Origin of the sequence: Halobacillus sp. A5, from assembly GCF_024189315.1 — a bacterium.
Taxonomy (GTDB): domain Bacteria; phylum Bacillota; class Bacilli; order Bacillales; family Halobacillaceae; genus Halobacillus_A.
This window is the reverse complement of sequence record NZ_JAIZEO010000001.1, coordinates 173,015-230,685: the sequence shown is the minus strand read 5'-3', so window position 1 is coordinate 230,685 and position 57,671 is coordinate 173,015. Positions and strand designations below refer to the sequence as shown.

General features: G+C 40.7%; 52 protein-coding genes, 2 tRNA genes, 4 pseudogenes and 2 other annotated features (2 of these 60 running past the window's edge). Of the genes and pseudogenes, 3 read left to right on the top strand and 55 right to left on the bottom strand.

Annotation, left to right across the window (positions count from 1 at the left end):
* The 24 genes and pseudogenes from safA to LF822_RS01060 form a co-directional block, all read right to left on the bottom strand.
* Positions 1-274: the 5' portion of a SafA/ExsA family spore coat assembly protein gene (gene safA / locus LF822_RS01175; RefSeq protein WP_253922131.1), read on the bottom strand. Its footprint begins 929 nt before the window's first position; only the first 274 of its 1,203 coding nucleotides appear in the window; it begins with the start codon at positions 272-274; its stop codon lies off the left edge, out of view.
* A gap of 671 nt (positions 275-945) precedes the next feature.
* Positions 946-1,812: a prephenate dehydratase gene (pheA, locus tag LF822_RS01170; protein WP_253922130.1), complete on the bottom strand. Its 867-nt coding sequence runs from the start codon at positions 1,810-1,812 to the stop codon at positions 946-948.
* 19 nt (positions 1,813-1,831) lie between these two features.
* A complete protein-coding gene (locus LF822_RS01165) occupies positions 1,832-2,281 on the bottom strand; it encodes an ACT domain-containing protein (RefSeq protein WP_253922129.1) in 450 nt (149 codons plus the stop codon).
* A gap of 14 nt (positions 2,282-2,295) precedes the next feature.
* Positions 2,296-3,579 carry a GTPase ObgE gene (gene obgE, locus LF822_RS01160; RefSeq protein ID WP_253922128.1) on the bottom strand — a complete coding sequence of 428 codons (1,284 nt, stop codon included), beginning with the start codon at positions 3,577-3,579 and terminating at the stop codon, positions 2,296-2,298.
* Between the two features lie 10 nt (positions 3,580-3,589).
* Positions 3,590-4,102: a Spo0B domain-containing protein gene (locus LF822_RS01155; RefSeq protein ID WP_253922127.1), complete on the bottom strand. Its 513-nt coding sequence runs from the start codon at positions 4,100-4,102 to the stop codon at positions 3,590-3,592.
* Positions 4,103-4,268: 166 nt separating this feature from the next.
* Positions 4,269-4,559 (bottom strand): 50S ribosomal protein L27, encoded by a 291-nt coding sequence (gene rpmA / locus LF822_RS01150; RefSeq protein ID WP_253922126.1) that lies wholly within the window; start codon positions 4,557-4,559, stop codon positions 4,269-4,271.
* Positions 4,560-4,572: 13 nt separating this feature from the next.
* Positions 4,573-4,902 carry a ribosomal-processing cysteine protease Prp gene (locus LF822_RS01145; RefSeq protein ID WP_253922125.1) on the bottom strand — a complete coding sequence of 110 codons (330 nt, stop codon included), beginning with the start codon at positions 4,900-4,902 and terminating at the stop codon, positions 4,573-4,575.
* An 8-nt stretch (positions 4,903-4,910) separates the two neighbouring features.
* Complete coding sequence (rplU, locus tag LF822_RS01140) at positions 4,911-5,219, bottom strand: 50S ribosomal protein L21 (protein ID WP_253922124.1); 309 nt, start codon at positions 5,217-5,219, stop codon at positions 4,911-4,913.
* Positions 5,220-5,232: 13 nt separating this feature from the next.
* Positions 5,233-5,305: a sequence feature (ribosomal protein L21 leader region), on the bottom strand.
* Between the two features lie 35 nt (positions 5,306-5,340).
* Positions 5,341-6,756 carry a ribonuclease E/G gene (locus tag LF822_RS01135; protein WP_253922123.1) on the bottom strand — a complete coding sequence of 472 codons (1,416 nt, stop codon included), beginning with the start codon at positions 6,754-6,756 and terminating at the stop codon, positions 5,341-5,343.
* 13 nt (positions 6,757-6,769) lie between these two features.
* Positions 6,770-7,627, bottom strand: coding sequence for a site-2 protease family protein (locus LF822_RS01130; RefSeq protein ID WP_253922122.1), 858 nt, complete (start codon positions 7,625-7,627; stop codon positions 6,770-6,772).
* A complete protein-coding gene (locus LF822_RS01125; protein WP_253922121.1) occupies positions 7,614-8,366 on the bottom strand; it encodes a M23 family metallopeptidase in 753 nt (250 codons plus the stop codon). Before LF822_RS01125 ends, LF822_RS01130 begins: the two co-directional genes overlap by 14 nt.
* Positions 8,367-8,720: 354 nt before the next feature.
* The gene (gene minD / locus LF822_RS01120; RefSeq protein WP_253922120.1) at positions 8,721-9,518 is read right to left on the bottom strand and encodes a septum site-determining protein MinD; all 798 of its coding nucleotides are present in this window, start codon (positions 9,516-9,518) and stop codon (positions 8,721-8,723) included.
* The gene (gene minC, locus LF822_RS01115) at positions 9,511-10,197 is read right to left on the bottom strand and encodes a septum site-determining protein MinC (RefSeq protein WP_253922119.1); all 687 of its coding nucleotides are present in this window, start codon (positions 10,195-10,197) and stop codon (positions 9,511-9,513) included. The genes minD and minC overlap by 8 nt, the downstream gene beginning before the upstream one ends.
* Positions 10,198-10,233: 36 nt before the next feature.
* Positions 10,234-10,761 (bottom strand): rod shape-determining protein MreD, encoded by a 528-nt coding sequence (mreD, locus tag LF822_RS01110; protein WP_253922118.1) that lies wholly within the window; start codon positions 10,759-10,761, stop codon positions 10,234-10,236.
* Entirely contained in the window at positions 10,758-11,639 is an 882-nt protein-coding gene (gene mreC, locus LF822_RS01105; protein ID WP_253922117.1) for a rod shape-determining protein MreC, read from the bottom strand. Before mreC ends, mreD begins: the two co-directional genes overlap by 4 nt.
* 11 nt (positions 11,640-11,650) lie before the next feature.
* Entirely contained in the window at positions 11,651-12,691 is a 1,041-nt protein-coding gene (locus LF822_RS01100) for a rod shape-determining protein (RefSeq protein WP_256521323.1), read from the bottom strand.
* 152 nt (positions 12,692-12,843) lie between these two features.
* Positions 12,844-13,047, bottom strand: a pseudogene (locus LF822_RS01095) (JAB domain-containing protein); the annotation flags it as partial.
* A 103-nt stretch (positions 13,048-13,150) separates the two neighbouring features.
* Positions 13,151-14,925 (bottom strand): annotated as a pseudogene (locus LF822_RS01090) (reverse transcriptase/maturase family protein).
* Positions 14,926-15,484: 559 nt separating this feature from the next.
* A pseudogene (radC, locus tag LF822_RS01085) lies at positions 15,485-15,997 on the bottom strand (RadC family protein); the annotation flags it as partial.
* A gap of 171 nt (positions 15,998-16,168) precedes the next feature.
* Positions 16,169-16,999 (bottom strand): hypothetical protein, encoded by an 831-nt coding sequence (locus LF822_RS01080; protein WP_253922116.1) that lies wholly within the window; start codon positions 16,997-16,999, stop codon positions 16,169-16,171.
* A gap of 205 nt (positions 17,000-17,204) precedes the next feature.
* Positions 17,205-17,960 carry a prepilin peptidase gene (locus LF822_RS01075; RefSeq protein WP_253922115.1) on the bottom strand — a complete coding sequence of 252 codons (756 nt, stop codon included), beginning with the start codon at positions 17,958-17,960 and terminating at the stop codon, positions 17,205-17,207.
* Between the two features lie 96 nt (positions 17,961-18,056).
* Positions 18,057-19,793 carry a sensor domain-containing diguanylate cyclase gene (locus LF822_RS01070; RefSeq protein WP_253922114.1) on the bottom strand — a complete coding sequence of 579 codons (1,737 nt, stop codon included), beginning with the start codon at positions 19,791-19,793 and terminating at the stop codon, positions 18,057-18,059.
* 280 nt (positions 19,794-20,073) lie between these two features.
* Positions 20,074-21,354, bottom strand: coding sequence for a bifunctional folylpolyglutamate synthase/dihydrofolate synthase (locus tag LF822_RS01065; protein ID WP_253922113.1), 1,281 nt, complete (start codon positions 21,352-21,354; stop codon positions 20,074-20,076).
* A 64-nt stretch (positions 21,355-21,418) separates the two neighbouring features.
* Positions 21,419-24,061, bottom strand: a complete 2,643-nt coding sequence (locus LF822_RS01060) for a valine--tRNA ligase (protein ID WP_253922112.1) — start codon at positions 24,059-24,061, stop codon at positions 21,419-21,421.
* Positions 24,062-24,116: 55 nt separating this feature from the next.
* Positions 24,117-24,343, bottom strand: a binding site (T-box leader).
* 86 nt (positions 24,344-24,429) lie between these two features.
* Between LF822_RS01060 and LF822_RS01055 the strand changes: the two genes are divergently transcribed.
* Positions 24,430-24,618, top strand: a complete 189-nt coding sequence (locus tag LF822_RS01055; protein WP_253922111.1) for a hypothetical protein — start codon at positions 24,430-24,432, stop codon at positions 24,616-24,618.
* Here LF822_RS01055 and LF822_RS01050 read toward each other — a convergent pair.
* From LF822_RS01050 to hemA, 7 genes are all read right to left on the bottom strand, one after another.
* Entirely contained in the window at positions 24,615-25,520 is a 906-nt protein-coding gene (locus tag LF822_RS01050) for a LysM peptidoglycan-binding domain-containing protein (protein ID WP_253922110.1), read from the bottom strand. The genes LF822_RS01055 and LF822_RS01050 overlap by 4 nt on opposite strands.
* A gap of 375 nt (positions 25,521-25,895) precedes the next feature.
* Entirely contained in the window at positions 25,896-27,179 is a 1,284-nt protein-coding gene (hemL, locus tag LF822_RS01045) for a glutamate-1-semialdehyde 2,1-aminomutase (RefSeq protein ID WP_253923425.1), read from the bottom strand.
* Between the two features lie 18 nt (positions 27,180-27,197).
* A complete protein-coding gene (gene hemB, locus LF822_RS01040) occupies positions 27,198-28,175 on the bottom strand; it encodes a porphobilinogen synthase (RefSeq protein WP_253922109.1) in 978 nt (325 codons plus the stop codon).
* Between the two features lies 1 nt (position 28,176).
* Positions 28,177-28,938 (bottom strand): uroporphyrinogen-III synthase, encoded by a 762-nt coding sequence (locus LF822_RS01035; protein WP_253922108.1) that lies wholly within the window; start codon positions 28,936-28,938, stop codon positions 28,177-28,179.
* Positions 28,938-29,867, bottom strand: a complete 930-nt coding sequence (gene hemC / locus LF822_RS01030) for a hydroxymethylbilane synthase (RefSeq protein WP_253922107.1) — start codon at positions 29,865-29,867, stop codon at positions 28,938-28,940. Before hemC ends, LF822_RS01035 begins: the two co-directional genes overlap by 1 nt.
* A gap of 17 nt (positions 29,868-29,884) precedes the next feature.
* On the bottom strand, positions 29,885-30,703 hold the full coding sequence (locus LF822_RS01025) for a cytochrome c biogenesis protein (RefSeq protein WP_253922106.1): 819 nt from the start codon (positions 30,701-30,703) through the stop codon (positions 29,885-29,887).
* 14 nt (positions 30,704-30,717) lie between these two features.
* Positions 30,718-32,085 carry a glutamyl-tRNA reductase gene (gene hemA, locus LF822_RS01020; protein WP_253922105.1) on the bottom strand — a complete coding sequence of 456 codons (1,368 nt, stop codon included), beginning with the start codon at positions 32,083-32,085 and terminating at the stop codon, positions 30,718-30,720.
* Between the two features lie 260 nt (positions 32,086-32,345).
* Here hemA and LF822_RS01015 point away from each other — a divergent pair, with 260 nt between their 5' ends.
* Entirely contained in the window at positions 32,346-32,828 is a 483-nt protein-coding gene (locus tag LF822_RS01015) for a LiaI-LiaF-like domain-containing protein (protein ID WP_253922104.1), read from the top strand.
* A gap of 35 nt (positions 32,829-32,863) precedes the next feature.
* Here LF822_RS01015 and LF822_RS01010 read toward each other — a convergent pair.
* From LF822_RS01010 to LF822_RS00910, 21 genes and pseudogenes are all read right to left on the bottom strand, one after another.
* Positions 32,864-33,234, bottom strand: a pseudogene (locus LF822_RS01010) (amino acid ABC transporter ATP-binding protein); the annotation flags it as partial.
* Positions 33,235-33,311: 77 nt separating this feature from the next.
* The gene (gene yihA, locus LF822_RS01005) at positions 33,312-33,899 is read right to left on the bottom strand and encodes a ribosome biogenesis GTP-binding protein YihA/YsxC (RefSeq protein ID WP_253922103.1); all 588 of its coding nucleotides are present in this window, start codon (positions 33,897-33,899) and stop codon (positions 33,312-33,314) included.
* Positions 33,889-36,153, bottom strand: a complete 2,265-nt coding sequence (lon, locus tag LF822_RS01000) for an endopeptidase La (protein ID WP_371925848.1) — start codon at positions 36,151-36,153, stop codon at positions 33,889-33,891. Before lon ends, yihA begins: the two co-directional genes overlap by 11 nt.
* A 352-nt stretch (positions 36,154-36,505) precedes the next feature.
* Positions 36,506-37,783: an ATP-dependent protease ATP-binding subunit ClpX gene (gene clpX / locus LF822_RS00995; RefSeq protein WP_253922101.1), complete on the bottom strand. Its 1,278-nt coding sequence runs from the start codon at positions 37,781-37,783 to the stop codon at positions 36,506-36,508.
* 302 nt (positions 37,784-38,085) lie between these two features.
* On the bottom strand, positions 38,086-39,372 hold the full coding sequence (gene tig, locus LF822_RS00990) for a trigger factor (protein WP_253922100.1): 1,287 nt from the start codon (positions 39,370-39,372) through the stop codon (positions 38,086-38,088).
* Positions 39,373-39,543: 171 nt separating this feature from the next.
* Positions 39,544-40,527 carry a hypothetical protein gene (locus tag LF822_RS00985; RefSeq protein WP_253922099.1) on the bottom strand — a complete coding sequence of 328 codons (984 nt, stop codon included), beginning with the start codon at positions 40,525-40,527 and terminating at the stop codon, positions 39,544-39,546.
* A 399-nt stretch (positions 40,528-40,926) separates the two neighbouring features.
* Positions 40,927-41,529, bottom strand: coding sequence for a YitT family protein (locus LF822_RS00980; RefSeq protein ID WP_253922098.1), 603 nt, complete (start codon positions 41,527-41,529; stop codon positions 40,927-40,929).
* A gap of 717 nt (positions 41,530-42,246) precedes the next feature.
* Positions 42,247-42,320, bottom strand: a tRNA-Arg gene (locus LF822_RS00975).
* Between the two features lie 53 nt (positions 42,321-42,373).
* Positions 42,374-42,447: transfer RNA gene (locus LF822_RS00970), tRNA-Gly, on the bottom strand.
* 94 nt (positions 42,448-42,541) lie between these two features.
* Positions 42,542-43,066 (bottom strand): metallophosphoesterase, encoded by a 525-nt coding sequence (locus LF822_RS00965; RefSeq protein WP_253922097.1) that lies wholly within the window; start codon positions 43,064-43,066, stop codon positions 42,542-42,544.
* 12 nt (positions 43,067-43,078) lie between these two features.
* Entirely contained in the window at positions 43,079-43,675 is a 597-nt protein-coding gene (locus LF822_RS00960; protein ID WP_253922096.1) for an XTP/dITP diphosphatase, read from the bottom strand.
* Positions 43,676-43,677: 2 nt separating this feature from the next.
* Positions 43,678-44,445, bottom strand: a complete 768-nt coding sequence (gene rph / locus LF822_RS00955; RefSeq protein WP_253922095.1) for a ribonuclease PH — start codon at positions 44,443-44,445, stop codon at positions 43,678-43,680.
* Positions 44,446-44,562: 117 nt separating this feature from the next.
* A complete protein-coding gene (locus LF822_RS00950) occupies positions 44,563-45,630 on the bottom strand; it encodes a GerMN domain-containing protein (protein ID WP_253922094.1) in 1,068 nt (355 codons plus the stop codon).
* A gap of 85 nt (positions 45,631-45,715) precedes the next feature.
* Positions 45,716-46,537 (bottom strand): glutamate racemase, encoded by an 822-nt coding sequence (gene racE, locus LF822_RS00945; RefSeq protein WP_253922093.1) that lies wholly within the window; start codon positions 46,535-46,537, stop codon positions 45,716-45,718.
* Positions 46,538-46,560: 23 nt separating this feature from the next.
* On the bottom strand, positions 46,561-47,004 hold the full coding sequence (locus LF822_RS00940) for a MarR family winged helix-turn-helix transcriptional regulator (RefSeq protein ID WP_371925809.1): 444 nt from the start codon (positions 47,002-47,004) through the stop codon (positions 46,561-46,563).
* A 160-nt stretch (positions 47,005-47,164) separates the two neighbouring features.
* Positions 47,165-47,389: a helix-turn-helix domain-containing protein gene (locus LF822_RS00935; RefSeq protein ID WP_253922092.1), complete on the bottom strand. Its 225-nt coding sequence runs from the start codon at positions 47,387-47,389 to the stop codon at positions 47,165-47,167.
* Positions 47,390-47,482: 93 nt separating this feature from the next.
* The gene (locus LF822_RS00930) at positions 47,483-48,130 is read right to left on the bottom strand and encodes a response regulator transcription factor (protein WP_253922091.1); all 648 of its coding nucleotides are present in this window, start codon (positions 48,128-48,130) and stop codon (positions 47,483-47,485) included.
* Entirely contained in the window at positions 48,127-50,451 is a 2,325-nt protein-coding gene (locus LF822_RS00925) for a sensor histidine kinase (RefSeq protein WP_253922090.1), read from the bottom strand. Before LF822_RS00925 ends, LF822_RS00930 begins: the two co-directional genes overlap by 4 nt.
* Positions 50,452-50,576: 125 nt before the next feature.
* Positions 50,577-51,341 carry a succinate dehydrogenase iron-sulfur subunit gene (sdhB, locus tag LF822_RS00920; RefSeq protein ID WP_253922089.1) on the bottom strand — a complete coding sequence of 255 codons (765 nt, stop codon included), beginning with the start codon at positions 51,339-51,341 and terminating at the stop codon, positions 50,577-50,579.
* A gap of 15 nt (positions 51,342-51,356) precedes the next feature.
* Positions 51,357-53,108, bottom strand: a complete 1,752-nt coding sequence (sdhA, locus tag LF822_RS00915; RefSeq protein ID WP_253922088.1) for a succinate dehydrogenase flavoprotein subunit — start codon at positions 53,106-53,108, stop codon at positions 51,357-51,359.
* A 53-nt stretch (positions 53,109-53,161) separates the two neighbouring features.
* Positions 53,162-53,782, bottom strand: a complete 621-nt coding sequence (locus tag LF822_RS00910; RefSeq protein ID WP_253922087.1) for a succinate dehydrogenase cytochrome b558 subunit — start codon at positions 53,780-53,782, stop codon at positions 53,162-53,164.
* A gap of 284 nt (positions 53,783-54,066) precedes the next feature.
* On the opposite strand from LF822_RS00910, the gene LF822_RS00905 reads away from it, so the two are divergent.
* Positions 54,067-54,510, top strand: a complete 444-nt coding sequence (locus tag LF822_RS00905; RefSeq protein WP_253922086.1) for a YslB family protein — start codon at positions 54,067-54,069, stop codon at positions 54,508-54,510.
* A gap of 13 nt (positions 54,511-54,523) precedes the next feature.
* Here the strand turns inward: LF822_RS00905 and uvrC are convergent, their stop codons facing one another.
* The 3 genes from uvrC to LF822_RS00890 all read right to left on the bottom strand — a co-directional run.
* Positions 54,524-56,314 carry an excinuclease ABC subunit UvrC gene (uvrC, locus tag LF822_RS00900; RefSeq protein WP_253922085.1) on the bottom strand — a complete coding sequence of 597 codons (1,791 nt, stop codon included), beginning with the start codon at positions 56,312-56,314 and terminating at the stop codon, positions 54,524-54,526.
* A 113-nt stretch (positions 56,315-56,427) separates the two neighbouring features.
* Positions 56,428-56,742, bottom strand: a complete 315-nt coding sequence (gene trxA, locus LF822_RS00895) for a thioredoxin (protein WP_082233655.1) — start codon at positions 56,740-56,742, stop codon at positions 56,428-56,430.
* Positions 56,743-57,047: 305 nt separating this feature from the next.
* Positions 57,048-57,671, bottom strand: partial view of an electron transfer flavoprotein subunit alpha/FixB family protein gene (locus LF822_RS00890; protein WP_253922084.1) — the 3' portion only. Its footprint extends 357 nt past the window's final position; only the last 624 of its 981 coding nucleotides appear in the window; its start codon lies beyond the right edge, outside the window — the gene reads right to left on this strand; it ends in the stop codon at positions 57,048-57,050.

Sequence of the window (57,671 nt, the reverse complement as noted above, 5' to 3'; positions counted from 1 at the left end):
TTTTTGGCATTGGTTTTGGCTTAGGCATTTCTTTTTTAGGTATTTCTTTCTTAGGCATTTCCTTCTTGGGCATTTCCTTTTTAGGGGCTTCCTTCTTTGGTGCCTCTTTTTTTACTTGTTTCTTTCCTTGAGGAACTTTTATCTTCATGCCAGGCATGATCATATCAGGATTAGATAATTGAGAGTTCACTGACTTTAATTCCTCAAAGTCCACCCCATATTTTTTTGATATTTTCCACAGCGTATCACCTTTTTGCACAACGTGAATTCTCACAATTGCAACTCCTTTCCTATGATCTATAAAGTATAAGAGCATAATCGTTTCCTAACACTTTATGCAATGAAGAACAAAAGAATGATAAATCAGCCTAATGTTTTCGTCTACGTGATAGAACAAAAGCTCTATTGAAGACATAAAAAAAAGAGTTTAAGAAGTTAATCTTAAACTCTGCCATTTTTTTGAGAAACCATTGTTTACTTTAAAATGTAAACATTCCTTGCATAAACAAGAGGAAAGGGTTTTAGGAAACGACTCGCTTTCCAAGGGCGAACGGTGTGCCTCTTCAGGCTTATCAGCCCTCCAGGGTCACACCTGATTCGTCTCTCCCTTAGGAGTCTCGCCGTTTCCTAAAACCCTTTTCCGAAAAATGATCACTAGACCCACTAACGTTTATAAGTCCTTTTCTACAAGGCTATGTGAATCCAATGGCTCCGAGCGTCTCTTTCGATTAAAAAGAACTGAAAAAGTGACGACTACTGCGGGACAAGCAGACTGGAATGGCCACACAGGTCTCAGACCGAGGAGACTTCCCGACTGCCCCGCATAAAAGCGGCGCTTTTTCCAGTTCCTTTTTCTTCTCGTACTAATGAGGAAACCATGATTCACCTAAACTTTTTCAACCTTCTGAGAAAGTTTAAGATATTAATCTTAAACTTTGTACCTGTTTATTGGCAGACAGGTGAAGGAATATCAATATTATAGCTGGGGTACGTGCCAAGGAGCTTCAGTTGACATCCTAAAGCTTCGAGCTCCGCTTTCACTCCTGGGAATAAGACGTCATCATAAGGCTGATCAACATCTATTAAAAAGAAGTAATTGCCGAGCCCGGTTTTCATTGGTCGTGATTCAATTTTAGATAAGTTCATTTTCCTCCATGCAAATGCGGCCAGGACTTGATGGAGCGCTCCTACAAAATCTTTAGGAAGCGTAACCATTACTGTTGTTTTTTGGGTCGTAACCGGATGGTCTTTTACTTCCAGTTTCTTTGGTGTTTTCTGAACTACAGCAAACCGAGTATGGTTGTTATCATAATCGTGAATATTAGGGGTCAATATTTTCAAGCCGTTTTCTTCAGCAGCCAGGTGATTGCCAATCGCAGCAATGTGAACTCCTTTTTCAATAACTACTTCAGCAGCCCGCCCGGTTGATGCAGTATACTCCAATTCAGCGGCCGGATAATTTTTGTATAAATACTGATGACATTGTGCTATAGCATGACTGTGAGAGTATACATGAGTAATTTCCTCTCCATTATACTCAGGGTGCACAAGTAAATGCTGGCGAATCGGAACGGTTAATTCAGCGATGACAGACTGCTCCACTTGATGAATTAAATAATCAATGGTTAAATGTACGGAACCCTCGATAGCATTTTCCAACGGTACCACACCTGTATCGATTTCTCCTCGTTCCACCGCATCCAGGCAGGCCGGAATACTATCAAAGCTTATAAAAGATCCCTGATTAAATAAGGCATCCACCGCCATTTTTGTAAATGTCCCTTTTGGTCCTAAATATCCAATTCGTTGCATAGTGTTTAACTCCTTCTTTCTAAGCCCCAGAACTAAGAATCTCTACCCGATCGACAAAGTCCAATTTATGAAGCCGTTGTAGTAATTGTTCAATAGAATATACCATACCTGTAGTATTTAATGATAGCGTCACATTTGCTTTTCCCTGCAGAGGAATGGTCTGGTGAATAGTTAATACGTTGCAGCCTGATTCTGCTACTGCTGTCAAGAGGTTTGATAACGTTCCTGTACGATCCTCAAGATGAAAGAACAATGTAATCATCTGCTCTTTGACCATAGCCTGAAAAGGAAAAACAGCATCTCTATACTTGTAGAAAGCACTCCTCGAGAGACCGACCTGCTGTACTGCCTCAAAAATAGAGACAGCCTTCCCTCGTTCAATCAACGCTTTTGCATCAATGGTCTTTTTCATTGCTTCCGGTAATATATCACTCCGGACTAAATAGAATTTCTCATTGTAGTCGGCCATTATTCAGCACCTCATTAATCAACAAATTCAAATTCATACTCAAGCAGTCTGACGGTGTCTCCGTCTTTAGCACCGCGCTTCCTGAGCTCTGCGTCCACGCCCATGCTTCGCATTTGACGTGCGAAACGATTGATGGATTGATCACGTGAGAAATCGGTTTTTCGAAACACTGACTCAATTTTCTCACCGTAAAGAACGAAAGCCCCATCATCCGCTCTAGTTATTTTAAATGGAGCTTCTTCTTTCTCGTATTTATAAATTACTCTTTCTTCTATTTCTTCAATATCCTCAGTTTCCTGTTTAGGGAGCTCATCTAATTTATCGGCTACAGCATAAAGAAGCTCATCAATACCCGTTCGTGTAGCTGTAGAAATAGGATAGATGCTAACTTCATCCCCTGCTTTCTGCTTAAACTCTTCCAAGTACAGCTCTGCTTCAGGGATATCCATTTTGTTGGCCACAATAATTTGGGGGCGGCGGCTTAATCTTTCATCATAGGATGATAATTCATTATTAATCGTTACATAATCTTCGTAAGGGTCCCGTCCTTCCATCCCAGACATATCAATGACATGCAGCAAGAGACGGGTACGTTCAACATGCCGTAAAAATTGATGTCCTAATCCAACGCCTTCATGAGCGCCTTCAATTAAACCTGGCAGATCAGCCAATACGAAACTGCGGTGATCCTGACTTTCAACGACTCCTAAATTAGGAGCAAGTGTCGTAAAATGATAATCTGCGATCTTAGGTTTAGCCGCTGTAACTGTTGACAAAAATGTGGATTTTCCAACACTGGGAAATCCGACTAATCCTACGTCAGCCAACAGCTTTAATTCGACTTGAACATCCAGTTCCTGACCAGGTTCTCCATTCTCGGCAATCTCAGGTGCAGGATTCCGAGCCGTAGCAAAGCGAGCATTTCCACGTCCGCCTCTGCCGCCTTTAGCAATAACTGCCTGCTGTTTATGCTCAGTTAAATCCGCAATCACTCTGCCCGATTCTAAATCTTTCACCGTTGTTCCAGGAGGAACACTAATAATAAGCGGAAGAGAATTTTTACCGTGTTGTTTCTGGTTCATTCCATTCTCTCCGCGCTTTGCTTTAAAATGGTGCTGATATCTAAAATCCATCAAAGTATTTAATCCTTCATCTACTTCAAAAATGACGTCTCCGCCATTTCCTCCATCTCCGCCTGCCGGACCACCCATTGGGACATATTTTTCACGGCGATACGCGACGAGTCCATTTCCACCGTCTCCGCCTTTTACAAAAACCTTAACCTGATCGACAAACATATTCTCCACCTCATTCTATCTTCCATTTCAATGTAATTTCATGTGGCTGCGGGGCCGAAACCGTTATCCCCATACCTCTTAAATGATTTGCCAGATTTTCTGAGTTCATAAATTCTCCTGCCCACGTCCAGTTCAGCATCACATATTTATCCTCATTAAAAACCTGCAGTATTCCTTCATATAATTCATCAGATACACGATGTTCATCCATTTTAGTTAAAACCCTGCCGGCATAAGATATTAATTGATCATCATGACTTGATAAATCAACATCTTTTTCAATTAAATATGACAATTGGTAATGACTATGATTCCAATTAAAAGTGAGCAGCCAAAGTGAAAAATGATCAGCACCACTGTTTAATAACCGTCTTTCCTGCTCAGAATGTTCAATGATTTGATAAAGGTGCTCCTTCACTCGGTCCATCTTTCCCATAGATGCATATCCATGCACTAATTGGATTTGATTCATCCAGTCATGACGCTTATGCCTTAAGATATGTAGTACTTCGTGACTCTCCACAATCATCCGCTCCCCTTGACATTCCATAATAAGAAAAGTATAGCAAAATTGCGGTCAAACTGAAATGAAACTTAAGCAGTAAAACCGAACCGGAACTACTCCTATAAAATAAGCCGCGCATATGCGATGGCATAGCGCGGCTTACATTCTCGTATGAACAACATACTTACGCTTCCTGAGCAGCAGGATAAACGCTCACTTTTTTACGGTTACGACCATAACGTTCGAACTTAACAACACCGTCTACTTTAGCAAACAAAGTGTCGTCTCCTCCGCGGCCAACGTTTTCGCCAGGATACACTTTTGTACCGCGTTGACGATAAAGAATGGATCCGCCAGTTACAGTTTGACCGTCGGCACGCTTAGCTCCAAGACGCTTGGACTCAGAATCACGACCGTTCTTTGTACTACTTACACCTTTTTTAGAGGCAAAAAACTGAAGATCTAGACGTAGCATGTGTTCCACCTCCTTACAAGTTAGTAATTTTTATATATTCATGATAATCATTTTCGATGGTTTGTAAAGAAACCAGCATTCCTTCAAGAAGCAGCTGGGCTTTATTAAAAACTTCCTCATTTAAATGACGCGGAAGCTTAACTTGTAAATATCCGCCTTCGCCGCCCTGGGTAATGTCAGGCTCAATGTCACATAGACTGATAAGTGAATTAACAGCTCCAAAGGAAACTGCTGAAACCGCAGCACATACAAGATCATGACCGTAAGGTCCACTTTCAGCATGTCCCGTGATTTCGAACCCATTTATTAGATCCTGCGACCGGTACACCGATACATTAATCATCGTCCCGTTTACGCCTTGATGCTCTCAACAACAAGTTTTGTATACGGTTGACGGTGACCTTGTTTACGTTTGTAGTTCTTTTTTGGCTTATATTTGAAAACCGTCAGCTTCTTCTGACGACCTTGCTTGTCAACTTTAGCCGTTACAGTAGCTCCATCTACAAATGGTGCGCCAACTTTAGTTTCGTCGCCGCCTACAAAAAGAACCTTATCAAAAGTTACGGTTTCGCCAGCTTCTACGTTTACTTTCTCAACGTAGATCTCCTGACCTTCCTGAACTTTGATTTGCTTTCCACCAGTTTCAATAATTGCGTACATACCTGCACCTCCTCAATTTACTCAGACTCGCCATCCAGGTACCGTTTCCAGTTTAATAAACCTGTTCTGTGCGGTTGTAGCCTGAAGTGCTACTTGCATAACATAATGATGTTACCACAGATCAAAACAAGTTGTCAACAGCGTGACCACGGTTTTCAGCCGCATCTTTCACGATGTCCAGAGACCCTTCAAGCTCAATTTGCCAGCCAGTGATATGTTCATCCCGCTTAACAAACAGCTCCTGTGGAATTTTACTAGAAACCGGCTCTAAACGCAATTGTTTTTTCCAATCATATAAATCGGTATTTACCTTCAAGAGCACAGCTTCATGCTGATCGTTATTCATCAAATAGCGCTCAAGCCGATACCAGTGTGAGGGGATATTATATTCCTGCTCAATAAATCGAAGCATCTGTTCATTTACACTTGGAAGCTGACGAGTACGTGTTACTTCCATCAGCCCTAATTTAGTTACCCCATGAACCTTTGTATATACTGAATCCCTGCTTGTTTCTTTCCTCAGCCAGTCAATCAGCTTTTCATTATGATCGTTCCTTTTCATTGAAATGAAATCGATGAGAATCATTCCAGAGTAATTACGAAGCCTGACCTGTCTCGCAATTTCCACAGCAGCATGTTTATTAATTTTCAAGGCTTCTGCCGAGGAAAAGCTCTTGTCCATGTATTGATGGCTGTTGACATCAATTACAGTCATGGCCTCTGTGCTGTCAAAAATAAGCTGAACTCCTTTATTCGTTGTAACTGTCCGCTTGATAAGCTGGTCCTGCAGCTCATTTACCAGCTGATGTGTATCATTTTCGAGATTTTTCCGCCATTGTATTTTATTTAGAAGGCTTGGATACCGACGTTTCAAAGTTTGACTGACTTCAGCACTATCTACTAAAACTAGATCACACTCTGCTCCGTGCTTACGTATAAATTGATTTAAGATTACCTCATCAGACCATATCAACCCTGGTTTATCACTCTTCATGCAGGAGGACCATTCCTTCTTTAACATCGTCAATTCCTGGGCCACTTCCTCAGCATTTGTTTGGGAGGCTGTCGTTCTTAAAATAGCGCCTTCCCCTTTTTCAAGCACGCCTTCTATATCATATTTCAATTGAATCCCAAGCTGTTTATCAATTTTTTTTGAAACAGAAATTCTGCTGCCAAATGGCTGATAAATTACTGAAAAACCCGGAATCGTTAAATCAAGTGATAGTTGGGCCCCCTTGTTTCCGGTTGGTTCTTTAATTACTTGAGCATATAGATATTGTCCTTCAGTGATGGTCTGTTCAATGGACTCTTTGCACCAGGGTATGGAATCTTTTCTTAAGAAAGCATTCTTACCCTCCCCAATATCTACAAATGCAGCCTGCAGCCCTTTATGAATGGATTGTACTATCCCTTTATAAATAGAACCCGAAAGCAAGGGAGCCTCCGGGCGTGCTGCAGTATATTCGGTTACTCTGCCATGGTCTATAACGAGTCCGACCTTCTCGCTTGTCCTTGTATGTACCGCTAATGTTCTCATCCATTCATCCTCTTTAACTTGACAGATTTGAAATGTCTCCTAAACATAGCTTCGGACGATTTCTCTTCAAATAAATAGAAAGACACTCCTGTTCATCTACTATATACAAACCTTCTTCTCGTTTCAACACATAAAAATAATGACGATTGGCTCTGATGTTTGTAATAACAGCGTCTATCGTAGTTCGGGGGTCAACCTTTAAATATTTCACTTTTAATTCAGCTGTATCATGATCCAGGCGATGCAGTATATAACGCATAAACACGTACATTTGCCGCTTCCATTCCAATACGTTCTCTAATAATAGAAACCCTGCAAGCAAAGTTCCTGCAAGTGTCATACGTTCATCAAAAATCAGCCAGCTGACACTAATAATGATCGCAATAATCGAAATAAGTAAGGTTAGCTTCAAGCTTTTTTTAAAACTAATCTGCTGACATAACAAATAAAACAGAAGCTTTCCCCCATCAAGTGGCCAAACCGGAAGTAAATTCAATAATAAAATCATGCTGTTAAACGTAAATGCAGCGGAGAGCAGCGGATGAGGTCCGATAATCATAGTAAGTAATTGAAGTAATATAAAAATCCATACATGCTGGAAAGGGCCGGCAAGAGTAACATGCACCTGTTCCTTTACAGGACGGGTCGTATGCTCTTCGCTGACGACCTTCCCTCCCAGCAGCCAAAATTCTATATGTGATACTCTCCAGCCATGAGAACGTGCCGCACGATAATGTCCTAATTCGTGCATGGCTACAATGCTGAACAAAATAATAAACTCGTAAATAGCACCAGTAAAAAAAGCAGATAAGGCAAGAAGAAAAAATAAAGGATGGATATGAATAGAATGATTAATTTTAAGAGCCTTCATCAACTTTTATCACTTCAATCGGATCTAAATACTGCTTGTCTTTTTCAACCGCAAAGAAAAATTCATTACTTTCCTTTTCGTTCAGCGTGCCGATGGTATCATATGACGGGATATGTTCGTACAAATGAACATCTATAGTAGAGAGGAATCCATAAGTAGTATTAGAGCCATCTTCGTGCTGAATGATAATTGTTTTATCCGTTTCTTTGTCATTGCCTGCAAAGATAACTGTACCACTCTTGACCGCTTTTACTTCTTCTCCTTGTTCGGTACTCATAATAACTCCACGACCGTGGTTTTCGAATGGCTGGGTAACTACTCCATTTACGGGTAAGGCTGATTCTTCCAAAGTCGGACTCTCTTTTTGATCTACCAGCTGAAGCGGGCCTCCCAGGCGGTCATTATACCAGGCAGTCACTTTAGCAAAAGGAAATTCCTCCTGAAGCTGGTTTGACATCCACTCACGAGGTTTCTCAGCGATGCCGGCAGAGGTTTGTTCACTTGCAAGCACTGTTAAAAACAATAGAATTGAAGCAATAGCTTGTACACGTATAATAGATGAAGAATTTGTTGAAGTGCCAGTTATTTTATCCGAAACGACCAATGGAGGGTAGCCGTGCATCTCCTCATCCTGAGGGGCAGCAAACTTTGGAGTTTTAGCTCTGTGGATTGATTGAATTCCTTTCTTTCTTTTACGGTCAGCGATGTTCTTCCTAACATTGTGAATGTCTTTCCTCAATTTAGACCCCTTCTCTCTTCAACCATTTTTACTAATCTATGGTGAAAGAAGTAAGAATATGAATAGGTTCATTATGAAGAAAAGAGGCTTTCACTTACCATCAGTTTCATTAAGATTGCGGGTTAAAAAATCAGGGAAAACAGCCTTTGTGATGCCGTATATACTTTTTCAAGTAAATAGAGCTTAAAATGCTTTTATCATAATGTCAGTGAAGACCGCCATTTCTTCTCCTTTGTCTACTATATCTGCCAAGCAGCTTTAAGGTGAGTGGGGCAGTTCTCAAAAGCCACTCGCTCTTCTTCTGCTAAACTAAGCTATAAAATGAAAAAAAGCTGCGACCATGGTCAGCAGCATTCAGGCACGTATTCCAAAAAACTTTTTCACTTTAGCTAAAAGTCCCGGTTCTTCCTCCAGATTTAAGAGAGGGACCGACTCACCGAGAATCCGGCGGGCAATATTTCGATAGGCCAGAGAAGATTTCGTATCAGGTGATAAGGCTACAGGTTCACCGCTATTTGAACCTTTAATTACGGCATCATCATCAACTACAATACCTAATAAGTCGATAGAAAGAATTTGAACGATGTCATCTACATCCATCATTTCTCCTGACTTCATCATATGGCTTCTAATTCGATTAATAACTAATTTAGGCGGCTCCAGGTCTTCTTGCTCTAATAGCCCAATTATACGGTCAGCATCTCTGACACTGCTTTTTTCAGGTGTAGTGACAACCACAGCCTTGTCAGCACCAGCTACGGCGTTCTTATATCCTTGTTCAATACCAGCCGGACAGTCAATAATAATATAATCATACTCCTGTTTAAGTTCATCGATAATCTGCTTAACTGCTTCAGGAGTTACAGATGTTTTATCCGATGTCTGGGCAGCCGGTAATAAATGAAGGCAATCGAAACGTTTATCTGTAATGAGCGCCTGTTTTGTTTTACAGCGTTCTTCAACTACATCTACAATGTCATAGATGATGCGATTCTCAAGCCCCATAACTACATCTAGATTACGCAGCCCTATATCAGTATCAACGAGACAAACCTTCTTATTCTGCAGCGCCAAAGCCGTCCCTAAATTGGCTGTTGTGGTCGTTTTACCTACGCCACCTTTCCCAGATGTAATAACGATTGCTTCACCCATTAAGCATTCTCCTTTCAAAGCTTACTAAATCAGGCTTTTGCTTCATGACCTCCTGAAGGGGAGCGATGCGAATAGCCTCGTTCTTTTCATCTACGTACCCGCATTCAATATAAAGACCGTCTGAATCCTGATCAGGCGCACGTGAAATCTGACTGCCGATTCTAAGCTGATTCGGCTTCATATAAGAAGCTGCTATCACTGCACCTTCATTACCGGATGCCCCTGCATGAGCAATCCCCCTCAAATGTCCTAAAATGAATATATTACCGGAAGCCACAACCTTGCCCCCCGGGTTTACATCTCCAAGAAGAAGAAGGTCTCCTTTTATTTCTACTACCTGCCCGGATCGAACGGTCTTAGTAATTGGGGTGATTTCTGTATTTTCTTTCCAGGATAAGGCTTCATCCTTCGTCATAACATTTGATTCAATTTTTTCGACAACCAGCTTTTGCTTCTCACGTACAATTTCCCTCAATTTATCCTGCTGATCATCAGTTAAAAAACGATTGCCTAATTGAATAGTCACTCGAATCATAGGCTGATCATCGTCTACTCCATTCACTGAAAGCTTTTCTTCAAGCTCCTGTAAAATAGAGTCGTAAGAACACTGATCATTTAACCAAAGAGTCAAACCATCTCTTGTTCCCTTTATCGTTACCAATTGACTGTTAGCTGACATAGGACTTCACCTCAAACTCTGCACATTTAGACCCAACTACGCGCTTTGCCAGCGATCGGACCATTGTTCTACACGATTCTTAAACAGGGGATAAAGCAATACAAAGAAGACAGCATTCGCCAGGACAGTAGGCAGCAGTCTAAGCGTTGTGTAATCCCCCCAGTCCATTGCAGTAACCTGAACAAAAGAGTAGATCACATATAAAAGCATGTCTGCAATGGCTACACCAAAGACTGCCAGAAGTACTGAAGCGATAAAATTAGCGTGAAACCACTTCTGCATACCATGAATGACATAAGCAGTCATCGCGTAAGTTACCATATACACACCTAATACTCCTGTGTAAACGACATCAATAAGTAAACCGAACAGTAATCCATACCATACAGAATGATACATGTCATCTTTGTCAAAAAATATGGCAATGATCATAATTAAACATAGAACCCAGTGAGGAGTGACCAGTAATTCAGAATAAACAATTTTTGCAGGTAAAAGACTCATCGCCATACCTTGAAGAACCAGAAAAATAACCATGAAAACGGAAATCGAAAATCTTATCATTGGTCATCGCCTTCCTCTAGCTCTTCTTCACTCACAGTCTGCATATCACGGTCGACGACCATGACGTGACTAATATCAAATAGGTCAGCAAACGGTTCAACATAAGCGGTTTTTGTCAGACCCGACCGATCATTCTCTACTTCTTCAACTGTTCCTATACGCAAATCACTTGGGAACACTCCGCCCATACCGGAAGACATAACGACATCGCCTTCCTCTAGCTCTTCATCAAGACTAATTCCTTCTAACAATAAACGGCCGCTTTCACTATCATAGCCTTCTATTAGTCCAAAAGCATTGTCTTCATCTTCTCTGACTACCCATGAAGAAATCTTATTAGATTCGTCAAAACCACTTAGCAGTTGAACATTGGAGTGAAAGGCTCCTGCAGATTCTATTTTACCTACCATGCCTTCACTCGTAATTACAGCCATATCCTTTTCAACCCCGTGCTCTTCCCCTTTATTAATTGTCATCTGTTCAAACCAGCGGTCTGAACTTCGAGCAATAACGGTTCCCTGTATCGGGGTATAATCTCTCATCGATTCAGTCTTGTCCAGCGTGTCTCTTAATTCCTGGTTATCATTCTCTACTTGCTGATTTTCTTGAATAAGGCCTTTATACTCATCTAAACGAGTTTTTAAGACTTCATTTTGTTCATAAACATTAAGCATATCTTGTATATTCTGATAGGCATTATCTACCAGCTGGACCGGAGAATGAAAAACGGTCTGGACCCAGCCTACCGAATCTTGAAGAAATTTTTCAGGAACGGATAATTCACTGCGGTCCCTCATGGAAAATCCGATGAGTGCTACTAAAATAATAAAGCCGATTAATACAGTCATGAGCCTTTTTCTACGAAACAATGAGGGCATACTAAGACTCCTTAATCCGTTTTCGGACGGGTGGCAACATTAGGCTGAGACTTGAAGTGGTGAATATATTCCAGCGATTTTCCAGTCCCAATAGCTACACAATCCAGAGGCTCATCAGCAATAAATACCGGCATGTTCGTTTCTTCACTTATCACTCGGTCAAGATTTTTTAATAAAGCTCCCCCGCCTGTCAGTACGATACCTCGTTCCATAATATCCGCGGCGAGTTCAGGCGGTGTTTTCTCCAGCGTATTTTTTACTGTTTCAACAATAGATTCAACTGTATCGTTTAAAGCTTGAACAATTTCCTCTGACTGAATCTCAATGGTTTTCGGAAGCCCGCTGAGCAGATCACGACCCCGAATATCCATCGTATCATGGTCTTCTATTTTTCCAGCACCGCCTACTTGAAATTTAATTTCTTCTGCTGTGCGTTCACCAATCATTAAATTATACTGTTTGCGCACATGCTGAATAATGGCGTCATCCATCTCATCTCCCGCTACCCGAATGGACTGGCTTGTTACAATTCCGCCTAACGATATAATTGCTACTTCAGTGGTTCCGCCGCCTACGTCAACGACCATACTTCCCGTTGGTTCCCATACAGGAAGGCCAGCCCCGATAGCGGCTGCAAAAGGTTCAGCAATAGGAAATGCATCCTTTGCACCTGCCTGCTTAGTCGCATCAATAACAGCTCGCTCCTCAACCATGGTAATTCCAGAAGGTACACAAACCATCACGTTCGGCTTGCTGGCAAAGGAGGAACGATTACGTAGTGCCTGCTTAATGTAATATTTCATCATCTGTGCTGTCGTATCATAGTCCGCTATTACTCCATCCTTCATCGGACGAATAACTGATATGTAATTCGGGGTGCGTCCTATCATATTTCTGGCATCATTTCCTACTGCTTCAATATCACCTGTCTGATTGTTTTTTGCAACGACAGTTGGTTCTCTTAATATAACACCTTTATTCTTTAAAAATACCAGTGTATTTGCGGTCCCCAGGTCAATACCTAAATCTTGAGAAAAACCGAATAAACCCAATAATATCTTCCTTTCTTACACACACTCAATGTGTTCTCCATAATTCAATTTATCATGAGAAGAAGCGCCATATTATAAGAAAAGCCTTATAAATGGCGCTTAGTTTTTTTCATCTATTCAATTATACGAAAAATAATAAAAAATAGATAGTGTTATAGATATCCTTTTTCCTTTAGAGAAATGAATTTACGATCCCCTATAACTAAATGATCGAGTAGTTCTATACCAATCATTTTGCCACATTCGTTCAGTCTGCGAGTCACTTGAATGTCTTCCTGAGAGGGAGAAGGGTCTCCAGAAGGGTGATTGTGCACACATATTATAGAGGCAGCAGAACGTTTAACAGCCTCTTTAAAGTAGGGTGAGAACCCGGCGCCTTACTTAGTTACATAAACAGGTTTCCAAGAACTCCCCTCCAAACCGTACGTACTCCTCTCAGAGTATACGGCTTTCCATTTATCAATCTAATTTTCCATTGTGCAAATCACGGTGACAAGAAACGCACATTGCTATGGCTCTCTGCGTCTGCCAGTCCTATGTTGATCCCAAACTTTCTTACCCTTGAGATCTTTTAACTTAATTACGTGATGCATTTCTAAAGATACATCATACCTCAACACTCACGTTTTTCTGCTAAAAGACGATCAACCAAGCTTGTTCTGCAACCATAAGCAAAAGTTTTTTCATTTATATCTATTATTGAATGCTTAACATCCCTGTTCTTTTTCCATCCTTTGTTCAGTAAAATAAGCGATTTTTATACCATCCTTCGTTTGATATCGCACGCCAAAACTACCGTTAATACTAAATTTACTTATAATTTTACTAACCGTAGTCTTATACTTATTTGCATACGTTTTAATCATGCTGTACTTCATAGTCTGCCGAAATGATTGAAGCACGTGAACATTACTAGCTAAACGATAGTAATTGTAAAGGCCTTCAATCTCAGCATTGTATGTGCGAAGGATCTCTAAGTCATCGTTATGAACCAAGTAAGGACGATGGACAGGTTTCCACACGTTATTACTGCCAATTTTAAGCGCACCCAAATCTACAAGATTTTTGATATATTTTTCGTGAGGTACAAATAGTTTTGTCTGATGATTAATTTTTCTTTTCATTGTACCGTCTGGCATTTTCGTTCTTTGCCAAACTCTTGCAATACGAATATCATAACTAAGGAAACGAGCATTTTTCTTGCTGTGAGTAATCAACGTTTTTTCAGTATTGAGTTTTAATTTTAGATGAGTTGCCAGAAACTCTGTTAAATCCTGTTTTATTTGATCAGCCTCGTTTTTACTCCCTATAACACCTATGATGAAATCATCTGCATATCGCACGTATTTCATTCGAGGGTAAATAGGGTCGAAAAGATCTTTACTATCGTAACTTTTCAGTTCTTTAAGTCTCTCGGATTTTTCACTGTCTATTAATTTTTTCCAATCGCGTTTGTTGATGCGTTTACGTGCAGCGATTTTGGATGCGATCTTTTGATAGGTTTTGTTGTGCGTACGTTTTTCACCTTTATTATAGTGCCCAATGTATTGATCTAATTCATTCAAATAAATATTAGACAATAGCGGACTAATAATCCCGCCTTGAGGTGAACCACCATAAGTTTTCTGAATAACCCAGTCATCTACATAACCAGCTCGGAGAAACTTCCAAATCAGATTGATGAATTTCTCGTCTTTAATCTGCTTACGTAATAGTCCAATCAATATGTGATGGTCAATATTATTAAAGATACCTTTAATATCCCCTTCAATAAACCATCTAGTTCCCGTGAATGTGTTTCGTATCTCTTTAAGTGCAGTATGACAACTTCGATTCGTTCTAAAACCATGTGAATGATCCGTGAACTGAGGTTCGTAAATGCTTTCTAGGATGCACCTGACAGCCTCTAGTAGAAGCTTATCCTCAAAGGTTGGATAACTTATAGGTCTTAGTTTTCCATTCTTCTTCGGGATATATGTTCTACGAGCCGGTTTGGGCTGATACGTTTGATTTCTTAGCTTCTCAATTAAATTCTCAATCCTTGCAATACTCATACCGTCGATTGTATCGTTATTTATGCCTTTTGTGCTACTTCCTTTGTTTGGGTAAATCTTGGCATAGGCATCCAAGTAAAATTCAACATTATAAAGATTTCGATACAGTCTATCAAAATAATAGTTTTCTTCTTTCGCTTTGGAAGTTAGATTGCTTAATACTACTTTTGGATTTCTCATAGAGCCTCTCGCTCCTTCCCAATTTGGTATTAAGCTTGATAAACTGCTTTCCTTCGCCATGTAATAGGCTTTCCCTATCTCAGACTACTACGAAAGCTCCGTTGCCATATCAGATTTTCAGACACAGACTGTCATAGCCAAATCGGCTTTCTGACTTAGGCAATCCCCATTTAGACATTTAGAAACTCAGCACTCCACAGTTTCGGATATGACTTTCACTCGTTTCTTCTATATAGAAGATGGATGAAGTAGTATCACTTCATGTTTCTCGAAGTTTTTAAGAAACATGCATACTTCACACAGCGTAAATCGTTACCTCCCGCTGAAGGTCCCCGTAGTCCTCCTTGAGCTATCATTCAAGCAATACAGCTTTTATCCTCGTCTGTGAATTTCACCTTGCCTTTCAGTCGTGTCTTGGTAACTAGACAACTTAAGGCTTTTCCAACATGCTACACTCCCCGTTCAGTTTCCCTTACGGATAAGTTGGCTTATGATAGGGTAACACTTGTGATATTTCCCCACTACTTTGCTAAAGTAGATTTTCTAAATCCCCTTATGGGCGCACTACTTCCCTTGGATGAACAATCGAGGCATTTAAACTACCTATGAATATCGTCTGCCGGTGAAGCACCTGATTCTTAGTATTGAGGAAAAGACAGATGAAGTGTTCCTGCTTTAGGTCCCGCAATTCTTCCATTACATAATCTGCTCCATCCTCAGGACTTCGAATCACATACCTTTCAACTGGTTTCATTTGATGAAGGCGTCTGCCAAACTCAATTGCGGATAGAATAAGTACTGCTTTAGCCGCTCCTATGCCCTTTATCGCAGTAAGCTCCTCTACTGTTGCATCTTTTAACAGCATAATTCCTTCAAAATGAATTAGTATTCGCTGGGCAAGAGCTGTTACAGACTCACTTCGTGAACCACTGCCAAGCATAATTGCTATTAGTTCCTGATTAGACAAATGATGTGCACCATGCTTTAACAACCTCTCTCTTGGCCGGTCCTCTTTAGGGACGTCCCGAATCATAATACTCGACGTCGTTGTCAATTGGTCACTTCCTTTCATCCTATTTCCTCAACAAGTTTATTGAGGTATTAATAGTTTATTAAAAATCAGCTTATTGAGAGAAAGGTGACTTCTTAAAACTAGACAAAGAAAGTGAACCAATAACTGCTATTTTCTAATGACATTATTGAAAAATTCCAGATTATTTAATAACTATAAATGAAATAATAGTCATTTTTTCATCGTTTCAAAAGCTTGAGCTAAATTAAGCCAGCTAATACCATGATCCGTTTTGTCTGTCCAGACTGTAAGTGCCTTTTCGAGATCTTGATTTCCACCGGCTTCTTTCCATTCCGTTAATATCTTTTCTCTTTCTTCGACAGAAACAGTATGAAGTGTATTTTTTTCAAGGTGGTCAATGAGGTTTTCTACATTGGAAAGTTGTGACTCAGGCACATCTAATTCTCCAGAATTGACTTCCCATACTTTTAAATAAGTAGGAACGTCGAGTTCGGCCAGGTCATCTGCTGCCTTCTCGACACCGGCTTCACTGTCATCACTGCCTGATAATAAAAAATATTGATCCTGCTGCTTCCAAATAACTGATGGAAGCGATTGTTCCGTTAATTTCCCCTGCCATTCTTCTGCTGTTTCCAGACTTGTGAAAACCCCGCTCTGAACTACTTCTGTCGCGAGATGAGGTAATTCGACTGATAACATTGCAGCAGTAACACTTTCCGTCTGGGCACCCGCAGAGGTCTCCTCGATAGGAGGAGCTGATTCCTCAGTAACTGAGACGAATAGTTTCAACAAGAGAAAACCGAGTACAAAGCTGATCACAATGGCTGTCATAACAGATAAACTCACATACCTTAAAGAGAAAGGAGATAACCGCTTATGAAAGGATGGTAGTCTGTAAACTTTGGGAGGAGAAGCGGATTTCGCCTTTTGTAACTTTTCCGCATCGGCAGCTGCTTGTTCTTTTTTAGCTTGTACAATATCGTTGGGAGCCTCTCTATCTTTGTTATATGAAATGATAATTTTATTATTTTTTCCAGCCAACTTTAACCCTCCTTTTTCTTTTTTTAAACTTATCACAGCTTTAAGAAAAAGGACGTTGAATTTTGTCAGGCCCCTTCGACAATATTTACTTTAGAAGGGAGCTCCTGCTTTATGAACAGAGTTTAATAACCAGTTAATTCAAAACAAAAAAAGAGACTGACTATGAGTCTCTTTCCATTTAAATGAAACATTCCAACTAAATCGACTAAAAAAAGCTGGAAATGTACCAGTTAATTAAAAATTCACCGTGAAAAATAGTTATTAACCCCCCTGCAGCAATGTAAGGACCAAAAGGGATAGGTTTTTCTCTTGAAATGATTTTGCTCAGTAATAATACTATACTCCCTACCGTCCCTAATAAGGATGCAAAGAAGAAAGTCAGTAAGAGGCTGCTTGTTCCCAGCGCCAGCCCCAGTACAGCAAACAACTTCATATCTCCTCCGCCCATCCCCCCGCGGCTGACGATAATAATGACCAATGTTCCTAATAAACCCACAAGTGCCCCGGCTGCCGAATCCCACCATGGATCAGTTGGGGCGGCGATTCGATAAACAATGAAAAGCACCGTAAAGAATAAGAGGACTTTATCAGGGATCATCATATATCTCAGATCGGTGACTACAATAATGTGAAACATTGAAATAAGAAGCAATGCGAGGATAAGTGAGGGGTTAAATCCGAACATCCAGCAGCTGTAAGCAAATGCAGTTCCGCTGAATATTTCCATAGCAGGGTAAAGGGGAGATATTTTATGTCTGCAGTGCCGGCATCGTGCTTTTTGATACATATAAGATAGGACGGGAATAAGTTCATACCAGCTTAGCGTGTGATGACAGCATGGGCAATATGACCTTTTCCGAGTGAATAATTCTCCTCTGGGGAGTCTTAAACCAACAACGTTAAAAAAAGATCCAAGGACCAAACCCGCAAGAAAGAGGTATATAGTTAGTAATATGGTCATAGTTCACTCCTCATTATGTATTAATGAACACCCCCGGATGCACGGGGGTTTTCACATTTAATTCTGGATCCATGTTGGGAAAAGCAATCTAATAAATCACTCCGCAGTAAGTTTTAATTTTTCATAGCTTGCTACGCGGTTTCTTCCCATCTGTTTTGCCCCCACATACATTGCACGGTCAGCGTGACGCGTTAATTCTAATATATTTTCACTATCAGCAGGAAATGAGGCAACCCCAATACTAGCCGACACTGAAATAACAGCCGTCTTCTCGGCATCTTGTATATTCGCATAAGCCACAAATGGTGAATCCGAAATGGACGCCCTTACTTTTTCTGCTAATTGCTCAGCTTCGATATTAGTTACGTCTGGAAGTAATATGACAAATTCCTCTCCCCCATAACGAGCTGCCACTCCTCGTTCCCCAATTACGTTTTCCAGCCTTTTGGCTACTTCACAAAGAATCTCATTACCAGCTTCGTGACCAAACTGATCGTTTACGGATTTAAAGTGATCAAGATCAATGAGAATTTGGGAGACAGGCTGTTGCTGTTCTCCTCTGTCCCTGTCTTCAGCAATGACCTGAAGATAATTTTCAAAATAACGGTAATTGTATAAACCCGTTAAAGGACAACGTTCGCTCTCTGTTTTAGTTTTCTCATAGTGACGGGCGTTTTCAATAGCTACAGCCAGATAGCTTCCTAAAATGTTCAATATCATATACTGATATTTAAAAAAAGCACGCTGCTTTGCGGCATACATTGTAATGATCCCTACCGTTTTGTTTTGACGGGAAATAGGTATAGAAATAACACTTTCTGCATCTATAGGTGTGTGTGCGTTCTTCAGGTGATTCCATTTTTTCCTTGTATGTAAATGCATCCCCTTCCCATTTCTCCATGTATCCTTACTTATACACGGACCCTCAATTATATCCACGTCAGGGAACTGTAAATGGTTGGCACGGTCATAGAAACGAACCAGTTTCATTTCATTATCCGTATTAATATCAAAGATGAATAAATAATCCAATGGCAGTAAGTCTGTCACTCTCTTGACAAAGACATCAAGAACATCTTTCACTCCTAAACTGCCTGTTAATTCATGACCAATATCTCCCGTTTTCTGCAGATATGTATTGACCTGGCTCGTTTTATGGAATTGTCTAACCATGATAGAAATTAGAAAAAAAGGAAATCCAATTAAATAAATGGCAGAGGGGCCGATTTCAGTATAAACAAAATATAGCATTAAACCGACAGGAGCTACCAGCGCAGTAGTGAGTAATTCCCACTTTACACCCTGATCAATCCATATTAACTTTCTCTTATACAAATATCTTCCTATTAATTTCAAAGAGAGCTGGTTGACCACTATTTGAGTAAGGGCATAAGCAATAACCGGCACGGCATCAAAGCCGGAATTAAGAGCTTCATCCCCATGCCCTCCACCCAGCGAATAATACACTCCAGCTGTGACAAGCGAGATCAGAAGAAACATAACCATATTTAAAGGAATACGAAAAAAATTCGCCTTACCAACTTGAAGCTTCATCATGAGGAAAAGAAGAGAGATCTGAATCACAATAATTTCTACAAATAAGCCAAAAAACAAAAAAGCAGAGAAGCTGACGCCGTTCGTTAGGAATACAGGATGGTCACCCATAAGCAGAGGAAACAGAGCAACAATAGAGGCCAGAATAATAAATCCCGCGATATCTATTTTGTACTCTTCAAGTGGAAAAGAGGTATGGATGAAAACTATATACAGAGTCACCGGCCACACCATCAGCCAAATAATATAAACTAAGAGCTTCTTTTGTGTCGATATCAATAGAGCCTCACTCCTTCTCTTTCTATCAAATTAATTGTGTGGTCGTTGTTGATATTCTGGTAACAAAACAAAGCAAATTGTAGTTCAAGCCCCGAAAAATGAAGAAATGAATTGACATTGGCTCTAAGTTTAGAGACAGCCAATCGTCCCAGCCTCCCCATTATTCCGATAATAACGAACAATTAAAGTGTTATTAGTGCCAGAATATCAACAATACCATTTAAACAACACGTTAAATTAGAAATTTCTGATAACTATTATAATATCACACCACTCCATTCTATTCAAAATATTTCCTAATATCGGAAATAAAATATAATGAACCAGTAATAACTAGGACATCTTCCTCTGTTAATTCATCCATAATATCCTGTAAAGCTTCTTGTTGATCTTCTATTGTTCTACTTGCTTTAATTGGAGATAAATCGGCTACATCAATTGCTCGCAGAGCTTTAGGATAGGAGAAGGTTGTATACCAGGCTTTGTTAACCACCTCATTAAGCAGCGTGAGCATCTCCTTTACAGGTTTATTCTGAACAGCTCCATATAATAAGTAAATAGTCCTGTTGGGGTAATGATCTTTTAACGTTTTGATGAGGGTCATTGTACCTTCCACATTGTGGGCACCATCTAAAACGACATCCGGCTCTTCTTGAACCCTCTCAAATCTCGCCGGCCAGATTGTAGTGTTAATAGCTTCAGCATAAAAATCTCTCTGAATTAAATAACCCAATTCTTTTAACTTTTCTATTGCTGCTAATGCGAGTCCGGCGTTAGAGGTTTGATGGATACCTTTTAATTGAGTCAACAATTTCGGCGAGAAATATTCACCCATTGACATGTAAAATGCCTCTCCCCGCTTCGTATGCTCAGCATACTGAATAATAAAGTCGTAATCCTCTACAAATAAGTCAGCCTTTTGTTTTGCTGATTCCTCCTTAATAACTGCCAAAGCTTCTTGTTGTTTAACACAAGTCAGTACTGGTTTTCCTTTTTTAATAATTCCTGCCTTTTGATAAGCAATTTCTTCAATTGAATGTCCGAGTATGTCTGTGTGGTCTCTTCCTATATTTGTAATAATAGAAAGAATTGGATTGATTACGTTGGTGGAATCATAACGTCCGCCTAAACCCGTCTCAAAAATAGCGAAATCCACACCTCTTTGCTGGAAATAAATAAAAGCCATTGCAGTAATGACTTCAAATTCTGTAGGTTCACCCCATTCAGTTCGGCCCAGTCCCTCAACCAGCGGCTTAACAGCTTCAACCAATTCGATAAGCTCGTAATCTGATACAGGTTCGCCATTCATACTTATTCTTTCATTAAAGCGAACAATATAAGGGGAAGTAAAGGTTCCGACCGTATAGCCCTGCCCTTGTAACAAATGCCTTAAAAAAGATACTGTAGACCCTTTCCCGTTTGTACCTGCCACATGGATGGCATGTAATTGGTTTTCAGGATGTCCAAGCCTGTCCATCATCCACTCCATCCGCTTTAAACCAGGCTTTACTTTAAACTTCTCTCTTGTATGTATCCAATGTAATGCTTCACTATATTCCATATCGACAGACTCCTTATTTATAAAAGAGGAGAGTATTCCCATCGAAATACCCTCCGCACTATTTTTAAGCTTCTAACTCTTTCATACGTGCTTCTACCTTAGCCCGCTTATCTAAATAATCATTTTCTTTCTTGCGTTCTTCTTCTACTACATGCTCAGGAGCTTTATTTATAAACCCTTCATTGCGAAGTTTCTTCTGAACACGAGCTACTTCTTTATCCCATTTCTCCCAGTCTTTCTTTAAACGCTTAATCTCATCATCAATGTTAATTAAGCCGGCAAGAGGCAAATAAAGTTCTGCCCCCGTTACAACAGCTGACATTGCTTTTTCTGGAGCTTGTAGATCCGTTCCTATTGATAATTCATTTGGATTACAGAAACGGTCTAAATAGCTGCGATTATTCTCAAGTTCAGCAACAACTTCTTCATCCTTCGCTTGAATCATGAGCTGAATTTCTTTAGACATAGGTGTATCCACTTCTGCGCGGATATTCCGAACGGATCGAATAATAGATACCAAGCGCTCCATTTCTCCTACAGCTTGTTCGTTGTGAAACTCTTCTCTTACTGTCGGCCAGGAAGCCTGAGTAATTGACTCCCCTTTGTGAGGCAGGTGCTGCCATATTTCCTCCGTTATGAATGGCATAAATGGATGCAGCATTCTCATGATTTGATCCAAAGTGTAGGCTAGGATTGAACGAGTTGTATGGATTCGTTTTTCATCTTCTCCGTAAAGAGGAAGTTTAGCCATTTCAATATACCAGTCACAGAACTCATCCCATATGAAGTTATACAAGTGTCGCCCTGCTTCTCCGAATTCATAACGGTCAATGTTCTTTGTTACCTGCTCAATAGTTTGATTTAATCGGGTGAGTATCCATTCATCAGCTACTGATTTTTCACCAGTTAAATCAATATCCTCATATTTTAAGTCACCCATATTCATCAGTGCAAAGCGGGAAGCGTTCCATATCTTGTTGGCAAAGTTCCATGTAGATTCTACTTTTTCCCATTGGAACCGCAGGTCCTGGCCAGGTGAAGAACCGGTTGACAGGAAGTACCGTAGAGAATCAGCTCCATACTTCTCAATGACATCCATTGGATCAACACCATTGCCTAATGATTTACTCATTTTTCTTCCATCTGCGTCTCTAACAAGCCCATGAATTAACACATCCTCAAAAGGACGGCGGTCAGTAAATTCAATCGATTGGAAAATCATCCGGCTGACCCAAAAGAAGATAATATCGTAACCTGTTACAAGTACATTGGTAGGGAAGTAACACTGGAAGTCTTTATTAGACTCATCCGGCCACCCCATAGTAGAAAATGGCCACAGGGCTGAAGAGAACCACGTATCTAAAACATCTTCATCCTGCTCCCAGTTCTCAGCATCTGCCGGTGCTTCTTTTCCAACATAAATCTCTCCTGTTTCTTTATGATACCAGGCAGGAATTCTATGACCCCACCAGAGCTGCCTGGAAATACACCAATCACGAATGTTATCCATCCAATTCAGATATGTTTTCTCGAACCGGTCAGGAACGAAGCTTACTTTATCATCAGAAGACTGCAGGTCAATCGCCTGCTTTGCTAATGGCTCCATGTTTACAAACCACTGTGTAGACAGATAAGGCTCTACTACTGCACCGCTCCGCTCAGAATGTCCTACAGAATGCATGTGTTCCTCTATTTCAAAAAGGACCCCGCTCTCCTGTAAATCCTTCACAATCCTCTTCCTGCATTCAAAACGGTCTAAGCCTTTATACTGGGCGGCGTTCTCGTTCATAGTACCGTCTTCATTCATAACCAGGACACGCTCTAAATTATGACGGTTTCCGATTTCAAAATCATTCGGATCGTGGGCAGGTGTTATTTTTACTGCACCTGATCCAAAATCCATTTCTACGTAATCATCAGCAACAATTTCAATCTCACGGCCAACAATTGGAAGTATTACTTTTTTTCCAATTAAGTGCTGGTATCGTTCATCTTTAGGGTGTACAGCCACCCCGGTATCGCCAAGCATCGTTTCAGGACGGGTTGTTGCAACTTCAATCGCACCGTTTCCATCTTTAAGAGGATAGCGCATATGGTAGAAGGCCCCTTGAACGTCTTTGTATTCAACTTCAATATCAGACAGAGCAGTTTTAGTTGACGGATCCCAGTTGATAATATATTCTCCGCGATAAATCAGATCGCGTTCATAAAGCTTAACGAAAACTTCTTTTACTGCATCAGAGAGACCTTCATCCAGCGTGAACCGTTCACGTGAATAATCTAAGCCAAGTCCCAGCTTCTCCCATTGAGTACGGATAAACTGAGCATATTCTTTTTTCCACTCCCAAGATTTTTCTAAGAAAGTTTCACGGCCTAAATCATAGCGTGACATTCCCTGTTCTTTTAATTTAGCTTCGACTTTTGCCTGAGTAGCAATTCCGGCATGGTCCATACCGGGGAGCCAGAGTACGTCATAACCCTGCATACGCTTCACCCGGGTTAAAATATCTTGAAGAGTTGTATCCCAGGCATGCCCTAAGTGCAGTCTTCCCGTGACATTTGGCGGCGGAATAACCACAGTATAAGGCTTCTTATTCTCATTCTGTTCCGCTTCAAAAAACTTTCCATTCACCCAATATTGATAACGATTCTGCTCGACAGCTGTAGGATCATATTTCGTCGGCATTGATATGTCTTTATGTTCCATTGGATCATCCTCCTTTTAAAGTATTTTTGTGAAATAAAAAAATCCTTTTCATCCAATAAAGGACGAAAAGGACTGTTTTCCGTGGTACCACCTTAATTTGCAAACTAAAAAATTTGCACACTTCATTACAAATAACGGCTTCTAACCGGATCCTTTTACTTCTATTTCAAAGGAACTGCATCCAGGGCGACCTTCCATTAATCTTTATCCCAGAAGACTCTCACCGTCTGTCTTCCTCTCTGAAGGTAAGATAAATGTACTCTTCCCGTTCACGGCATTTCACATATAGTCATTAATATTCATATTGTATATAGAATGTATGGATGAAGTCAACTATTTATAAAAATAAATGAAGAGGAGGAAAAACAATGAGCCGCATGTACCGTTATCGTCTTCCGCCCTGGTGCCGCCACTGGCTGTATGTTCTTGAGAAAGCTACCGTACCGATCTGTATATACCAGTTGATTCGTACATTGATCTTCCCTACTACAATTGATGTTTTTTTACTTGGGCTATGCATTGGTCTGTATTTAGCTTTCCGCTTTAAATGGATTTAATTCGGAATATACACAATCTGCCCTGGAACTACTTCATCATCGACATGATTCACCTTTTCCAGCTGCTTCACAGGTACTTCATACCGTTCAGCAATCATTTCAATGGTCTCATCTTCCTGCACAATATACATCTTCATTTGAGTGTATGTCTCATCTCTATTTGGAAAAAGGTGCTGGAAAATTTGTTTAAATCCATTTACGGATGGCGAAGATTCCACCTGCTCAGCTTCAGTTACTTCTTCTTCATAAGTGTCGGCACCTTGTTCATTCTCTTGGGAATAAGCTTCGTCTTGGTGAGGCTCAAAAAACTCAGAAAACGACTGAGTATGTTCTTTTCTGCTGCTTTCCTCTAATTCCACTTCTCCTTCAGCTCTTAACTCTTCTTGAGCCTGAGGAGCAGGGGAAGTTTCATCTTTATAGTGGACAGGCCCTATTGTAATCACATCATGGTCCTCCTGGACAGGTGCTGCATTCCTTTCTTGAAGTATCCCATTCATATTCAACTGGGCGTGAAGTGTCAGGTTATTCGGTTCTGGCAGCTCGTAGTCAAAGCTTTCAATATCAATAACAACTTCATCAAGGTTTGTCACTCTATCTTTTGATACTGTGATCTCCACCGGAAAAGAGTGTGCAAATTCAGATACCCCTTCTTCTTCCCCTTCATCTACCTCAAGTACACGCCCAACAGGCGGAGTTTCCGGATTTCGATACGGCTCAATTGACTCGTCGGAGAAGTATTCACCGAATAACTCTACGGTCCCATGAAGCCTTACTTCATTTCCTAAATCAGCAATGGAAACATTAGGTTCAAGTGAAATACCAATTAATTCACTAACCCCCTGTCCTTCCTTAAACCACAGCGATTCATCTAAGTAAAAAGAAAATTCCTGATTATTCTGCATTGCAACGTCCCCTCCCTGGTTAATCAACAAAGTCACCTATTACCACTCTATGCATCACTTTGTCTGATATACATAAGAAGGATAAGATTTCATATAAAAAGACATAGTCAAAGGTTATCTCAGCCTGTTGAAAATATTAAAATCTCATTGATTCTCAAATGATAAAGACATTTTGCTTTTTGGCCAGCTGCCGTTTTACCAGCCGTATCACTCCCCAAAACCACACGCCTCGGAGTGTTTGCAGGACTCTAAGTATTGGTGATCGGCTTTAACCATTAAATTGTACGCAAAGTACCAACTATAATGGAATAGACTATAAAAAGGCTGCCGGAACGTTCCCGGCAGCCTTTCAATATCACTGAATATTATTCTTATTTAAAGAGTTCTAAAAACTGCATCTACAGCTTGAATTGTCTTTTCGATATCTTCATCTGTATGAGCCACAGATAAGAACAGTCCTTCAAATTGAGAAGGAGGAAGGAAGATGCCCTGTTCAATCATGCCTCGGTAGTATTTAGCAAAACGTTCCAAATCCGAATGATTGGCCATTTCAAAATTTTCGACAGGTCCTTCGGTGAAGAAAATCCCCACCATAGATCCAGCTCGATTAATCGTTAATGGAACTTGGTGCTCTTCAGCTGCAGCTTCAAAGCCCTCTATTAATCGATCTACTTTTTTATTGATTTCCGTATAAGCCGATTCATCCATGGCTTTTAAGGTTTCGTAGCCAGCTGTCATGGCTAAAGGATTACCTGAAAGTGTACCAGCCTGATAAATATCTCCAACCGGGGCGACCCGTTCCATAATTTCCTTCTTGCCGCCATAAGCTCCAACCGGCAGACCTCCACCAATAACTTTCCCTAAACAAGTCATATCCGGTGTCACATTGAAATGACCTTGAGCACACTGATAACCTACTCTAAAACCAGTCATTACTTCATCAAAAATGAGTACTGTACCATTTCTTTCAGTCAGATGACGCAGCTCGCTAAGAAATTGCTCTTTAGGAGGCACGACGCCCATATTACCTGAAACCGGTTCTATAATGACAGCCGCTAAATCTTCTCCATATTCTTCGAAAACGTATTTCACGCTCTCCATGTCATTGTATGGTACGGTAATTGTGTTTTTCGCAATTGATTCCGGCACACCAGGGGAATCAGGCAGACCCAGCGTAGCAACTCCTGATCCAGCTTTTATAAGCAATGAGTCGCCATGTCCATGGTAATTTCCTTCAAATTTCAAAATCTTATTTCTGCCTGTATACCCCCTTGCCACTCGAAGGGCGCTCATCGTTGCTTCTGTTCCTGAGTTAACCATTCTGAGCATCTCAATGGATGGAACACGGTCAATGACGAGATTCGCCAATTCATTCTCAAGAAGGGTAGGTGCTCCAAAACTTGTTCCCAGGGAGGCTGCTTCTGTAAGAGCACTTACCACACGCTCGTCTGCGTGGCCAAGAATAAGAGGTCCCCAGCTTAATACGTAGTCAATATATTCATTTCCATCAATATCCGTAATTTTTGAACCTTTTCCTTTTTCCATAAAAATAGGGTCCATATCTACTGATTTAAAGGCGCGGACAGGTGAGTTCACTCCGCCGGGCATTAAATCAACAGCTTTCTTATATGCTTCTACTGAACGCTCGAAATTCCTCATCATTTTCGTTCCCTCCTATTACTGATCTAAATAGTTAGCTGCGTCTTTTGCAAAGTAGGTAATAATTAAATCGGCGCCTGCCCTTTTCATAGAGGTGAGTTTTTCCATTACGATTTCTTCCTCATTTACCCAGCCATTAGCAGCGGCTGCCTTAATCATAGAATATTCACCGCTTACATTGTAAGCAACAAGGGGAAGGTTAAACCGATCTTTCACTTCACGCATAATATCCAAATAGGATAAAGCTGGCTTGACAATGAGAAAATCAGCACCTTCTCCCACATCGGATTCTGCTTCACGTATGGCTTCTATACGGTTGGCCGGGTCCATTTGATAAGCACGACGGTCACCAAACTGCGGAGAGCTGTGCGCCGCATCACGAAAAGGACCATAGAAGGCAGAAGCATATTTAACTGCATAAGACATTACAGGAATGTGACCATACCCAGACTCATCAAGTCCTCGTCTAATTGCAGCTACAAATCCATCCATCATATTGGAGGGAGCGATGATATCCGCCCCGGCTTCTGCCTGACTAACCGCTGTTTTTGTAAGTAATTCTAAAGAGTCATCATTTGCAATATCCCCGTCAAGAACGATTCCGCAGTGACCATGGTCCGTATATTGACATAGGCAGGTATCAGCTACAACTGTTAAAGAAGGATGGGCTTCTTTAATGTGACGAATTGCTTTTTGAACAATACCAGACGCATGGTATGCTTCGCTTCCAACGTCATCCTTCTCCTTTGGTACGCCAAAAACGATAACCGAACGTATTCCTAGATTCTCCAATTCTTTCATTTCAGCAGACAAGTGATCTAAGGAAACCTGGTAAACGCCAGGCATCGATTTCACAGAATGTTTAATATTTTCCCCTTCTACAATAAATATAGGATAAATTAAATCTTCCTTATGAAGTTTTGTTTCACGTACTAAAGACCGCATTGATTCGGTTCTGCGCAAACGGCGGTGTCTTTTAAATTGTAAATCGCTCATTTTAGAAACCTTCTTTCGAAAAGTAATCAATAATTTGCTGAACCATTTCTTCTACGCTGAATGTTGATGGATAATAAATCTTGTTAAACCCTTTTGCTTCTGCCTTCTCAGCAGTTGTAGCACCTATACAGAAACAGGGAATATCTAAAGCAAGCTCGTTACTCTTTCTGGTTATTTCCAAAAAAGCCTCGATCGTCGAGGGACTTGTAAACGTAAGCGCGTCTAAAGACGGAAGCTCTCTGCTGATGACTTCCGACTCTTTTATTAGTAGAGTATCATACACGGTCAGGGATTGAAAAAGAATGCCCTTTTCCGTCAATATTTCTAACAAGGTTTCACGTGACCTGTCTCCACGTACATAGAGCACGGCCCCTGGTTCCTTATGATAAACGAAAAACTCTTCTGCCATATGCTCAGCATCATATGTAGTCGGACAAAAGTGAACATTCACACCCATTTCTTCCGCTGTCTGTTTGGTATTTCTGCCTACCACTGCAACCTTAATATGACGAGGCACCGGCCTTCCAATACGTTGTAACCACTCGAAAAAAAACTTCACGCCATTGGAGCTTGTAAAAAACACCCAGTTAAAGTCGTGAAGTTCTGATAAAATACGCGGATTTTGTTTAGATTCATGGATACGAAATTCTATGAGTGGCTCGTGAAGGATGGCTGCTCCTGCTTTTTCGAAAAGATTAATCATGACATCCGCTTGAGAGAAAGGTCTTGTAACCAGGACCTTCCTGCCTTCTAACGGTTTCATTACTGCTCATACTCCTCTTTAGCCTTATCAACAATTTCTACAGCACCTTGTTTTTTAAGAAGGTCCGCTGCTTCTTTTCCGACAGCAATCGGGTCGTTTCCTTTAACGGTTTCATGAAGTATTGTTGAGCCATCAGGCTTCCCAACAAGAGCAGTAAGCGTAATTTCATCACCTTTTTGAGTAGCATAACCGCCAATTGGCACTTGACAGCCTCCATTTAAATCATGAAGAAACTTCCTTTCAGCTGCCACAGTTACATCTGTATAAGGGTCGTTTATTTTTCGTAAATAATCTACTAATTCCTTATCTTCTTTACGGCATTGAATGGCCAGCGCTCCTTGTCCTACAGCTGGCACACAAACCTCCGGCTCTAAATATTCAGTCACAAGTTCATCACTCCAGCCCATCCTTTTTAATCCGGCTGCCGCTAAAATGATGGCATCAAAATCCTCTTCTTTCAATTTACGAAGCCTAGTATCAATATTGCCCCGGATCCATTGAATTTCAAGTTCAGGTCGAAACGCTTTAATTTGTGCACCTCTCCGAAGGCTGCTTGTACCAACAACAGCGCCTTCAGGCAGGTCCTTTAACCCTATGTGGCCATTTGATATGAAAGCATCCCTATGATCTTCCCGTACAGGGACAGAAGCCACCATTAAGCCTTCAGCTACAACAGCGGGCATATCCTTCATACTATGCACGGCCATATCGATTTCTTCATCATACATAGCCTGTTCAATTTCTTTAATAAATAAGCCTTTTCCACCTACTTTAGAAAGCTGAACATCTACGATACGGTCTCCCTTCGTAGAAATTCGTTTAATTTCAAATTCATAGGATGGATCTACTTTTTTTAATTGATCGATCACCCATTCTGTCTGAGTTATTGCTAAGTTACTTTTACGTGAACCAATGACGATCTTACGCACACGAAGACCTCCTCAAGTTAAAAATGAAAGTTTGATATTGAGCCAAATAGAAAGAAGTTAATGAGCAGAAATAGAAAGGCTGCACTATTGAAAATAGAAATGGCTCTACCCTGGTATCCTTTAACTACTCTCAAGAATAAATAAACTCCGTAGACGAGGAGCACCAATATGGAACCTAACGTTTTTGAATCATACCAGTAAAACGTTTCTTCTGAAGCATACGCCCAGGTTACTCCGAGAATCAGACCAATTAACAGAAGAGGCACTCCCAGAATGACAGCTACATAGGAGAAGAAGTCAAGCCTGGTTAGATCCCCCAGGCGGAATAATTTAGCATTCCACTTTTTACGTTTAAGCAGCCTGTACTGTAATAAATACATGAGTGAAAATATAAAAGACAGTGAGAAAAAACCATACGAAATCAAGGCAAGTGTAATATGGACGACGAGCATTTCATGTACTAATGAGACCCCTTTATCATCCAGAACACTTTGTGCACGGGTAGATATATGGATCAACATAACAAAGAATCCAAGTAAATTTGTAAAAAACACTAGAAAATCCACTTTGAAAATTCTGTTTATGATCAATGAAAAGGTGACGAGGATCCATGCATAAAAGTAAAGACCGTCATATACATTAATGATTGGAAAATTATTGTTAATAAAAACCTGTACTAATAAAAAAAGGGTTTGTAACCCCCAGACCAAACTAAGTAACCAGAAGGCAGCTTGATTGGCCTTCCGGTTATTTTGAATAAAATCAATAAAATATCCAATTAAACTAAGACCATATAGCAGCAGGACTAATTCGTACACCCATTTGAAATCAAACATGGCTGACTCCACCCTTAAGAATTCACAATCTTACTAAGTGTGGGAAAGGGGATCGTTCCTTCTTCATTTGAGGGGGCTGCGTTTTTTTTCTCCTGCTCTAAAAGCTCCTTTTCCACTTCTTCCTCAATTCCAAATATCTGAGTGAATAAGCGTAGAGATTCTTCTGCTTCAGGCTTTGCACTCAGTTCTTTAGCTTGAAGAATAGGATCCTTGAGCATTTGATTAATAATACTCTTAGTGTGCTTACGCAATACTTTCTTTTCACGCTCAGACAACTCTGGCATTTTTCTCTCAATGCTTTCCATCGTTTCAGCTTGAATGCCTAATGCTTTAGCACGTAAAGCAGAGATAACCGGCACAACCCCAATGGTTTGAAGCCATTCTTTAAATTCTACAATTTCGGCTTCAATTACTAAGCCGATTTCTTCAGCCGCCTGCTTTCGAACAGCCAGATTGGCATCTACGATTCCCTGTAAATCATCAATATCATATAAAAACACGCTGTCCAGGTTTTCCATGGCGGGGTCAAGATCCCTTGGAACAGCAATATCCACAAAGAAAAGCGGCTTACCTTTACGGCTTTTATGAATAGGCTCCATTTGATCTTTTGTAAGGACGTATTCGTTTGCACCTGTAGAGCTGATGACGATGTCAGCATCCTTTAAGACCTCTTCAAGATGATCCATGGTAGCAGCTTGTCCATTAAATTGTTTTGATACAACCTCTGCTTTAGCAAGCGTACGGTTCATGACTGTTACTTTTTTGACACCGGAGCCATGCAGATTCTTAGCTGCAAGTTCGCCCATTTTACCTGCACCAATAATAACAATATGTTTATGGACTAAATCCCCAAAAATCTTGCGGGCTAATTCTACAGCAGCATAACTTACTGATACTGCATTCTCACCAATCCCAGTGTCTTTATGAGCTTTTTTAGCCATTGTTACCGCCTGCTTGAACAGCTGATTAAAAATCGTTCCTGTTGTGCCTGCCTGCTGTGCCAGTTGAAAAACTTGCTTAACTTGTCCTAAAATCTGTGTTTCACCGAGCACCATGGAATCAAGACCTGACGTCACGCGGAATAGATGTTCAATTGCCCCATCCGCTTCATAAACAGATAGAAATGGAGAGAAGTCTTCTTTATCCATATTGAACCAGTCTGCTAAAAACTGTTTAATATAATAACGTCCGGTGTGAAGCTGGTCTACTACTGCGTATATTTCCGTACGATTGCAGGTAGAGAGGATTACATTCTCAAGGAGGCTCTTCTGCTTGTTTAGCTGCTGCATTGCTTCCTGGAGGTTTTCTTCAGAGAATGTAAGCTTTTCTCGAATTTCCACAGGGGCTGTTTTAAAGTTTAGGCCGATTGTTAATATATGCATTTCCATCCCCCCCTATCTAAAACGTTCCTATCCAATCACATATCAATCATTATAACATGAGACATCATTATTCTAAGAGAAAAATATGAACAGATTTTGAAATCCCTATGTTAGGATATATTTAGCATGTTTCTTCAGTTAATAATTAAATTATTTTTAAATTAGAACGAGTCTAATTTATAACCCATCTGTAATATATCAAATCACGACGAATTGCGCAAGACAGGCAATTCAAGTATGTACGTTCAGGAGGATTTATAATGAAAAAACAAAATATATTTGCCGGTTACTTACTAATCGGATTAGGAATATATTTTCTTCTTCAACAATTAAATATGCCCTTTTTCTCTGCTTTTTACTCTTGGCCGACGATACTGATGATCATTGGTACAGCATTTCTGCTGCATTGTTACATAACGAAAGACTTTTCAAATATCATTCCCGGAACCATACTTCTCGGATTCGGCATCCATTTTCACGGTAAAGATCGCTTTACCTTTTGGATTGATCATTGGGCAATCTTCACCCTAATCGTCGGAGTTGCTTTCCTTTTTAAATATGCAAAAACAAAATCAGGACTCCTGACAGCTATAGTGCTGCTCGGTTTGTCCGGGTTTGGGCTTTTTTCAACTGCGAACCCGGGCTGGTTTAGCGTTATTTACATATTCATAGAGTGGATTGAACGATTCTGGCCTGTAGTACTTGTGGTGGTAGGCATAATTTTATTAAAAAAACGCACATAAGAAAATCCACAGCCGGCATGACAGGCTGTGGTTTTTTAGTTTATAAATTTTTTTGTCCGCTCCGGCTTAGGGTTTCCAAACAACTCTTCAAATGTTCCTTCTTCAACTATTCTTCCTTCATGCATATAGACTACACGATCTGCCACTTCTCTCGCAAAGCCCATTTCATGAAATACAAACACCATTGTCATTCCTTCTCCGGCAAGTGTTTAATGGTGTGAAGGACTTCACCTACAAGCTCAGGATCCAACGCAGAAGTCGGTTCATCAAAAAGCATAATTGCAGGGTTCATAGCGAGTGCTCTTGCAATAGCCACCCGCTGCAGCTGGCCTCCTGAAAGCTTGGAGGGATATTCGCAGGCCTTTTCTTTTAACCCTGCTTTATTTAAGAGGACTAATGCGTTCTTTACCTCTATCATCTTCTTATTCATTATTAAACCACCCTCTTACTTAAAAGCACCACCCCTAATAGGAGTGGTGCCGGTTATAACTGCAGATACGACAGCATCGCTCTCCATGCAGTGTCTTTTCCTTCACCTGTTTCAGAGGAAAAAGGAATTAATGGATCTTCTTCATCCATGTTAAGAGTGGAGGAGACCATGTGGAGCTGTTTATTCCGCTGGCCTTTTTTAATCTTATCAAGCTTTGTTGCAATCACCATTACAGGCAGCTCGAAATGCTTAAGAAAATCATACATCATACAGTCATCCTCTGTAGGTTTGTGACGGACATCTACCACTAGAGCTATTGCACGCAATTGTTCACGCTCAGCGAAGTATTCCTCCATCATCCGGCCCCATTTGGCACGTTCTTTCTTTGAGACTTTAGCATAACCGTATCCTGGAACATCCACAAAATGAAACCTTTCATTAATCCTGTAAAAGTTTAAAGTCTGCGTTTTTCCTGGCTTTGAAGAAGTTCTTGCTAAATTCTTACGCTGGATCATTTTATTTATAAATGATGACTTTCCTACATTTGACCGGCCTGCCAGTGCAATTTCAGGTAATGGTTCATTTGGATATTGTTTCTTACTAGCTGCACTAATAATTATTTCTGCATGGTTAACCTTCATAACTACTCTCCGTTAATGCTTGATCAAGCACCTCATCTAAATGTTTTACAGGAATAAAAGTAAGACCTTCACGCACACTTTCTGGAATATCCTCTAAATCCTTTTCATTGTCAGAGGGAATGATGATCTTTGTCAGACCGGCCCGGTGAGCGCTTAATGATTTCTCTTTTAAGCCTCCAATAGGGAGTACACGACCTCGTAGTGTAATTTCTCCGGTCATGCCTACTTCCTTCTTAACAGCTCTGCCTGTTAAAGCTGATACTAGTGCGGTGGCCATTGTGATTCCTGCTGAAGGACCGTCTTTCGGTGTGGCCCCTTCCGGTACGTGAATATGGATGTCATTTTTCTCTCCAAAATCACGGTCGATCTTTAGATCATCAGACCTCGAACGAATATAACTAAAGGCAGCCTGTGCTGACTCCTTCATTACATCGCCTAGCTTACCGGTCAACGTTAAATTACCTTTCCCGGGATAAACAGAAACTTCGATAGATAGTGTATCCCCGCCTGCAGATGTATACGCTAAACCTGTTGCTGCTCCGACCTGATCCTCCAGTTCGGCTTGACCATAACGGAACTTAGGCCGTCCAAGAAGCTCTTCCAGCTGCTTCTCTGTCACTACTACCCTCTTCTTTTGGCCCGATACGATAATCTTTGCAGCTTTTCTGCACACACCAGCTAACTCGCGTTCTAAATTACGAACTCCCGCTTCACGGGTATACATACGAATTAATTTAAGTAAAGCTTCATCTTTAAATTGGACCTTGCTTTTCGTTAAGCCATTCTCTTTAACTTGTTTAGGCAGTAAATGTTCTTTAGCAATATGGAGCTTCTCTACCTCTGTGTACCCAGCGATCGAGATCACTTCCATACGGTCTAGGAGCGGTCCCGGAATAGAAGTCATCGTATTAGCTGTAGCAACAAACATCACATTCGATAAATCATAATGCTCTTCGATAAAATGGTCACTAAATGTACTGTTTTGTTCAGGATCTAACACTTCCAGCATAGCGGAGGACGGATCGCCGCGGAAATCGCTCGCCATCTTATCGATTTCATCAAGCAGGAAAACAGGATTAATCGTTTCTGCCCGCTTCATTCCCTGGATAATACGGCCAGGCATAGCTCCAATGTACGTTCTTCTATGACCGCGGATTTCAGCCTCATCGCGTACGCCGCCCAGAGAAATGCGGACAAACTTACGATTTATGGCCCGGGCTATGGATTTTGCCAGAGATGTTTTACCAACACCAGGCGGCCCGACTAGACATAGTATAGGACCCTTAATAGACTGAGTGAGCTGCTGGACAGCTAAGTATTCAAGAACACGCTCTTTCACTTTCTCTAATCCATAATGATCTTCGTCAAGAATAGTCTCCGCGTGATTAACATCTAAGTTGTCTTCTGTCTCCTGCGACCACGGCAGAGAGACGAGCCATTCAATATAATTACGGATCACAGAACTCTCAGCAGAGCTTTGCGGAACTTTCTCGTAACGGCCGAGTTCTTTGTCGGCTACTTTCTGAACACGTTCGGGCATCTGTGCTTCGTCAATTTTCTGACGAAGTTCACTGACTTCTCCAGTTTTGCCGTCTTTATCACCCAGTTCATTCTGAATAGCTTTCATTTGTTCCCGCAGGTAATATTCTTTTTGTGTTTTCTCCATTGATTTCTTTACTCGCTGACCAATTTTTTGTTCGATTTGAAGAACGTCTCTTTCATTTCCAATTAATTCAATTAAATGCTTAAGACGTTTCTTTACATCTGAGGTTTCAAGAACCTTTTGCTTATCTTTAATTTTTATTGGCAGATGAGAAGTAATTAAGTCAGCTAAGTGTCCGGGAGAATCTACATCTGCAACTGTGTTATACGTTTCTTTACTTACTTTTTTAGAAACCTTCACATATTGCTCGAACTGGCTGAGTAAAGTGCGCATCAGCGCTTCTTCTTCATTACGATCGTCATGTACATCCTCTAATTTCGTTATTTCAGCTTCATAATATTCGTCACCGTCAGTGATTTGGTGAACACTCGCACGATAAAGTCCTTCCACGAGCACGCGGTTCGTTCCATTCGGAAGCTTTACCATTTGCTTTACGCGAGCTACTGTACCTATTTCATACATATCACTAATAGTTGGATCATCAATATTTACTTCTTTTTGGGAAACGAGAAAAATCTGGTTATCATCAATCATTGCTTGCTCTAAAGCATTGACCGATTTATCACGACCTACATCAAGGTGCAGTACCATCGAAGGGTACACTAAAAGACCTCTAAGAGGAAGGAGGGGGAGCTTGATACTATGTTTTTCAGACAATGTGTGCACCTCCAAATAATGCGAATTGTAAGTTAATCATATAGAAATCTTATGAGAAAGTAAAACGTAAGGAATAGGCAAAAAGCCCGCGTTTTTCTTACAGAAGCTTAGTTTTATTATAAACACGACGCAACTAATCATGCTAAAAACAAATGATATGTAAAAAAAGAAGGCTCCTTACTGTTCACCCAAAATAATTTTATTATAACGACAACAGAAACCGCGCTACAAATTATTCGCAGCGCGGTTTATAAAATAAAGATTAAATTGCCTAAATGCGGGCTAATTAAGCACTTTCTTTAGGGGTTTCTTTATTCTCATCTTCCACAGTTCCATCTGTCAGAACCAGTTTAGGATAACTGTTCTCTTCTGTAACAGTTTCCTTCGTAATAATGCATTTCTCTATATCATCACGAGAAGGCAGTTCATACATAACATCAAGCATTATGCCTTCAATAATAGAACGAAGTCCGCGGGCACCTGTTTTGCGTTCAATTGCAAGCTTAGCAATTTCACGAAGGGCCTCCTCTTCAAACTCTAATTCTACATGGTCGATCTGAAGCAGCTTCTGATATTGTTTTACAAGTGCATTCTTAGGAGCTGTCAGAATTTCTACCAGTGCTTCCTCATCCAGCTGTTCCAGACTGCCAATGACCGGCAGACGTCCGATGAATTCCGGAATTAATCCATAGCTTAACAAGTCTTCAGGAAGAACTTTTGTTAACAATTCACTCTTCTCAGCGTCTACATCAGTTTGACCGGCCCCAAAACCAATGACTTTTTTACCTAAACGGCGTTTAATAATCTGCTCAATTCCATCAAATGCACCGCCTACGACAAACAAGACATTTGTCGTATCGATTTGAATAAATTCTTGATGAGGATGTTTCCTTCCACCCTGCGGTGGAACGCTGGCCTGCGTTCCTTCGAGGATCTTAAGCAAGGCCTGCTGAACACCCTCCCCTGAAACATCACGAGTGATCGAAGGATTTTCAGATTTACGCGCAACTTTATCGATTTCATCGATATAAATAATTCCTTTTTCAGCTTTTTCTACATCATAATCTGCCGCTTGAATCAGCTTAAGAAGGATATTTTCTACATCCTCTCCAACGTAGCCCGCTTCAGTTAATGAAGTGGCATCAGCAATAGCGAAAGGAACGTTCAGAATACGAGCAAGTGTTTGAGCGAGTAACGTTTTACCGCTTCCTGTTGGTCCAAGCATAAGAATGTTACTCTTCGCAAGCTCAACATCATCATTCTTCACACCAGCATTAATTCGCTTATAATGGTTGTAAACAGCCACTGATAAATTCTTCTTAGCCTGATCCTGCCCAATAACATAATCGTTTAATATGCTGCGGATTTCCTGAGGCTTAGGAACTTCTTTAAATTCCACTTCCTCTTCATTTCCGAGCTCTTCTTCAACGATTTCAGTACATAATTCTATACATTCATCACATATATAAACTCCAGGACCAGCTACTAACTTACGAACCTGTTCTTGGCTTTTTCCGCAAAATGAGCATTTAAGCTGTCCTTTTTCTTCATTAAATTTAAACATACCATTCACCCCTTTATAAAATGACGCAATAGCTGCGACTGCAAAATCAATCTTGGCTGCTGTGCATTCGTGTCTTTTGCCCATCATACCAGATTAACGAAAAACAAAAAAGCAATACCTATATAGAGGTGTGCGATTACTATTACATCATCCTCATTATGTAGACATCTCAATCATAAGTCAAACGATAGGTACATCATTAGTATATGTAAAAACAAGATGGGATCATTCATCTTACCTAAGAATTGAAAAATATAGGAGAAGACAAGGAGCGTTTTTTTGCCCCTTGCCTTCTAAACTAATTATTCAGCTTTACTGTTTTCAGCCAGAACGTCAATTGCTTTACGTACTTTAAGGTCTTCCTTCACCATATCTGTGTTGCCGCCAAGCATCTGTGTCAGCTGTGCTACATCTGTCTGGTACATAGAAGCCATATTCTCAAGCTCTGCATTTATATCTTCTTCAGTAGCTTCAACATTTTCAGCTTCAGCAATCGCTTCAAGAGTAAGGTTTGTCTTCACGCGCTTGCTTGCATCTTCCTGCATCTGCTCACGTAAAGCATCTTCGTCCTGCCCAGTAAATTGGAAGTACATGTCTTTAGTCATTCCCTGCATTTGAAGACGCTGTTCAAATTCACTCACCATACGATCAAGTTCAGTATCAACCATCGCCTGCGGAATTTCAACTTGAGCATTCTCAGAAGCTTTTTGAACTAGAGTATCACGCTTTTGATTCTCAGCATCTGTTTTCTTCTGCTCTTCTAAGCGTTCACGGGTTTTCTTCTTAAGTTCATCTATAGATTCAACTTCTTCATCTACATCTTTAGCAAACTCATCATCAAGTTCAGGAAGTTCTTTTCCTTTCACTTCATGAATTTTAACTTTGAACGTAGCCTCTTTACCAGCAAGATCTTCTGCATGATATTCTTCAGGGAACGTTACCTGAACATCTGCTTCCTCGCCAGGTGCTTTGCCTACAAGCTGTTCTTCGAAGCCTGGAATGAATGAACCAGAACCGATTTCGAGTGAGTAGTTGTCAGCTTGTCCGCCTTCGAACGCCTCTCCATCTACGAAACCTTCGAAATCCATTACTACAGTATCGCCGTCTTCCACTGTTCCTTCTTCTTTTACGACCAGCTCCGCCTGACGCTCCTGCTGCTGCTTAAGCTCATTCTCAATGTCTTCATCTGTAACCTCTGTACTCTGTACTTCATACGTAAGACCCTTATAGTCGCCAAGCTCCACTTCAGGTTTAACAATTACGTCTGCAGTAAATACAAGCGGCTGTCCTTTTTCAATCTGCTCTACGTCTACTTCAGGGCGGTCCACCGGTTCAATCCCAGTTTCTTCAACCGCATCAGAGTATGCTTTAGGAAGTACAATATCAATGGCATCCTGATAAAGTGATTCAACGCCAAAACGCTGTTCAAAAAGCTTACGTGGTACTTTCCCCTTACGGAATCCTGGCACCTGAACCTGTTTCACTACTTTTTTAAACGCTTCATCCAATGCTTTGTTAAAATCTTCAGCAGGCACTTCTACAGTAAGTGTCCCCTGATTACCTTCTTTCTTTTCCCACTTTGCTGACATAAAAAATTCCCTCCAACATCTATAATTTCCTGCTCGTCAATCGACGATCGATTACTCGTTTCTATGATTCTATTTACAACGAATCTCATATGCAACCACTATATTATAACATAATGTATCGTGCTTTCAACAATAGTCCTGTATCTGAAGCAAAAATCTCTTTGGTAACACTCACTGTTCCCCTACTAAAATTATATAATGCTGCTCACAAAGTTCAATTTCTTCCTTATACTTCTCTACTTCAGAAACTGAAGCTTCCCCTTCAAAAGGAAGTTGAAGATAGTTATGACCTAACTGCTTTAGAGCGGTAACAATAGCGTCTACTTCCTCTTCCAATGGAAAGAGTGGATAACGCACATAACAATAGTGGTCTAATAAACTGTTAATCATTTGAAACATCGTTGGATTGCTCTGCTCTACGGAACCAAGTCTCATTCTTATCTGCTGGATAATATAGTCTGACTGAAAACTGTTCAGCTTTGAAGGGGTCACTTCGATCTGATGGCCAAATTTAGCAATGAGTACTTTATCTGTGAACCCTTCATCCCTCAACCAGAGAATCAGCCCCGTTTTAATAATCGGATGGACAGCTGTATCAGTCAGCCAATTTTTAAAGGGTTCTACATCCGCTGGAAGAGGCTGCTTTCTTAATTGATTTACTGCAGTCCATTGTTTTTGTAAATCCTCGTTATTAACCGCTTCTATCAAGTCCTTCAACAAACGATCGCTTTCCTTCTTATGTACATCTTGCAACAGCTTTTTTGCTACCTCGTACATCTGCCATAACTGCGTTCGGTTTTGGTGAGGGACGTCTTCTGTTTCTAACACCTCATCGAGCAGATCAATTAATTCCTGATAACGATTTGTCTGAAAAAGCAAAGTGATGTATATATGTAGGTATTGGTAGTAATGGTCTTCTTCAGACTTCATTTGTTCCTGACACAGATCTTCGGCCTCTGAGAAGTGACCTGTTTCTATCCAGCTCATCAATAAACCTGTAATTACCTCGTGGGTGGCTACATCATGCTCAACCAGAGGCACAAAGCTCTCTACTGCATCTTTATACCTTTTCTCTTTCACTGCTTCAAAACCAGTATTTTCTAATGTCGATCTCCATTTTGGGAACAATACAATATCCCCGTTGTGTTTTTCCATAAGACACCCTTCCTAATTTTCTAATCCCTCACCATTCTCCCCAAAATTGATGACTTTAAACGAAATCTGTGAGAATTAAATGTTAATATACACCCGTAATTTCCCACCTCACATCGAAACATGTTAACGTACCTCCCCCTAATAAATATAGAGAAGAGGCGTCCGCTGCGGCGCCTCTTTTTTTATGTGCCAGGAATTATATACTTCAACCCGGAGATAAATTCACCTTATATAGCGACATTCGGCGTAAGCGTCCAGACACTCGCATCATAAGCAATCCGCCTTCCTCCAGCCGTTTTGCTTATGCATGTAGAAGGTACCACGGCGCATGCGCCATTGTTCGTATGTATTGCGGCAATTATAGCACACAATACTCCTACATTTCACTCCATACTATAGCTAGTCCAAATTAGATAACAAAGGTAAAAAACGCGATGATGTTAACAGCATTGTTGATAACGCTACACTTATGATCGTGATTATCGATAGCAGCAATGTTTCAGCGGAGAACAAATATCCTCCCGCCAGGATCACAGCTAAATCAATAAACAATATAACAAACCCTACATTAATGTGCAGCAGGGTTGCAATCATTTGTGCCAGCAGATCCGTTCCTCCAGTGCTTGTCTGATGCCGAAGCATATAACCTATCCCGCCTCCCACTAATGCTCCCCCGATTACGGAGCTAAGCGCTGGATCAAGATTGAAATGATAGCCTCTAATAGAACTTAGAACATCTATTAACAAGGAGGAAACCAATAATCCGTGTAAGCTATTAAAAAAGTAGGAACGGAAATGAAACCAGGCCAGTGCAAATATGGGAAGACTGATACAAATAATTGTAAACCCAACTTGAATGTCCCATATGTAGTTTGCGATCAGTCCCAACCCAATGACCCCTCCATCCAGAACCTGGTCTGGAATAAGAAACAAATTAATGCCGACGGCTAACAATACACTTCCAATTAAAATAGCGATCGTTTTTTTCCATAGGGTTCTCACATGACATTCCCCTTAGTACAAGCTCTTCTTACACTATATGCAGTCCAGGGGGAAACATGAGTTAGTGTAGGGATAAAGGGGGTTAGCGTTTAGTTAATAATATACATAAGGTATAATGACTAATTTTGAATAAAAGAATTGAGGCAGAAATAATAAAATTCTGCCCCATACTCTAAGAATCAAGTTTCTTCATTATAGTAATGCATAAAATGTAACACCACAATTATCGTATAAAATGATAATTATTTCTGCTATCACTTGTTGATCCATACAATAAACTACTATTAACCATACATCCAAATCACCTTCACCGGAACGTAATTACCTTAATATTAGACTTCTTCAACCTTTTATTAATCGCTACTTTCGGGGTGTAACTGCTAAGTCTTTCAAAAATTGCTTCCGAGGTTATAATTATATGATGCTTCATATTATATTTTTCAATATCCAGCTCAGAATTATCAATTCTAAAACTACAGAAGAAAATGCATAGCATTTATACATTTTCTTGAATTGAGTTAGCCCCTATAACCTCAAGTTATTAATAAAGGTTTAGGGTCTTACCTCTTATCTTCTTCCCATAAAATATCATAAAAATTAAAATCCTGCCCCAATTCAGCTCCAAAAAACATATTGGGGCTTTTACAACCTCAAACCTACAGAACAAAAAACGCTGACTCCCTTGACACACAAGAGATTCAGCGTTTTTTGGTTTAGCGTCCCAGGCAGGATTCGAACCTGCGACCCACAGCTTAGAAGGCTGTTGCTCTATCCAGCTGAGCTACTGGGACATTGCATTTATTTTGTTTCAATTCCAACCATCTGAACCTGCTGGAACAGAATATGGAGCGGGTGAAGGGAATCGAACCCTCGTCATCAGCTTGGAAGGCTGAGGTTTTACCATTAAACTACACCCGCATTAAAGCGTTAGTTATGTAAGTCCCTGTTTTTTCGGACAAGAATAAGTATATAAATTATCGTCCCTTTTGTCAACAACCTTACAGCAAAGAATTTAATCTTCTGCTGTAAGTGTTGTTTCCAGGTGAAGCTCGGGCATGGGATCTCCATTCACATGATAGAACTGTAAATGGACTTTGTCTAAGTTCTCCCATTCCAGGATTGCATATGTCGGTTCTTTCCGATCCCTTGGAAGATGAGCACTTCCAGGATTAATGAACAGCTTGTTATTTATTTTTTCAGCCCCTGCCATATGGGAATGCCCGAAGCATGCAATAGATGCTCCTGCTTCTTCAGCTCTGTAGGATAAAGGCATAAGGGTAGATTTGATTTGGTGCAGGTGACCGTGGACTACTAAGAATGTTAAGTCCCCTACAGAAAAAACTTGTTCCTCCTCCATTTCTGCCTCGAAGTCACAATTTCCTTTGGCATAGTAAAAACCTTGCAACTCATTAGAGTCCAGACTCAGCTCGGAATCTCCGCAGTGAATCATGGCATCAGCATCCGGGTGACGCTGTTTTATTTCAATCACTTCATTTGTAAGTCCGTGCGTATCACTTACTATTAATACTTTCGGCATCGTCTTCACCTCTTAAGATAATTGTTGCAGCCATTGTTCAATCTCCAGGATGGCATTCTTTCGGTGGCTGATTGAATTCTTCTCTTCTGATGAATGCTCGGCCATTGTACGGTCAGATCCGGTCGGAATAAATATTGGATCGTACCCAAATCCCTCTGTACCCCGGGGAGACTCTGCAATAGTTCCCTCACACGTTCCTCTTTTCACAAATGTTTTGTGACCCGGCCGAGCTACGGCTACGGCACATACGAACCTTGCTGTACGTTCACCTGCTGGTACACCTTTTAATTCTGTAAGTACTTTCTCAAGGTTTTTTTGATCGTTTTTTTCTTCGCCTGCATAACGGGCAGAAAATATACCGGGCCTTCCATCTAAAGCATCCACTTCCAACCCAGAGTCATCTGCGGCAACGGGTATATCATACTCAGCAGCAATGGCCTCTGCTTTAATGATTGCATTTTCTTCAAATGTTGTCCCATCTTCTACAATGTCCTGCACAGCTTCCGGGAAATCTAATAATGATTTTACCTCAATTCCATACCCAGAAAACATCACACGAAATTCTTCAGCTTTTCCTTTATTTTTTGTGGCGACTACGAGTTCTTTCATTTTTATTCACCTGCTGTGCTCGAGGATAATTTTTTGTCGATCACTTCAGCCCATTTTCCTATGGCTTCTTTTTGTAGTTCCACTAACTCATTTACCCCATGTTCAGCCAGTAAAAGCATCTTTTGCAGCTGGGTCATCGAAAATGTTGCTTCTTCCCCAGTCCCTTGGAGTTCAACAAACTCGCCTTTCCCTGTCATAACAACATTCATATCAACCTCTGCTTTGCTGTCTTCCTCATAGCAAAGGTCTAGAATTTCCTGCTCATTTTCCAGTACTCCTACTGAAATGGCGGTTAAATAATCTTGGATCGGGAGCTCTTTAATCGTTCCTTTTTCTACTAATTTGCCAAAGGCTAATACGACCGCTACAAATGCTCCGGTAATCGATGCTGTACGCGTACCTCCGTCAGCCTGAATCACATCACAATCCACCCACAGGGTTCGTTCCCCAATTTTGTCCAGATCTACTACTGCACGAAGGGCACGGCCGATCAGACGCTGAATTTCCATCGTACGCCCTGATACCTTACCTTTAGATGATTCTCTTATGTTCCGCTGCTCCGTTGCTCTCGGCAGCATCGCGTACTCTGCTGTAATCCATCCTTTACCCTGGTTTCTTAGAAACGGGGGCACACGATCCTCCACACTGGCGTTACAAATAACTTTTGTATCTCCAAAGCTGATTAACACAGAACCTTCAGGGTGTTTGACATAATCGGTTTCTATAGTTATTTTTCTTAAATCATTATTTTCTCTTTGATCATTTCTCATCGACGCTTCCTCCTAATTAACAAGGTATATCCTTGCTCATCTTAACACAATCTGTCTTCTGTTTACAGAATCAAAAAAAGAGCCACTACTGTAATAGAGTGGCTCGCGTTGTAAATATTATAAGCCTTGTACTTCCGTTACATCATTTAACGTGACGGGCTCACTGATTACTTCACCTGCTTCATTTAATACTTCCTCAACCCCGTCTACTTTAACCTGGACTGACTCAACATCTGGCAGATTGGTCAGACTCATTACTAAACTTGTCAGTGCTTCCCCTGACAAAGCTTTCGACTCTTCTCCGGTCAGCATAGCTTCATTGAAAGAGACTTCTAACACTCCTTCGTTTAACTGGGCTTCATTCACCTCGGCACCATCGTTAAAGGGCTGCAGTAAGGAAGTGCCCAGATCGGGACCGTTTAATAGAGTTTGAACAACGGATGTATATACGTCATCTCCACTAGCAACGCGGGTTGTCACAGGTACATGATAAACCTCTTGTCCATCTTGCTGAGAAGGGTAGTAGACCGTTACAGGTTCACTATTAACTACATCGTTAACTGCACTCTCCTGAAGGTTAATCCCGTCTGAGCGGGAAACCCCTTCAGAGATTGGGGTACCGCTCACAGGCATTGTGTCCAGTTCATGTCCATTGATCCATAACTTAATCTTCTCTACTCCATCAAATTGAGTCAAAGTATAAGTCATGGCCTGAAGTATTTTCTCTTCGTCTTCTGATTCATATTCTTCAAACTCAGGTGAGACATCTACAATCATAGTACCGTCATCTTTTAAATTGACTCCTTGAATTTGAGTGCCGGCAGGAAGAACAGCTTGAAAACCTGAAGGAAGTAATTCAGTAACTGGGCCATCTTTAACTAAATATTCTAAAGCTTGAGCAGCAACTGTTTCTGAAGCAGGCAGTTCAAGCGTCTGCGGTACAACCATTCCATTAGAGTCAAGTAAATACAATTCCCGTTCTACTGTAGACGACTCTTCCTCTTCTATTTCCTCTCCGTCATCATTTTCAATTTCTTCATTAGTGACATCTGTATTTGCAGCTTCTTCCTCAGGAGGTCCATCCATCTCCTCTAAGGATTGCTCCCCTTCAAACAGGCAGCCTGTCAGCAGCCCCATGCTAATTAAAGCTAAAATTAATAAGGGCTTAATCCCCCATGTTTTCATGCCTTTCCCTCCCATGATAGTTTGTACTATCATATATACGAGCTTACTGGAGGAATAGACCATGTGAAAAAGAAAAAACTCCGCGTCATTTTGCGGAGCTCTGCTTTGTATCCAGGCTGACCAATTCAAGTACTTGAATTGGGGTATCAAACCAGCTGTTGGCTACTTGTCGGAATTTATCCATATCACCTGTTGTATAAAATTCGTGGACGGGAAGTATATTACCCTGCTCAAGGAGCCCGTGGTAAGCAAGAATTAAACTGACCTCTCTCGCTGTCTCTTCTCCGGAACTGATGACTTGAATACCAGGTCCGACTTGAGCCTGGACTAAATGTTTGATTAGCGGATAGTGGGTACATCCAAGAATCAATGTATCCATCCCGCTTGCATTTTTTAAGGGCTGCAGCGTTTCAGACACGATCATTTGAGCTTCCTCACCAGATAAAATACCATTTTCAATCATCGGTACAAAGGGAGGACAGGCCAGTCCATCAACCGAAATCGTATGATCAACTGCCTTTAAAGCATGTGGATAGGCTTCACTGCTTATAGTACCCTCAGTTCCTATGACACCAATCTGTTTATTCTGGCTGCTTTTAATGGCCGCGCGTACTCCAGGCTCGATGACCCCGATAACCGGGATCGATAGTGTTGATTGCAGTTCCTGCAGCGTATAAGCTGTTGCGGTATTACAAGCCACGATTAACATTTTAATATCTTTATCCAATAAATAATGGACCATTTGCCAAGTATAACGCTTCACTTGTTCTTTAGGCCGTGGTCCATAAGGGCAGCGCTGAGTATCGCCTAAGTATATAAATTTTTCTTTTGGGAGCTGCCGCATTAATTCTCTCGCTACGGTAAGACCACCAACTCCTGAATCAATTACTCCTATTGGCTGGTGCAATTCAATCCCTCTTTCCGTTGTTTCTACTTAGATGTTTCCAGCATGTTTTCATGTAATAAACATAATAACTTATTCAATGATTCAACGTCTTCTTTAGGAATATCGTTAAGAACCACCTTTAAATAATCCTGACGCTTTTCTATGACTTCATGAATAATTTGTTTTCCTTTGCTTAATACGTGGATGCGTACAACTCTTCTATCTTTGGGATCACGGACGCGTTCCACTAATTCATTTTTTTCCATTCTATCTACCAAATCAGTTGTCGTGCTGCATGCGAGGTGAATGTGATTTGAAAGCTCACCGATCGTTAAGTCACCTTTCTCCAGCAGCCATTGCAACGCAACAAACTGTGGAGCTGTGATTGGGTAATGATCCAGAATTTCTCTTCCTTTTTGTTTAATAATTCCTGCTATGTACCTTAATTCTTTTTCAACCTCAGCAATCGTTGAAGATGAATGTGACACAAACAGCACTCCTCGCAGTTTTAATTTTATTCTTTATATTTTCACTGTTTTTCATTCGTAATTCAAGACATATCATCCACATAATGAAAACCCTCCCAGGTATAGGCTGTGTATCCCATACCTGAAAGGCTTTCTTCTACGACGTTTTATCCCCTTTGAGCTAAAGCTTTAGTTCACCCATACGTAGTAACTCAACTACTGCTTGAGATCTCCCTTTCACGCCTAACTTCTGCATAGCGTTAGAGATGTGATTTCTCACTGTTTTTTCAGAAATGAACAATTCTTCAGCTATCTCTTTCGTCGTCCTATCTTGCACTAAAAGCTCGAAAACTTCGCGCTCGCGTTTCGTAAGAATTTGTGCTGGCCTATAGCCCTCCTCCTTCACAAGCGTACCCCTCCTTGTTATCTAGAGCTCTATCGGAGGGAATTATTTAGTCATAATATCGTATGAAGAGAGGGATGGCCCTGTGCCCGTCGTTTACGTTTTAGACACGAGCCCTAATTCCTGTGCTTTATAAAGGGCTTCCGTACGCGACTTCACAGAAAGCTTATTGAATATTCCAGTCAGCGTATATTCAACACTGCGCTGGGACATATGAAGAGTTTGAGCAATTTCACGATTAGTCAGCCCTGAGGCAACTTCTTTTAAAATGGACTGTTCTTTTTCATTCAATGATAAATTGATCCCTTCGTTCTCCGACTGATGGCTGACACTGGCTTCAGAACGTCGAAGCTGCTTGAATAGATGCAGTGGTAGAACGACTTCATCGCGTAAAGCACAGCGGATAACGTTAACCAGCTGTTCACTTGAAGCGGTTTTACTCACAAACCCGTTAATATTTGCCTCAACAATCATATTAAAGTGTGTGCTTAAGTCAAACCCTGTATAGATCAGAATTGCTAAATCCGGGTAATGTTTGCGAAGTTTTTTGGCCAGCTCTACTCCACTCATCCCAGGCATATATAAATCCAGTAATACAATATCATATTGATCGTTATAAAGCTTTGTTTCTGTTTGTTCTGGTTTATCAATCACATCAACTATCATATCTTCTTCCTGCTCAAGCATGGCTCTAGTGCCCGCACCGACTGCGGGGTGATCGTCTACAATTAATACTTTCGTCATACAGTGACCTCCTTACTTACGGTAAAAGGGAAAGAAATGGTGGATTTGAATCCTTTACCCGGCGATGTATCGATTGTAAGGCTGCCATTTAACCCATGGACACGCTGCTCAATTCCAGACAAACCAATATGAGAAAATAAATCCCTCTGAAAGGAATAGTCCATTCCCTGTCCATCATCTGAATAGATGAGGGTAACCCCATGCTTATTATTTCTCAAGCTTAGTTTAACAATCTTCGCTTCTGAGTGTTTCATCGCATTAGACAATAGTTCCTGTACAATTCGAAAAATAGCCAGTATGCGTTCCTGATCCAAATCGGCTCGAAAACCCTCATGGGAGAAATAAACAGTGAAGTTGGAACGGAGTTGGTACTGTTCAATTAAATCCTCTAAAGCGTGAACTAACCCCAATTCTTCGATAAACGCAGGCCGCAGTTCATTACAAGTTTCACGAATCAAATGAATACTATCTAAAATTGATTCCTTAAACATGCTTAACTCAGAACCTAATGTCTTCGGCAGATCTTTCCGCTTGCCGATAAGATCATCCATTCGTCTATATAAGTAGAGCTGTTCCTGGAGAACGGTGTCATGAAGGTCGATCGATAATTGCTTTCTTTGATTTTCAGCAATCGAGAATAACAGTCTCGAGAGCCAGGCTGGGTACTGCTGTGTCTGGTCGCTTCTTAACGTTCGTAATTCTTTTAAGAGGTCCTCAATAAGATTCATATTTTCAATAGCGATATTGGCATTGTGAGAAATAGTCTGAAGATATGTTTTCTCATCTCTGTTGAGCGTAGTAAAATCTTTCTTCCCTCTGCACCACAGCATTGTAATTTTCTCTAGAGAATACCCTACGATAACTCCGAAACCTTTTTCCGTTTCTATAATAGAGCCAATGTCGTAGCGGTGATTAGAAAAGTGATCTTCAAAATGGGCCAGAATGTCTTCAGGTATAGGATCATAAACACAATACAGCTTTTTTTTATTATGCTTCGAATATATATAAATGTCCCTTACATTGAGGACGCTGCTAATCTCATTTCTAAGCACCTTCATTAAATCTACAGCATTCGTCTGGTCCTTCATGTTTTTAGACATTCTATGCATACTTTCCTGGTAACTATAGCGGGCTGCAAATAAATATTGCTGAAGTTTAAAATCAAGAACTTCTTTAATAGACAGGAAAATAATTAAAGTAACATTGATAAGAATAAATATTTCAACATAAATGAAAAAAGACATTGATAGATCTAATAAAAAAGATAAACAAATAGTTATGATAAGACTCGGGAGAACTGAAAGAAAGACATAGTACCTTAATCTTCCCATATAAAAGTTAATATCTATCAGCTGTTCTCTCGTTACAAGATACATAAATGTTACAGGTAAAGCTATAAGAAAGGAAGCTGCAAATTCTAAAGGTATAAATTTGACTCCTAAAGTCAGTGCAGGAATAAGATAGAGTGATATATACGGAAGAAAAGCAATAGTCATTCCGACACTTACATATTTAAATAAGGTTCCGTAAGAGTCATCTTTGTGTAAATAAAGTCCCCGGTAAATAATGAAAAAGAGAATACTGTACAGAATCAACAATAATATTCGTGAAACGTGGTAAATAAATGACGGGTATTCGCCATTTAACAGGAAAATAGGTTCAGTTAATGTGACCAGCCCGACAAGCCAGTATAAAGAAAGATACCATTTTTTAGAGAACCAGTAGATACCTAGTTCCGCAAAGTACTTGTATAAGAAATGAATAAGAATCACGCAGGCAATTAAGAACAAAAACGTATTGAGGAAAACGCTGTACAAGTTATCGCGTACAGCCCCACTGTTACTAATATAGCCCAGTCCAATAGTTAAAAAGTACAGCATAAGCAGATGGACTGAATATCGTGGATCAACCTTTTTATAAACGAGATGAGAAATCCAAAGAACTCCTAATAAGAATAATAGAGGGATAACGACGAAAAATAACCAATGCGTGGCAGAAGTCTGTTCAATCCCATTGTAACTCAAGGTTTCCCCGTCCATCTGAAGCCTAAACGACTCTGCATTTTCAATATTGTGAAACATACTGACACTATAATGATCTTCCGGGACTTCCCCGTTTACTAACTCCACTTCTGCCCCTAAAGGAATGTTCTGCTCCTCAGCCCAGCTGTCACCATTTATATGGGAGACGATCCACTCGTTTTCATTATTTTCTAACTCAATTCCTAAATACGGCTGGGTAAATGAAACAAATGTTATATAGCTGGCAGATCCTATAATAAATATTAAAATAAATAGTTCTTTTTTATTAATCAAACCCATTATTATTCCGCCCTTTACTTTTCAATCCCTTCTATTATACTACTCAAACAAGTGGCTACAACCCTTTTCCCGCATAAAAAATACCCCTGCCGCTTATGGCAGAGGTATTTAGAAGATATTATCAATCACACACGCTGGTCACTTCCAAAGAAGCTCTTAAATGATTCAATGGCTGTATCACGGTTTAGAGCAGCAATTGAAGTAGTCAACGGTATGCCTTTAGGGCAGGATTCTACGCAGTTCTGGGCATTACCGCAGCCCATTAAGCCTTCTTCATCCATGATGGTCTGCAGTCGTTCGCTCTTATTCATGGATCCAGTCGGATGAGAGTTAAATAGTCTCACCTGCGAAAGCGGTGCCGGGCCAATGAAATCAGATTTGCTGTTCACATTAGGACAAGCCTCTAAGCAAACCCCGCAAGTCATGCATTTGGAAAGTTCATATGCCCACTGACGCTTGCTTTCCGGCATTTTCGGTCCTGGTCCTAGATCGTGGGTTCCATCTATGGGAACCCATGCTTTTACTTTCTTTAAGGAATCAAACATCCGGCTGCGGTCCACGGCTAAATCACGATTAACCGGGAACGTAGTCATTGGAGCTAGACGAATCGGCTGCTCCAGCTGGTCAACCAGAGCAGTGCACGATTGCCTTGGCGATCCATTAATAACCATAGAACAAGCGCCACACACTTCTTCTAAACAACCCATATCCCAATACACCGGGGTAGTTGCTTTCCCCTCTGCATTTACAGGGTTACGGCGTATTTCCATTAAAGCTGAAATAACGTTCATATTTTTTCGATAAGGAATCTCAAAAGTTTCCTCAAAAGGTTGGGATTCCGGATCGTCCTGACGAGTGACAATAAACGTTATCGTTTTATCTTCGCTCATGATGAGGGACCTCCTTTATTTGCTCTTCGAGTAATCACGTTTACGCGGCTCTATTAGACTTGTGTCTACCGGGTCATAACGGAAAACCGGCTTATTATTTTCTTTGTCGTAACTGGCTACAGTGGTCTTTAACCAATCTTCGTCGTTACGATCAGGGAATTCTGGTTTATAGTGAGCTCCGCGGCTTTCATTACGGTTGTAAGCTCCCTGGGTGATCACACGAGCAAGTTGAAGCATGTTCCACAATTGACGGGTAAACATAGCTCCCTGGTTACTCCATCTTGACGTATCATTAATGTTAATACGCTTGTATCTTTCCATTAATTCTACAATCTTCTTATCCGTTTGAAGAAGCTTCTCATTTTCACGAACCACAGTCACATTATCTGTCATCCATTCCCCGAGTTCTTTATGAATCTGATAGGCATTTTCGTCGCCATCCATATTCATAATAGCTTCAAACTTATCCTGTTCTTCCTTCAGCTTCTCGTCAAACAATGCAGAGCTCATTTCTTCAGAAATCGTTTCTAATTCTTCGGTATATTTTACTGCATTTGGACCGGCAACCATTCCACCAAAAATTGAAGATAACAGGGAGTTTGCTCCCAGGCGGTTTCCTCCATGCTGACTGTAGTCACACTCTCCAGCAGCAAATATACCAGGGATATTGGTCATCTGGTCAAAGTCCACCCACATGCCGCCCATTGAATAGTGCACAGCAGGGAAAATCTTCATAGGTACTTTTCTAGGATCTTCACCTACGAATTTTTCATAGATTTCAATAATGCCTCCAAGCTTAACATCCAGCTCTTTAGGATCCTTATGTGAGAGGTCGAGATAAACCATGTTCTCTCCATTGATTCCAAGCTTCTGATTCACGCACACATCAAAGATTTCCCTTGTGGCAATATCACGCGGTACTAAGTTACCGTATGCAGGATATTTCTCTTCAAGGAAGTACCAAGGTTCTCCATCTTTATACGTCCATACCCGGCCGCCTTCTCCACGGGCGGATTCACTCATAAGACGAAGCTTATCATCACCCGGAATGGCTGTAGGGTGAATCTGAATAAATTCACCGTTCGCATAATCAACGCCCTGCTGAAATAAAGCAGCAGCTGCAGACCCAGTATTGATAACCGAATTAGTAGACTTACCAAAAATAATTCCTGGCCCGCCTGTAGCCATAATGACGGCGTCAGCAGGGAAAGCTTTCATTTCGTGATTGCTTAGGTTCTGACCAATAACTCCTCGTCCGACACCTTTTTCGTCTATAATTGCAGAAAGGAATTCCCAGTTCTCATACTTAGTTACAAGGCCGTTTACTTCATGACGGCGAACCTGCTCGTCCAAAGCGTAAAGAAGCTGCTGCCCGGTTGTAGCTCCAGCGAAGGCTGTTCTGTGGTGCTGCGTGCCTCCAAAACGACGAAAATCAAGCAGCCCTTCAGGCGTCCGGTTAAACATTACGCCCATACGGTCCAACAGGTGAATAATACCAGGGGCCGCGTCACACATCGCTTTAACGGGCGGTTGGTTTGCTAAGAAATCCCCGCCATAAACTGTATCATCAAAGTGTTCCCAGGGTGAGTCTCCCTCACCCTTCGTATTAACTGCTCCGTTAATACCGCCTTGCGCACAAACAGAGTGAGATCTCTTAACTGGCACTACGGAGAGCAAGTCAACATGAACACCCTGCTCTGCTGCTTTAATTGTAGCCATCAGCCCGGCTAGGCCACCGCCAACAATTACTATATTTCGATTACTCATTATTAATGCTCACTCCCTTGACTTTCTCGTTCATGTTCTATCTCCTTTAACGTTTATGAACCGTAGGCGAACTGAATTAACGTCCGTACACCTACGTAAGAAATAGCAACAAATACTGCAATGCTCACATACGTCATAATCTGCTGTGAGCGCGGAGACACTGTAATCCCCCAGCTTACAAAGAATGACCATAAGCCGTTTGAAAAGTGGAAAGTTGTAGAAATGACCCCTACTATGTAGAACCAGAAAAAGAATGGATCAGTAAGGATTCCTTCCATCAGCTGATAGTTCAGTTCTGCCCAGCCAAATCCAATCGCAATACGAGTTTCCCACACGTGCCACGCAATGAATATAAGCGTAATGATTCCAGTGAATCTCTGTAACATGAACATCCAGTTTCTAAAATAACCAAACGTCTTAAGATTACTTTTAGCCGTGAATGCAATGTATACCCCGTAAATGGAGTGAAACAACAGTGGTAAAAAGATAATAAAAATCTCCAATACGTAACGATATGGCAAGCTCTCCATAAAGTGAGCCGCCGAGTTAAACGCCTCGGGTCCACGTGTTGCAAAAAAGTTCACAGTTAAGTGCTGGATGAGGAAAATTCCAATTGGAACAACCCCTAATAGTGAATGTAATCTTCTGTTTACGTATCCGCGTGTTCCTGCCATGTTTACCCCCCTCAAGATGTTTGCTCAATATTATGATGCACACTTTTCAGACAGTTAAGCGCTTTTATAAGCGGGTAAAAAAGATAGGAAATCCCCAAGTTTCCTTTTTCAAAACTGCTAAATGTACAATTTGTGACACGTTTATTGTACTTCTATCAGATAATACCGTCAAGAAAACCTGTTCATAATTTCAGGAAATGGAGCAATTATCACAATTCCCTTAAAATGTATGAAATACGGTTGCTAGTTTTTTAATTTCAAGCGATAATAATGGGTAGAAAGGAATGAGCGTCATGAAGGATACAGCTAAGTTATCGACTGAAAACATTTCATCACTCGTAGCAACCGGAGCAGGATTTGATATGCTTCGTTATTTTACATTACCAGACTTTCTCGGCAAGGATGCTCCTTATCTACTCTATTTTATGGGCAAAAATATTGCCAGGGAAACAAGTCTTGAAACCTTCGAAGAATTATATGAGTTTTTTCAATACATGGGATGGGGCGAGCTGCAGCTTGTAAAAGAAAAAAGAAGAGAACTCGTTTTTCATCTTCAGGGTCATATTGTAGAGAAACGGTTGAACCAGAAAATATATCAAATCGATTTTAGATTAGAATGCGGCTTTTTAGCGGAAGCTGTCCAATCGATTACAGGAGATACATATGAATGTATAGAAGAAATATTAACAAAAGAAAACATAATTGAAATCAAAGCTACAAAAGAATAAGTAGAGCCGGCTGTTATTCTTCAGCCGGCTCTTCTTCGTTTAAAGCATTTAATATCGTCTCTGCAACCGGAGCGGGGACTCCAAGTTTTGTTATATCTTCAGGGGAAGCTTCCTTTATTTCTTTAACGGATTTAAAATGCCGCAGAAGAAGTCTTCTTCTTTTCTGTCCTACACCAGGTATCTGATCGAGCTCCGATTGTATGGCACCCTTTCCTCTAAGCTGGCGGTGAAAGGAAATCGCAAAACGGTGGACTTCATCCTGAATTCGCTGCACCAGATAAAACTCCTGTGAGTTGCGTTCCAGATCGACCCTTACTGGAGGAGCGCCATAGAGCAGTTCACTGGTTTTGTGCTTATCGTCCTTGGCAAGTCCGCATAATGGAATATCAAGCCCCAGCTCGTTTTCTAACACATCTAAAGCAGCAGTCATCTGGCCTTTTCCGCCATCTATTACAATCAGATCGGGGAGTGGAAGCTCTTCTTTTAATACACGAGTGTAGCGGCGCCGGATAACTTCTCTCATCGTGTCATAATCATCTGGTCCCTGCACGTTCTTCACTTTATATTTGCGGTATTCTTTTTTATTCGGTTTACCATCGATAAATACAACCATTGCAGACACCGGGTCAGTTCCTTGGATGTTGGAATTATCGAACGCTTCAATTCGATGCGGTACTTCAATGTTTAATTTGTTTCCCAGAGTCTCGACCGCTTTAATCGTTCTTTCTTCGTCCCTTTCAATGAGGGCAAACTTCTCTTCAAGGGAAATTTCTGCATTCTTCATGGCTAACTGTACAAGTTCTTTCTTACGTCCGCGCATTGGAATCATCACTTTAGTATCTACAACACCCTCTAATATATCTGTGTTCGTCCCAACAGGTACTAGAAGTTCTTTTGGATAAGGATGATTTTGATGAATGTAGAAACGTCCGATATAGCTGAGAAATGTGTCGTGCGGATCATCAAAGAATGGGAATAATGCCACATCGCGCTCAATTAACTTGCCCTGACGAATGAAAAAAACCTGGACACACATCCAGCCTTTATTATAAGAATAACCAAACACATCCCGGTCAATCTGATCATTCATCGTCATTTTCTGCTGTTCCATCACTGACTTAATATGTTCGATTTGGTCACGGTACTCTTTCGCTCTTTCAAAATCGAGCTTTTCGGAAGCCTCCTGCATTTTATTCTTTAATTCACTTTTAATATCCTTGTGGCCTCCGCTTAAAAAAGAAGTAATGCTTTGGACGATTTCCTGGTTCGTTTCTTTAGAAACATGAAACTCACAGGGTCCAAGACACTGGTGCATATGATAATACAAACAAACCCGGTCAGGCATCGTATTACATTTCCGAAGCGGATATAATCGGTCTAACAGCTTTTTTGTTTCACGTGCCGCAATCACGTTCGGATAAGGTCCAAAGTATTTCCCTTTATCCTTTTTCACTTTACGTGTAACAATCAATTTAGGATGACGCTCAGACGTCACTTTTAAATACGGGTACGTCTTATCATCTTTTAGCATCACGTTATATTTCGGATCATGCTTTTTAATTAAATTCATTTCTAAAATTAAAGCTTCAATCTCAGAGGTAGTGACTATATACTCGAAATCGGTAATCTCCTGAACAAGGCGCTGAGTTTTTCTATCGTGTGCGCCTGTAAAGTAGGACCTTACTCTATTTTTTAATACTTTTGCTTTTCCAACGTAAATAATTGTTTTATGTCTGTCTTTCATTAAATAACATCCAGGCTGTGCCGGCAGAACAGCAAGCTTTTCTTTAATATTGTTATTCATTGTTGCCCACCCCGCTTTCTAACAGGTTCCTTACAATGAAGGTACCACATTCAGGAAATGTTATACAGCAAAAAGCCACGCTGCACGAGCAGCGTGGCCATTTAATTTTTAAATTAAGAATGCTTTGTAATTAATTCAGCTAATGCCTCTTTAGGCTGGAATCCAATAACTTGGTCCACTACTTTACCATCTTTAAAAAGAAGCAGCGTAGGGATACTCATTACCCCAAATTTACTGGCAGTTTCCTGGTTTTCGTCCACATCCAGTTTTACAATTTTAACTTGATCACTCATTTCTTCATCAAGTTCTTCAAGTACTGGAGCAATCATTTTACAAGGACCGCACCACGGCGCCCAAAAATCCGCAAGAACTAGTCCTTCACCAGTTTCTTCAGTGAAATTCTGATCTGTTGCTTTAACAAGTGCCATTATCAAAAACCTCCTCGTTCTTTTAGTCTGTACAAAGTATATCACTTTCTATTTTAACTGACTAACAATTTGTTTATGCAGATAAAAGTGTGAGCAAAGCACGAATCAGCGCGATTTTATAAACAATGATATAAAACCTTATGTCTGTATTTTCCCTTTTTTATTACGAAAAATAAACAGGAAAAAGCGGGGCACAAAAATCGGACTGCTCGAGGGTTTAATGGTTTTGATTTTCATAACAGTAAAAAGTAAAAGCTAAAGCAGACGAGATTTATCTGCTTTAGCTTTGTATAAAATCACTCTTTTTATGCGTTTACCTTAACCTGCTTGATTTCTTCAATCAGCTTAGGTACAACATCGAACAAATCTCCTACAATACCGTAATCAGCCACATTAAAGATATTGGCTTCTGGATCTTTGTTAATGGCTACAATCACTTTAGAGTTTGACATCCCCGCTAAGTGCTGTATTGCACCTGATATTCCGCAGGCAATATATAAATCCGGGGTTACCACTTTACCCGTCTGCCCAATCTGCAGGGAGTAATCACAATACCCGGCATCGCAGGCACCACGTGAAGCTCCCACTGTTCCTCCCAGGATGTCTGCCAGCTCTTCTAAGGGCTGAAATCCTTCTGCACTTTTCACACCACGACCACCCGCTACAATTACTTTAGCCTCTGACAAATCTACTCCATCAGAAGATTTGCGGATAATATCTTTAATAATAGTACGGATGTTTGTAATCTCTACATTTTTTTCTGTGACTTCACCAACTCTAGAGTCGTCGCGCGGCTCTGCAGGAATATTATTTGGACGAATCGTAGCAAAAATGATACCATCCTTAATTTCTTTTTTCTCAAATGCTTTCCCAGAATAAATCGGGCGGGTAAATACGATTTTTCCTCCCTCTGCCAACACTTCTGTCGC

Coding starts and splice junctions, on each gene's coding strand:
- hemA (WP_253922105.1), bottom strand. CDS start 32,085: ATGCATATATTAACAATCGGCCTAAACTTTAAAACAGCCCCTGTGGAA.
- LF822_RS01050 (WP_253922110.1), bottom strand. CDS start 25,520: ATGCAGAATAATCAGGAATTTTCTTTTTACTTAGATGAATCGCTGTGG.
- hemB (WP_253922109.1), bottom strand. CDS start 28,175: ATGAGCGATTTACAATTTAAAAGACACCGCCGTTTGCGCAGAACCGAA.
- clpX (WP_253922101.1), bottom strand. CDS start 37,783: ATGTTTAAATTTAATGAAGAAAAAGGACAGCTTAAATGCTCATTTTGC.
- LF822_RS01060 (WP_253922112.1), bottom strand. CDS start 24,061: ATGGAACATAAAGACATATCAATGCCGACGAAATATGATCCTACAGCT.
- mreC (WP_253922117.1), bottom strand. CDS start 11,639: ATGCCCTCATTGTTTCGTAGAAAAAGGCTCATGACTGTATTAATCGGC.
- LF822_RS00905 (WP_253922086.1), top strand. CDS start 54,067: ATGAGCGTCATGAAGGATACAGCTAAGTTATCGACTGAAAACATTTCA.
- LF822_RS00985 (WP_253922099.1), bottom strand. CDS start 40,527: ATGGAAAAACACAACGGGGATATTGTATTGTTCCCAAAATGGAGATCG.
- LF822_RS01025 (WP_253922106.1), bottom strand. CDS start 30,703: ATGTTTGATTTCAAATGGGTGTACGAATTAGTCCTGCTGCTATATGGT.
- LF822_RS00910 (WP_253922087.1), bottom strand. CDS start 53,782: ATGGCAGGAACACGCGGATACGTAAACAGAAGATTACATTCACTATTA.
- LF822_RS01135 (WP_253922123.1), bottom strand. CDS start 6,756: ATGAGAACATTAGCGGTACATACAAGGACAAGCGAGAAGGTCGGACTC.
- LF822_RS01055 (WP_253922111.1), top strand. CDS start 24,430: ATGAGCCGCATGTACCGTTATCGTCTTCCGCCCTGGTGCCGCCACTGG.
- LF822_RS01065 (WP_253922113.1), bottom strand. CDS start 21,354: ATGGAATATAGTGAAGCATTACATTGGATACATACAAGAGAGAAGTTT.
- LF822_RS01035 (WP_253922108.1), bottom strand. CDS start 28,938: ATGAAACCGTTAGAAGGCAGGAAGGTCCTGGTTACAAGACCTTTCTCT.
- LF822_RS01130 (WP_253922122.1), bottom strand. CDS start 7,627: ATGAAGGCTCTTAAAATTAATCATTCTATTCATATCCATCCTTTATTT.
- rpmA (WP_253922126.1), bottom strand. CDS start 4,559: ATGCTACGTCTAGATCTTCAGTTTTTTGCCTCTAAAAAAGGTGTAAGT.
- sdhB (WP_253922089.1), bottom strand. CDS start 51,341: ATGAGCGAAGATAAAACGATAACGTTTATTGTCACTCGTCAGGACGAT.
- LF822_RS01165 (WP_253922129.1), bottom strand. CDS start 2,281: ATGGCCGACTACAATGAGAAATTCTATTTAGTCCGGAGTGATATATTA.
- mreD (WP_253922118.1), bottom strand. CDS start 10,761: ATGATAAGATTTTCGATTTCCGTTTTCATGGTTATTTTTCTGGTTCTT.
- uvrC (WP_253922085.1), bottom strand. CDS start 56,314: ATGAATAACAATATTAAAGAAAAGCTTGCTGTTCTGCCGGCACAGCCT.
- LF822_RS01075 (WP_253922115.1), bottom strand. CDS start 17,960: ATGACCATATTACTAACTATATACCTCTTTCTTGCGGGTTTGGTCCTT.
- LF822_RS00965 (WP_253922097.1), bottom strand. CDS start 43,066: ATGCCGAAAGTATTAATAGTAAGTGATACGCACGGACTTACAAATGAA.
- minD (WP_253922120.1), bottom strand. CDS start 9,518: ATGGGTGAAGCAATCGTTATTACATCTGGGAAAGGTGGCGTAGGTAAA.
- tig (WP_253922100.1), bottom strand. CDS start 39,372: ATGTCAGCAAAGTGGGAAAAGAAAGAAGGTAATCAGGGGACACTTACT.
- trxA (WP_082233655.1), bottom strand. CDS start 56,742: ATGGCACTTGTTAAAGCAACAGATCAGAATTTCACTGAAGAAACTGGT.
- pheA (WP_253922130.1), bottom strand. CDS start 1,812: ATGCAACGAATTGGATATTTAGGACCAAAAGGGACATTTACAAAAATG.
- LF822_RS01015 (WP_253922104.1), top strand. CDS start 32,346: ATGAAAAAACAAAATATATTTGCCGGTTACTTACTAATCGGATTAGGA.
- LF822_RS00950 (WP_253922094.1), bottom strand. CDS start 45,630: ATGAAAACATGGGGGATTAAGCCCTTATTAATTTTAGCTTTAATTAGC.
- lon (WP_371925848.1), bottom strand. CDS start 36,153: ATGGTACTGCACCTTGATGTAGGTCGTGATAAATCGGTCAATGCTTTA.
- obgE (WP_253922128.1), bottom strand. CDS start 3,579: ATGTTTGTCGATCAGGTTAAGGTTTTTGTAAAAGGCGGAGACGGTGGA.
- LF822_RS00930 (WP_253922091.1), bottom strand. CDS start 48,130: ATGACGAAAGTATTAATTGTAGACGATCACCCCGCAGTCGGTGCGGGC.
- minC (WP_253922119.1), bottom strand. CDS start 10,197: ATGTCAGCTAACAGTCAATTGGTAACGATAAAGGGAACAAGAGATGGT.
- hemL (WP_253923425.1), bottom strand. CDS start 27,179: ATGAGGAATTTCGAGCGTTCAGTAGAAGCATATAAGAAAGCTGTTGAT.
- sdhA (WP_253922088.1), bottom strand. CDS start 53,108: ATGAGTAATCGAAATATAGTAATTGTTGGCGGTGGCCTAGCCGGGCTG.
- LF822_RS00960 (WP_253922096.1), bottom strand. CDS start 43,675: ATGAAAGAACTCGTAGTCGCCACAAAAAATAAAGGAAAAGCTGAAGAA.
- LF822_RS00925 (WP_253922090.1), bottom strand. CDS start 50,451: ATGGGTTTGATTAATAAAAAAGAACTATTTATTTTAATATTTATTATA.
- rph (WP_253922095.1), bottom strand. CDS start 44,445: ATGAGAAATGATCAAAGAGAAAATAATGATTTAAGAAAAATAACTATA.
- yihA (WP_253922103.1), bottom strand. CDS start 33,899: ATGAAGGTTAACCATGCAGAAATAATTATTAGTGCAGCTAGTAAGAAA.
- LF822_RS01145 (WP_253922125.1), bottom strand. CDS start 4,902: ATGATTAATGTATCGGTGTACCGGTCGCAGGATCTAATAAATGGGTTC.
- rplU (WP_253922124.1), bottom strand. CDS start 5,219: ATGTACGCAATTATTGAAACTGGTGGAAAGCAAATCAAAGTTCAGGAA.